The 54,735-nt window shown below is 37.4% G+C and carries 42 protein-coding genes (1 of these 42 cut by a window edge); 29 read left to right on the top strand and 13 right to left on the bottom strand.

Translation table 11 applies throughout. From position 1 onward, the window contains the following. The first annotated feature begins 264 nt into the window (after positions 1-264). The 5 genes from BGC7_RS03080 to BGC7_RS03060 all read left to right on the top strand — a co-directional run bounded on the left by BGC7_RS03080 (position 265) and on the right by BGC7_RS03060 (position 3,912). Positions 265-546 carry a DUF2089 family protein gene (locus tag BGC7_RS03080; RefSeq protein WP_050700104.1) on the top strand — a complete coding sequence of 94 codons (282 nt, stop codon included), beginning with the start codon at positions 265-267 and terminating at the stop codon, positions 544-546. Beyond that, positions 518-1,117: a hypothetical protein gene (locus BGC7_RS03075; RefSeq protein WP_050700103.1), complete on the top strand. Its 600-nt coding sequence runs from the start codon at positions 518-520 to the stop codon at positions 1,115-1,117. The genes BGC7_RS03080 and BGC7_RS03075 overlap by 29 nt, the downstream gene beginning before the upstream one ends. After that, the gene (locus BGC7_RS03070) at positions 1,114-2,490 is read left to right on the top strand and encodes an alpha/beta hydrolase family protein (protein WP_050700102.1); all 1,377 of its coding nucleotides are present in this window, start codon (positions 1,114-1,116) and stop codon (positions 2,488-2,490) included. The genes BGC7_RS03075 and BGC7_RS03070 overlap by 4 nt, the downstream gene beginning before the upstream one ends. A gap of 88 nt (positions 2,491-2,578) precedes the next feature. Beyond that, positions 2,579-3,106, top strand: coding sequence for a hypothetical protein (locus tag BGC7_RS03065; RefSeq protein ID WP_050700101.1), 528 nt, complete (start codon positions 2,579-2,581; stop codon positions 3,104-3,106). Positions 3,107-3,153: 47 nt separating this feature from the next. Continuing rightward, a complete protein-coding gene (locus tag BGC7_RS03060; RefSeq protein ID WP_050700100.1) occupies positions 3,154-3,912 on the top strand; it encodes a glycosyltransferase family 2 protein in 759 nt (252 codons plus the stop codon). Positions 3,913-3,984: 72 nt separating this feature from the next. Here the strand turns inward: BGC7_RS03060 and BGC7_RS03055 are convergent, their stop codons facing one another. After that, complete coding sequence (locus BGC7_RS03055) at positions 3,985-5,499, bottom strand: CotH kinase family protein (RefSeq protein WP_050700107.1); 1,515 nt, start codon at positions 5,497-5,499, stop codon at positions 3,985-3,987. A gap of 247 nt (positions 5,500-5,746) precedes the next feature. Here BGC7_RS03055 and gyrB point away from each other — a divergent pair, with 247 nt between their 5' ends. The 4 genes from gyrB to BGC7_RS03030 all read left to right on the top strand — a co-directional run bounded on the left by gyrB (position 5,747) and on the right by BGC7_RS03030 (position 10,517). Next, positions 5,747-7,702 carry a DNA topoisomerase (ATP-hydrolyzing) subunit B gene (gyrB, locus tag BGC7_RS03050; protein WP_050700099.1) on the top strand — a complete coding sequence of 652 codons (1,956 nt, stop codon included), beginning with the start codon at positions 5,747-5,749 and terminating at the stop codon, positions 7,700-7,702. 654 nt (positions 7,703-8,356) lie between these two features. Next, complete coding sequence (locus tag BGC7_RS03040; protein ID WP_050700097.1) at positions 8,357-8,920, top strand: terminase small subunit-like protein; 564 nt, start codon at positions 8,357-8,359, stop codon at positions 8,918-8,920. A 161-nt stretch (positions 8,921-9,081) separates the two neighbouring features. After that, positions 9,082-10,077 carry a M28 family peptidase gene (locus tag BGC7_RS03035; RefSeq protein WP_050700096.1) on the top strand — a complete coding sequence of 332 codons (996 nt, stop codon included), beginning with the start codon at positions 9,082-9,084 and terminating at the stop codon, positions 10,075-10,077. Between the two features lie 8 nt (positions 10,078-10,085). Continuing rightward, the gene (locus tag BGC7_RS03030) at positions 10,086-10,517 is read left to right on the top strand and encodes a SufE family protein (RefSeq protein WP_050700095.1); all 432 of its coding nucleotides are present in this window, start codon (positions 10,086-10,088) and stop codon (positions 10,515-10,517) included. A gap of 6 nt (positions 10,518-10,523) precedes the next feature. On the opposite strand, the gene BGC7_RS03025 is transcribed toward BGC7_RS03030, so the two are convergent. Both BGC7_RS03025 and BGC7_RS03020 read right to left on the bottom strand, forming a co-directional pair. Then, entirely contained in the window at positions 10,524-11,165 is a 642-nt protein-coding gene (locus BGC7_RS03025) for a thiamine diphosphokinase (RefSeq protein WP_050700094.1), read from the bottom strand. Positions 11,166-11,213: 48 nt separating this feature from the next. After that, positions 11,214-11,885, bottom strand: a complete 672-nt coding sequence (locus tag BGC7_RS03020; RefSeq protein ID WP_157258648.1) for a hypothetical protein — start codon at positions 11,883-11,885, stop codon at positions 11,214-11,216. Positions 11,886-12,058: 173 nt separating this feature from the next. Between BGC7_RS03020 and nspC the strand changes: the two genes are divergently transcribed. The 10 genes from nspC (at position 12,059) to BGC7_RS02975 (ending at position 21,548) form a co-directional block, all read left to right on the top strand. Continuing rightward, positions 12,059-13,201 carry a carboxynorspermidine decarboxylase gene (gene nspC, locus BGC7_RS03015; RefSeq protein WP_050700092.1) on the top strand — a complete coding sequence of 381 codons (1,143 nt, stop codon included), beginning with the start codon at positions 12,059-12,061 and terminating at the stop codon, positions 13,199-13,201. Between the two features lie 85 nt (positions 13,202-13,286). Next, positions 13,287-13,442, top strand: coding sequence for a hypothetical protein (locus BGC7_RS18015; RefSeq protein WP_185112939.1), 156 nt, complete (start codon positions 13,287-13,289; stop codon positions 13,440-13,442). Positions 13,443-13,573: 131 nt separating this feature from the next. Then, on the top strand, positions 13,574-14,107 hold the full coding sequence (locus BGC7_RS03010; RefSeq protein ID WP_050700091.1) for a DUF2867 domain-containing protein: 534 nt from the start codon (positions 13,574-13,576) through the stop codon (positions 14,105-14,107). Further along, positions 14,104-14,757 carry a ribulose-phosphate 3-epimerase gene (gene rpe / locus BGC7_RS03005; RefSeq protein WP_050700090.1) on the top strand — a complete coding sequence of 218 codons (654 nt, stop codon included), beginning with the start codon at positions 14,104-14,106 and terminating at the stop codon, positions 14,755-14,757. The genes BGC7_RS03010 and rpe overlap by 4 nt, the downstream gene beginning before the upstream one ends. A gap of 17 nt (positions 14,758-14,774) precedes the next feature. Further along, positions 14,775-16,745, top strand: coding sequence for a ComEC/Rec2 family competence protein (locus BGC7_RS03000; protein WP_050700089.1), 1,971 nt, complete (start codon positions 14,775-14,777; stop codon positions 16,743-16,745). 49 nt (positions 16,746-16,794) lie between these two features. After that, positions 16,795-17,826, top strand: a complete 1,032-nt coding sequence (locus BGC7_RS02995) for a DHH family phosphoesterase (RefSeq protein WP_050700088.1) — start codon at positions 16,795-16,797, stop codon at positions 17,824-17,826. Between the two features lie 22 nt (positions 17,827-17,848). Continuing rightward, entirely contained in the window at positions 17,849-18,439 is a 591-nt protein-coding gene (locus BGC7_RS02990) for a DUF4827 family protein (RefSeq protein ID WP_050700087.1), read from the top strand. A gap of 12 nt (positions 18,440-18,451) precedes the next feature. Then, on the top strand, positions 18,452-19,837 hold the full coding sequence (glmM, locus tag BGC7_RS02985; RefSeq protein WP_050700086.1) for a phosphoglucosamine mutase: 1,386 nt from the start codon (positions 18,452-18,454) through the stop codon (positions 19,835-19,837). An 82-nt stretch (positions 19,838-19,919) separates the two neighbouring features. Next, on the top strand, positions 19,920-20,612 hold the full coding sequence (locus BGC7_RS02980) for a DUF2461 domain-containing protein (protein WP_050700085.1): 693 nt from the start codon (positions 19,920-19,922) through the stop codon (positions 20,610-20,612). A 39-nt stretch (positions 20,613-20,651) separates the two neighbouring features. Continuing rightward, entirely contained in the window at positions 20,652-21,548 is an 897-nt protein-coding gene (locus tag BGC7_RS02975) for a diaminopimelate dehydrogenase (protein WP_050700084.1), read from the top strand. 62 nt (positions 21,549-21,610) lie between these two features. On the opposite strand, the gene BGC7_RS02970 is transcribed toward BGC7_RS02975, so the two are convergent. Continuing rightward, on the bottom strand, positions 21,611-22,897 hold the full coding sequence (locus BGC7_RS02970; protein WP_050700083.1) for an O-acetylhomoserine aminocarboxypropyltransferase/cysteine synthase family protein: 1,287 nt from the start codon (positions 22,895-22,897) through the stop codon (positions 21,611-21,613). 116 nt (positions 22,898-23,013) lie between these two features. Here BGC7_RS02970 and ispE point away from each other — a divergent pair, with 116 nt between their 5' ends. The 3 genes from ispE (at position 23,014) to uvrA (ending at position 27,890) form a co-directional block, all read left to right on the top strand. Then, entirely contained in the window at positions 23,014-23,835 is an 822-nt protein-coding gene (gene ispE, locus BGC7_RS02965) for a 4-(cytidine 5'-diphospho)-2-C-methyl-D-erythritol kinase (RefSeq protein ID WP_050700082.1), read from the top strand. Positions 23,836-24,051: 216 nt separating this feature from the next. Then, the gene (locus BGC7_RS02960; RefSeq protein WP_050700081.1) at positions 24,052-25,032 is read left to right on the top strand and encodes a lytic transglycosylase domain-containing protein; all 981 of its coding nucleotides are present in this window, start codon (positions 24,052-24,054) and stop codon (positions 25,030-25,032) included. A gap of 26 nt (positions 25,033-25,058) precedes the next feature. Continuing rightward, positions 25,059-27,890 (top strand): excinuclease ABC subunit UvrA, encoded by a 2,832-nt coding sequence (gene uvrA, locus BGC7_RS02955; protein ID WP_050700080.1) that lies wholly within the window; start codon positions 25,059-25,061, stop codon positions 27,888-27,890. Positions 27,891-28,216: 326 nt separating this feature from the next. Here uvrA and BGC7_RS02950 read toward each other — a convergent pair whose 3' ends face one another. From BGC7_RS02950 to BGC7_RS02915, 8 genes are all read right to left on the bottom strand, one after another. Beyond that, on the bottom strand, positions 28,217-29,410 hold the full coding sequence (locus tag BGC7_RS02950) for an alginate lyase family protein (protein WP_082206444.1): 1,194 nt from the start codon (positions 29,408-29,410) through the stop codon (positions 28,217-28,219). Between the two features lie 57 nt (positions 29,411-29,467). Further along, positions 29,468-30,919: an IPT/TIG domain-containing protein gene (locus BGC7_RS02945; RefSeq protein ID WP_082206443.1), complete on the bottom strand. Its 1,452-nt coding sequence runs from the start codon at positions 30,917-30,919 to the stop codon at positions 29,468-29,470. Between the two features lie 261 nt (positions 30,920-31,180). Continuing rightward, a complete protein-coding gene (locus tag BGC7_RS02940) occupies positions 31,181-32,656 on the bottom strand; it encodes a RagB/SusD family nutrient uptake outer membrane protein (protein WP_050700077.1) in 1,476 nt (491 codons plus the stop codon). Between the two features lie 17 nt (positions 32,657-32,673). Then, complete coding sequence (locus BGC7_RS02935) at positions 32,674-35,955, bottom strand: SusC/RagA family TonB-linked outer membrane protein (protein ID WP_050700076.1); 3,282 nt, start codon at positions 35,953-35,955, stop codon at positions 32,674-32,676. A gap of 106 nt (positions 35,956-36,061) precedes the next feature. After that, the gene (locus BGC7_RS02930; protein WP_050700075.1) at positions 36,062-37,231 is read right to left on the bottom strand and encodes an alginate lyase family protein; all 1,170 of its coding nucleotides are present in this window, start codon (positions 37,229-37,231) and stop codon (positions 36,062-36,064) included. 6 nt (positions 37,232-37,237) lie between these two features. Then, positions 37,238-39,706: a glycoside hydrolase family 2 protein gene (locus BGC7_RS02925; RefSeq protein ID WP_050700074.1), complete on the bottom strand. Its 2,469-nt coding sequence runs from the start codon at positions 39,704-39,706 to the stop codon at positions 37,238-37,240. 18 nt (positions 39,707-39,724) lie between these two features. Beyond that, positions 39,725-40,975, bottom strand: coding sequence for a glycoside hydrolase family protein (locus tag BGC7_RS02920; protein WP_082206438.1), 1,251 nt, complete (start codon positions 40,973-40,975; stop codon positions 39,725-39,727). 123 nt (positions 40,976-41,098) lie between these two features. Then, on the bottom strand, positions 41,099-45,199 hold the full coding sequence (locus tag BGC7_RS02915; RefSeq protein ID WP_050700073.1) for a hybrid sensor histidine kinase/response regulator transcription factor: 4,101 nt from the start codon (positions 45,197-45,199) through the stop codon (positions 41,099-41,101). Positions 45,200-45,464: 265 nt separating this feature from the next. Between BGC7_RS02915 and BGC7_RS02910 the strand changes: the two genes are divergently transcribed. From BGC7_RS02910 to BGC7_RS02880, 7 genes are all read left to right on the top strand, one after another. Then, positions 45,465-48,185 carry a DNA gyrase/topoisomerase IV subunit A gene (locus BGC7_RS02910; RefSeq protein ID WP_050700072.1) on the top strand — a complete coding sequence of 907 codons (2,721 nt, stop codon included), beginning with the start codon at positions 45,465-45,467 and terminating at the stop codon, positions 48,183-48,185. Continuing rightward, the gene (locus tag BGC7_RS02905) at positions 48,160-49,080 is read left to right on the top strand and encodes a DUF3316 domain-containing protein (protein ID WP_050700071.1); all 921 of its coding nucleotides are present in this window, start codon (positions 48,160-48,162) and stop codon (positions 49,078-49,080) included. The genes BGC7_RS02910 and BGC7_RS02905 overlap by 26 nt, the downstream gene beginning before the upstream one ends. A 12-nt stretch (positions 49,081-49,092) precedes the next feature. After that, entirely contained in the window at positions 49,093-49,575 is a 483-nt protein-coding gene (locus tag BGC7_RS02900) for a pyridoxamine 5'-phosphate oxidase family protein (RefSeq protein ID WP_050700070.1), read from the top strand. A 193-nt stretch (positions 49,576-49,768) separates the two neighbouring features. Next, positions 49,769-51,151 (top strand): GDSL-type esterase/lipase family protein, encoded by a 1,383-nt coding sequence (locus BGC7_RS02895; RefSeq protein WP_255351447.1) that lies wholly within the window; start codon positions 49,769-49,771, stop codon positions 51,149-51,151. 67 nt (positions 51,152-51,218) lie between these two features. Beyond that, positions 51,219-52,595 carry a LysM peptidoglycan-binding domain-containing protein gene (locus tag BGC7_RS02890; RefSeq protein ID WP_242034386.1) on the top strand — a complete coding sequence of 459 codons (1,377 nt, stop codon included), beginning with the start codon at positions 51,219-51,221 and terminating at the stop codon, positions 52,593-52,595. A 44-nt stretch (positions 52,596-52,639) separates the two neighbouring features. After that, a complete protein-coding gene (locus BGC7_RS02885) occupies positions 52,640-54,151 on the top strand; it encodes an MBOAT family O-acyltransferase (RefSeq protein WP_255351448.1) in 1,512 nt (503 codons plus the stop codon). A 31-nt stretch (positions 54,152-54,182) separates the two neighbouring features. Beyond that, positions 54,183-54,539 (top strand): VOC family protein, encoded by a 357-nt coding sequence (locus BGC7_RS02880; RefSeq protein ID WP_050700067.1) that lies wholly within the window; start codon positions 54,183-54,185, stop codon positions 54,537-54,539. Positions 54,540-54,620: 81 nt separating this feature from the next. On the opposite strand, the gene BGC7_RS02875 is transcribed toward BGC7_RS02880, so the two are convergent. Next, a protein-coding gene (locus BGC7_RS02875) for a MerR family transcriptional regulator (protein WP_050700066.1) crosses the window boundary here: on the bottom strand, positions 54,621-54,735 show its 3' end. Its footprint extends 230 nt past the window's final position; only the last 115 of its 345 coding nucleotides appear in the window; its start codon lies beyond the right edge, outside the window — the gene reads right to left on this strand; it ends in the stop codon at positions 54,621-54,623.

Below are 54,735 nucleotides of genomic sequence, written 5' to 3'. Positions count from 1 at the left end.
GACATAGACACATCCCTCACATGCTCAAATGTGAACTGTTTTATGAGATATAAAGAGACTTCCTCCTTCTACAGCCTCTTGATAATAGCATATGAAAATGAATATATAATAAGCAATCAAAAACTAGTTGCTTATTGTTATTTAAAATCAAGTTTTTTTATTCAAATATATTTATATTGTTTATTTATGTGTAAATAATATTTAGTATTTAATTAATTATATTGAATATTTGATTATATTTGTTCTAGATATTAAGAATATAATATGTTACCTACCTATTGTCCGAGTTGTAGAGTGCAACTGAAAGTGAAGAGTTTGAAGTGTGATAACTGTACCACTGAAGTTATTGGTGATTATGAATTGCCAATTCTAGCCTTATTGTCATTCGAAGAACAGCTTTTTGTTCTCAAGTTTATAAAATATAGTGGAAGTCTTAAAGAGATGGCTAAAGATCTTAATCTGAGTTATCCTACAGTAAGAAATTTATTAAATGATATTATAGAAAAAGTAAAGAACTATGAGAAACAAACTAAGAGTGATTTATAATCCGTTTGTGTGGATTGCCGGATGGAAAGCTTTTATTATTGGAGCTATTGTGGTCTCTTTGAGTGTTGTTATAGCCTGTTATGGTAATCAATATTATCAAGGTACGATGAATGTCAGATTAGTATCAAAAGCTAATTTAGGTTATGCTTTTCTATCTCAGTTTGTCAGTTTGTTTTATACGATTTTTCTATTCTTTATAGCCGGAAAGGTTTATTCTAAAGGAGTTCGTTTTCAGGACGTGCTTGGAACAGTTACTTTAGCAAGGTATCCTTATATAATTCCTGCTTTCTTTGGCTATTTCATGGATTTCGATAAAATGAATGATATTACAATGGATATATTGTCTGGAAAATTAGATGGGATTATGTCCGGTTTGGTTTTTCTTACTGCAATAGGAATTGTAATGCTTATTGTTGTGGTTTGGTATATTGCTCTACTGTGGAATGCTTTTCGAGTATCGACTGATATAAAGGGAGGAAAGGGGATTGCTGTATTTATAATAGTTCTTATTCTTAGTGATTTGCTATATTATGGTTCTATGTTTTTGATTAGTAAATTTATCCTGTCATGAAAATAAAGAAAATAACCTTAATAATCATTGCTTTTTTTATGTCTGTAACAATGTTTTCTCAGAATGTTGTCGGCGACTGGAGTGGTACTTCCGAAATTATGGGTATGAAACTTAAATTAGTATTTCATATCGAAGAAGATGGTACTTACTTAAAAAGTACAATGGATAGTCCCGATCAGGGGGCGAAGGGAATACCTGTAACTAAAATAAGTTTCGAAAGTCCTACTCTCATGTTAGAAATTGCCAATATTGGATTCAAATATACGGGTGTGCTGAAAGGTGATACTCTTATTGAAGGGGCTTTTACCCAGATGGGGAAATCTTTTCCGTTGAATCTGAAGAATAGTACAGTTGAAACGAAACGACCTCAGGAGCCTAAAAAGCCTTATCCATACATAGAAGAAGATGTGAAATTTATAAATGAAGAAGCGGGGATAGCTTTGGCGGGTACATTTACTTACCCTGACAATAAACAAAAATATCCTGCAGTGATTTTAATAACAGGTAGCGGGGCTCAGAATAGAGATGAAGAATTGCTAGGGCATAAACCTTTTCTTGTTTTATCGGACTATCTGACCAGAAGGGGGATTGCTGTACTGCGGTTCGATGACAGAGGTACAGCCCAGTCGGAAGGGGATTTCTGGAAAGCCACATCTGTGGATTTTGCTTCTGATGTATTGGCAGGTTTGTCTTATTTGAAAAATCGGAAAGAAGTTAACCCCGAAAAAATTGGCCTTGTCGGACACAGCGAAGGCGGAATGATTGCTTTTATGCTGGCTGCAAAACATAAAGATGTAGCTTTTCTGGTATCTATGGCTGGTCCAGGGGTAAAAGGAGATAGTATTCTTGCTTTACAGAGGCGATCATTGATTGTTGATAAAGAAAAAGCTTATGATAACGATTTATTAGCAAAGAAAATGATGACTTTAGTAAAAGAATACTCAACAGATTTTCTAAAAGCTAATATAGATTCTCTTATAAATGATATACTTCCTCAAAAACAGGGTTGGGCAGATTCGGATGATATGAAAAGAAATGCAGCGAACTCTTTTGCGCGCATGTCTTCACCGTGGTTTCGTTTCTTTATCGAATATGATCCTATGGATGATTTACGAAAAGTTAAATGTCCTGTTTTGGCAATAAATGGAGGGGAGGACTTACAGGTGGATGCAAATATAAATATATCATCTATCGAAAAAGGACTGTCTAATGCAGGTAATAAGAATTATTTGACTAAAGTATACTCTAATCTGAATCATTTGTTTCAGAATTGTAATACGGGGCATATTTCAGAGTATGCAACCATAGAGGAAACAATATCTCCTGAAGTATTGTCCGATATTGCCGATTGGATTTCTACAGTTGCGAAATAAAGTTGAAGAGAAAGTAGTTCCGATATTTTTCCAATAATTGTATCTAATATCTTATCTTTGAGAGTCGTTTTTTTAAATTATCAATAATATGAGGATAATAATATTACTTACTCTTTTTACTTTTTCGTTTCTGATCGTTTCAGCCCAATCTATAGAGGATAGCGGAGTAGATCCATTTACGGGAAAAACTATAGTACATACATCGTGGACAGGATTGGGGGTGAAGAACATTTTACCAACAAAAGATACTCCTAATCTCGATTTTAAGTTGACTTATGAAGATGATAAAGAGTTTCTCTGCCTGAGATGGAATAATGGCATAAATAGTGTTGCTAAAGGCTCTCTGTTGCAATTAATGATGGATGATGACTCTGTGATCACTTTGAGTGCAGTTGCTGATTTTGTAAGCCAATCGACGGTTAGTACAATTGTAGACAATACTTCAAGTAGTCGTTATATATACATTGTTTATACAGGTGATCTATCTGCCTTGAAAAATAAATCAGTCACTAAAATGCGTATCAGTACAGTTTTTGGCGCCAGAGTGGTAGAATTGAATGAGAAGAATTCCAGCAAAATAACTAAGGCTTACAATTTAATAATGAATGAACTGTAAAACTTTTGAGAGCTTTCCTCTAAGCTAATTATATCGATAGAAATTTTATGCCAAAAATATCAATAATAACACCAACTTATAACTCAGGAAATACAATTCATGGTACTATCGAAGCTTTACTGGGACAAACGTTTTCAGACTTCGAGTATATTGTAATAGACGGAGTATCGAAAGACAATACTTTAGATAAAATAAAGAGTTACATTCCCCGATTCGAAGCCAAGGGCGTTGTGGTTCGTATTATTAGCGAATCCGATAAAGGCGTTTACGATGCCATGAATAAAGGTATTGCTCTCGCTGAAGGAGAACTGGTTGGAATAACTAACTCCGACGATTGGTACGAGAATAATGCCTTAGAGGTGATGTGGAATAAATTTACTGACGGAAAAGTAAATAAGTCAAACTCCATGATCTACGGTATAGAACGAGTGTGGAAAGACGATCGTATTTTCAATGTTCAGAGAAGAGGGGCATCCTTTCTTTCTGAAAGCGTATTGCCGCATTCTACCTTTTTTGTGTCGAAAGCAGTGTATGACCGTTTTGACGCTTTTGATTTGTCTATTAGAGTATTGGCGGATTATGACTTTATTTGCCGTTGTGCTAGTCAAGGAGTTGACCTGGAAGAAATAGATGTCGTTATTTCCAATTTCCGTTTGGGTGGAATATCATCTTCTTATTTCGATTTTTATTCAGATTTCTACAAAATAAAATATAAATACGGTTTTATCAGTGATAAGAAATATAAGGAATTGAAATATGTGTTGAAATTCAAAAAGCTAATTAATAAGGTTCTGAAAAAATGGTGATATATACACGATTATAAGAAAGAAGATACTGTAAATAAACAGTATCTTCTTTCTGTATAGGTAGAGCCTTATTTATTTCAATTGCTGATCCATCCAGCTTATTCTTTGATTGAGCCAATTTTTGAGATAGTCTATTTCTCCCTGATAAGAGCCTGTGATAACAGGATTTGGCCATACTGCTTTTCCCAGTATATTCCATTTTGAGAAATTAGCTTTTTGTGAATTTTCCATTTCTTCGGCTAATAGGTCGATAAAAGAATCTAAATCGTATAGTTCTTTATTTCTTAGTTCTTTCCAGCGATCTGTTACCATTTTAGAAAATTCCGGATGAGAGAAGAATGGTTGATACCATTTCGAGTTGCGTGAATGCCAGCCATTAGGATTTTCACAACCGTCGTAATTTACATTACCAAATGCTATGTCGTAGTCCCATACAGGGCCAAAATACAGCTTGTCGTTGTCTTTTTCTTTGTACACAAATGTGCTTAATCGGAGATTACCATCTACATTTTTCGATAGTTCATTTAGTAGAAAATAATCGATAAAGGATTTTAAATCGATATAGTTTGGCAGCTCTTTTACTACATCTACCCCGTTTTTGTCATACAAAATATCTTCTGTTTTCTGGATGTGATTGCTTATGTACTCTTTCTGGGTATTGGGGATGTCTTCAGGGCGATTGACGCAAAATATTATTTTGGCTTGTTTGGTCTCAAACCATACAGGCTCCCCTTTACGTTCATCTATTTCGAGTAAATATCCCCCGCTTAGGTTTGTGTTAGATGCTTTCATCTCTGCAATATTCACTCTGTCTTTGTCTATTCGTATATGTTCGCACAGCATATAATTGCCAATGTATGTTCCGTTAAGGTTCACATCCACGTATTTCATGCGCGGCGTATATGCAAATTTCATTCTGCGACTAATTTCGAAAGCAAGTTCATTGCGCATCAATGTTTTGTCGGAATAGTTAGCTAATAATACCCAGTGTTTGTTTTTGGGCATTCCTAGTATTTCGCTCGATTTATCAAGTTTTAGTCTATAAGGCTTCTTTTCCATATCCCATGTGCTGTTTCCTCTTCCTCTTATTTCGGTTTTTCCCTCGTGTAGCTTTTCTGCAATTATCCCTTTCTCGTCTCGCGATTCGATAGAGATATCTGCATTCACGTAATTTTCTTTGGATGTAATGGGGGCGTTGTTCTCCGTTTTGATAGTGAGCAGAGGAAAGTAAGCCACTATAGCCGCTTCCTGAGTAATATCTACGGATTCTATTTGGTTCGAAGTGGTGCATGTTAGTTTTAATGTGCGTGCGACATCTTTTGTGTTTTTTGTAACTTCGACTGTGATTTTGGCAGTCCCACTGCCTGTTTTGTTACTTATACTGCACCATGTATTGTTCTCTGCGGTTATTTGCCATTGTGTATTAGAGGTTATAATGAAGGTTTGTTTTCCTGCCGAAGCATCAAAAGATAGTGCATTCTTAGAAATAGAGAATAATTCTTCAATCGGATTTTCTTTGCTGTCGGAGCAGCTGATAGCAGACAATATTGAGAAAGTAAAGGCAAGCAAATTAATATATCTTTTCATGGGCATTTAATTAAAGGGCTAACAGAATGGTGCAAAGTAATAAAAGAAAACAGAATAATCAAATATTTAGGGTTTGATTAGGTATTCGGTTTAATTTATAACGAATATTTCTTTACTCTCAAACTGTTTTTAGATCAAATCCATTCTCCTTATTTCTTGTTTATATTGATAAAAATTCGTATATTTGTTAGATTTTTAAACGCAAAACAATAGGTGGCTATTCGCCTTAATAACAGCAAAATATAAAATGACTGAGAAACAAAAAATTGCGAGCGAGTCTTATTCGGCCCAGAATATTCAGGTGCTTGAAGGTTTGGAGGCAGTAAGAAAAAGACCTGCGATGTACATCGGTGATATCAGTGAAAAAGGATTACATCATCTTGTATATGAAGTTGTAGATAACTCGATAGATGAAGCGCTGGCCGGATACTGTAACGACATTAAAGTAACTATACATAAGGATAACTCTATTAGTGTACAAGATAACGGACGTGGTATTCCTGTCGACATTATGCCTAAGGAAAACAAGTCTGCATTAGAAGTTGTGTTGACTGTATTGCATGCCGGAGGTAAATTCGATAAAGGTACATATAAGGTTTCGGGAGGTCTTCACGGAGTAGGGGTGTCTTGTGTGAATGCTCTTTCTACTTATTTGCGTGCAGAGATTCACCGTCAGGGAAATATCTATGTGCAAGAATATTCATGTGGTAAGCCTCAGGGTGGTGTAGAGACTGTAGGTGAATCTACAAGCAATGGTACAACAATTACTTTTAAGCCTGATGACTCTATATTTGTTGTTACGGAATATAAATATGATACATTGGCTTCTCGTTTGCGCGAATTGGCATTCCTTAATGCAGGTGTGCGTTTGTCGCTTACCGACGAAAGGCAAATGAAAGAAGACGGATCGTATAAGTCTGATACTTTTTTCTCAGAAAAGGGACTTGAGGAGTTTGTTCGTTATATAGATGCTTCTAAAGAAGCTTTGATTGAAGATGTTATACATATTGTTACCGAAAAGCAAGGAACTCCTGTCGAAGTAGCAATGACATATAATACTTCATACAATGAAAATGTATACTCTTATGTGAATAATATACACACAATAGAAGGTGGTACTCACCTTACTGGCTTTAGGCGAGCATTGTCCCGTACTTTGAAAAAGTACGCTGAAGATATGAAAATGCTTGAAAAAGTAAAAGTGGAAATTAGCGGTGATGACTTTAGAGAAGGTCTGACAGCCGTAGTTTCTATTAAAGTAGCTGAACCTCAATTTGAAGGACAGACCAAAACAAAGCTGGGTAACAACGAAGTTATTGGTGCTGTAGATCAGGCAGTAGGTGAAGCTTTGGGGCATTATCTAGAGGAACATCCAAAGGAAGCCCGTACTATCGTGGAAAAGGTTATACTTGCGGCTACAGCTCGTGCAGCAGCCCGTAAAGCCCGCGAAATGGTACAGCGCAAATCTCCTCTGACAGGAGGTGGTCTTCCCGGAAAACTAGCAGACTGCTCTAGTAAAAATGCTGAAATATGTGAGATATTCCTTGTTGAAGGAGACTCGGCGGGTGGTACAGCCAAGCAAGGCCGCGACCGTGGATTTCAGGCTATCCTTCCTCTTAGAGGTAAGATACTGAATGTGGAAAAAGCAATGCCTCACAAAGTGCTTGAGAGCGATGAAATAAAAAATATATATACGGCTTTGGGGGTAACTATCGGTACAGACGAAGATTCTAAAGAATTGAATCTTGACAAACTGCGTTATCATAAAGTAGTTATCATGACCGATGCCGATGTGGATGGAAGCCACATTGCGACACTTATACTGACATTCTTCTTCCGTCATATGAAAGCTTTACTGGAGAGAGGTTATATATATATAGCTACTCCTCCGTTGTATCTTTGTCGTAAAGGTAAGGTTGAAGAATATTGCTGGGATGACAGACAACGCCGTGCATTTATCGACAAATACGGAGATGGAGACGAAAATGCAATCCATACACAACGATATAAAGGTCTAGGAGAAATGAACGCTGAGCAGCTTTGGGATACAACAATGAATCCTGAGCACCGTACTTTGCGTCAGGTGACAATAGAGAGTGCAGCGGAAGCAGATCACGTTTTCTCGATGCTTATGGGAGAAGATGTAGCTCCTCGCCGCGAATTTATTGAAGAAAATGCTACTTATGCAAAAATCGATGCTTAAGAAGTAATAGATAAGAAATTATTATAAGAAAAGGTTATGACAATCAGAGTCATAACCTTTTTTTGTTAATTAGTAGTGTTGTTTTTTTATTAACTTAATTCTTTTATTATGGAAAGAGTATTATTAAATGCTTTGCTTATAGGTATTGCCTTACTTTTTTTGTCGTGTAATAATGGATATCCGGGAGAAATTGAGTAATCGAAAATCAATATGTTGATATATATAAATATGTAATGATTTTTTGCTGAAACATAGTAAATGTTATTTTAATGAAATTAGAAGGTAAAGAGTTGTATCTGTATATTGTCTTAAATATAATAATGCTGATAGTATCAATAACTAGCTTTGTTGATATTACTTACCTCAATTACGGAAGAAATTATTTGTTATATGCTCTTCTTGTTTTGGTTGCGGCTGTTATGATTATAGAGAATGTAATGAGAATAAAGGCCAAGAAGCGAGTTCTTCTAAGTATTCTATTTCTTATTATAGAATTGGTGTACATCACTATATTGACAAAGTTCTGTTTGTTTTAAGTATAGATAAAGAAAGGGTTATGGCAATTAGTCATAACCTTTTTTGATTTATCAGGTTAAGAATAAATTATCTATAAAGAAAGTCTTACTTATCTATTAATCTAAATTCTTAATCATTATGGCAAAATACACAGAAAGACTGGCAAACCGCATAGTATCACTTATCGAGGCTGATTATTATTCTATTACCGAAATCTGCAATTCGTTGAAGATAAATACAAAAACATTTTATGAATGGAAAAAGACAAAACCGGAGTTTCGTGAAGCGGTAAAAGATGCCGAAGAGCGTCGCGATGATGCTTTAGCTGTTCTAGCTCGTCGTTCGTTACGAGAAGAGCTGGAAGGATATGTAGAGGTGACCGAGAAATATGTATATGAAGATGACGGATACGGAAGCGAAAAAATAAAATCTAGGATTGTTACCAAGAAGAAGCGTGCACCAAAAGCGCATGTGTTGAAGATGGTTTTGGAACGTCAAGAGAAAAGGAAAAATGAAACTAATCAAGAGGTTGTAAAACATACAGATAAGCCTATCGTAATGAAAATACCCAAAGATGTGAATCCTGTAAATGCAGTAAAATCAATCATTGACTTCAAACACAAAATGCGCAGTATAGGATTGTCCGAAGAACAGGTAAAGAGTGTGCAAGAGGATGAAAACTATATGTCGGTAGTCGTGTGATTGCATGCTAAATTAAAATAAAAAAAATAGGCAGATATTCATTACATTCGTTACTTTTTAGTTAAAATCGAAATGTGTAATATCCTAAAAAACTCATATCTTATATCTTAATACTTATAACTAATCCTTATCTTTGTGCCTTGTAACTTAATCTTTAGAAGATGACAATAAAAAATATAGCAATTGTAGTTTGCGCCTTTTCTTTTATAGCATGTTCGTGTGGCAAGACAACTCAAAATACACAATCGGTGGTTGCATACGAAAAAATATCTCCCGATTTTAGCGGAGATAGTGCATATGCGTTTGTAGATAAACAAGTTGCTTTTGGTCCGAGAGTGCCTAATACAGCACAACATATAGCTTGTGGCGACTATCTGGTAGCTGAGCTTAAACGCTTTGGCGCAGAGGTAACTGAGCAGAAAATGGTAGTTACTGCATATAACGGCACTAAGCTGAATGCACGCAATATAATAGGGTCATATGGGATGGATAAAAAGAACAGGGTGCTGTTATTTGCCCATTGGGATACCCGCCCTTACTCAGATCATGATGCAGATCCAGCCAATCATAAAAAGCCTTTGCTGGGGGCTAATGATGGGGGAAGCGGAGTCGGCGTCCTCTTGGAAGTCGCGCGAGTTTTGCAAACCAAGTCTCCCGAAATAGGTGTGGATATAATTTTCTTCGATGCCGAAGACTATGGTGTTCCTGTATTTTCTGAAATGTATGGAGGATCAACAGATCATACATGGTGTTTAGGTTCACGATATTGGGCTGAAAATCCTCATATACCCGGCTATAAAGCTAAGTTCGGTATTCTTCTGGATATGGTCGGAGCCGATGGTGCAAAATTTTATAAAGAATATTACTCGAAGCGATATGCTTCTAATATAGTGGAGAAAGTTTGGAGTACAGCTGGCCAATTAGATCATGGTGCTTACTTTATCGGAGAAGATGGCGGAGGTGTGACTGACGATCATGTTCCTGTAAACGAAGTACTTCGTATACCTAGTATTGATATTATAGATTATAATCCGAAAACCGATTCGGGATTCTTCCATGCGTGGCATACTCAGAAAGATGATATGAGTAATATTAGTAAAGAAACTTTAATAGCTGTTGGACAAACAGTGTTAGAAGTAATATATAAGGAAAAATAAAGAGAGAAATGGCAACAATAAATGAAGTGCAAGACGAAATAGTAGAAGAGTTTTCCATGTTCGACGATTGGATGGATCGTTATGCCTTACTTATCGAATTGGGAAATTCTTTGGAAAAGCTGGATGAGAAATCTAAAGTTGAGAGCAACCTTATTGTAGGTTGTCAGAGCCGGGTTTGGCTACAGGCAGACTATGTGGACGGTAGGGTTGTATTCAAAGCAGAGAGCGATGCAGTAATAGTGAAAGGTATAATAGCATTGTTGATAAAAGTATTGTCGAACCGTACGCCTGACGAAATAATAAATACAGATCTTTACTTTATCGAGAAAATAGGATTGAAGGAAAACCTGTCGCCAACACGTTCCAATGGATTGGTGTCGATGATAAAACAAATACGATTCTATGCAATGGCATATAGGGCAAAGGAGCTTGCTGAATAATATTGGCTAAAAAGCCCTGTATACAATCAGTCTGCCGTTTGTTCTTATTGCAAATTCATTGCTCATAGATTCGTTAAGAGTGGCTTGCCACCAATTGGTGAAAATACGATCTTTGATAGGATAAAGTAAATTATGTGAGGTCACAATACAAGGGTCTACACAGAATAGAGAGACTTGCTGTGCTGGCACACTCTCGAACATAGAATTGCTATCTATAGCATTGAAAACGCCGAAGTCTGTTATCATTTGCACATCACAGCCTTTCATATATTCGCACAGAAGGCTAATGTTGGCAATCGTATGATCTTCTCGTTTGCCTGTAGCACCAAGTATGGTGATCTCTCTTCTTCCTTGTTGGATACAAAAAGTTACGGCTTTGGTAAGGTCATTTGTTTCCTGTTCGGGAATGCTATGAATGATGTCGGCAAATAGTTCTCTGTTCTCTGCCGAAAGAGAATCGCAATCTCCCACAATGGCATCTGGCTGTTTGTCTGTTCCGGTAAGACTGTTTATAGCTCCATCGCAACATACAAGAAATTTACAGTTTTCAAGTATGGACAGCGCTATAGGGTGGGAGGGAAACTCTCCATTTGCCAATACTACAGTATCGGAAGCTTTGCTTATATCGGGTAAACTATATTTCTTCATTTTGCTGTTTGAAAAATAAAACAACAAAATTAACGAATAGTTTTCTTTTTATTCTTCCTCTTGTTCAAAAGTTCCAACTATGGGTACGGCTGATGCTTTCGAGGTAAGGTCATATTCTCGAACTTCATCCCGACCTTTGCTGTCGAATTCGAACATCTTGTATTGATTGCCGTCTTTGTTTATACGCACACCCCATGTATAGCTTTCGGGGGTATACCAGAAAGAGCATTCATATGCATTTCCATCGGTGTTACCATACATTTTTTCCAGCTCCAGATATTCGAGTATATCGTTGTAGCCATAAGTATTGCGTCCTTCCTCATGGTCTGTTATTGTGCAACTTCCCGACTGGCTGCATTCTATCCATTTACCGACCTTGAATTGTAATGGAAGAAAGACACCTTTTTGCTTTAAGTCTCCATTTGCATAAAACTCTTTGTAGATGATATGAATAGCGGGCAATGGAGGCTTCTCGAATACTTCTATAGTCGAAGTCTTTCCGTATGATTTGATCTGTAGGAGGGTACCATCAGGCATAGTTTCGCTATAGTCGAGTATAGAACCTTTGTACTTGTATCTATATCGGGAGACGTCGAGTTTCTCTTTGTCTATAGATATTCTTATTCCCGGATAGATTTCCGTATATGGAATTTGTGCACTGGCTCCTTGTATCAATAGGAGAGCAAGTAGTAGGGTAAAGATATGTTTCGAGAGTTGCATAAGTCTTAAAGTTTAGTGTTATTTGTTTAATATTACTTTATCTATATTGTGTAATCGGAAAACGAAAGTCCTTGTGAAGTATCGGATAGACTTTTTACTTTTGCTAAGATAAATATTATAGAGTAAAAATTAATATCTTTGATCCTCAAATATAAAAAATATATTCAACTAAAATGATAGAAATAAATAAAGTACCATCCCCCTGTTTTGTAATGGAGGAAGAACTACTAAGAAAAAACCTTTCACTTATCAAATCTGTAAAAGAAAGAGCCGGAGTAAACATAATACTTGCGTTTAAGGCTTTTGCTATGTGGAAATCTTTTCCTATCATACGGGAGTATGTGCCTTATTCGACAGCTAGTTCAGTGTATGAAGCTCAACTGGCGTATGAGGAAATGGGTAGTTTGGCGCATACTTTCAGTCCTGCTTATACGGAAGATAATTTTTCTCTGTTTATGAGATATAGCAGCCATATTACTTTTAACTCACTTTCTCAGTTCGAACGTTTCTATCCTGAAACATTGAAGCATAGAAAAAAAGTTTCATGTGGTTTGCGTATCAATCCGGAATATTCTCTTGTAGAAACAGATTTGTATAATCCGGCGACTCCCGGTTCCCGTTTGGGAGTATCTGTTGATCAGTTAGGAGAGAAACTGCCCGAAGGTATTGAGGGCTTGCATTTTCATACATTATGTGAGTCGTCTTCATACGATCTGGAAAAGACATTGGAGGTAATAGAAGAAAAATTCGGTCATCTACTTTCTCAGGTAAAATGGTTCAATATGGGTGGTGGGCATTTAATGACTCGTAAAGATTATGATGTAGAGCATTTGATCAAGCTTTTACTGGCATTTAAAGCTAAATATCCAAACCTTGAAATAACAATGGAGCCCGGAAGTGCATTTGCATGGGAAACGGGAGTGCTGATTTCTACAGTAGTGGATATTGTGGAGAATAGAGGAATAAAGACTGCGATACTAGATGTATCGTTCGCCTGCCATATGCCTGACTGCCTCGAGATGCCTTACAAACCTCGTATCAGAGGGGCTTATCATGAGCCTGTTAACGGTCTGCCTACTTATCGTATGGGAGGCAGTAGTTGCCTTAGTGGTGATTTTATTGGCGAATGGTCTTTCGATGAGCCTCTATTAGTTGGTGATAAAATTATATTTGAAGATATGATACATTATACTATTGTTAAAACTACGATGTTCAATGGTATATCCCATCCGGCAATAGCATTGTGGAATAGATATAACCAGCTCGAAATATATAGGGAGTTTAGCTATGATGATTATAAGAATCGTATGAGCTGATCCCGAAAATGTTAAAAAAGAGGGTGTAAGCAATAAGGTGTCTATGTAAGCGTTTCATATTTGGTAACTATTAAGGAGATCGCCTATGAAAAAAATTATTACACCTAAAGATGTGAGTAAAAAGCATGCGGAGGTTGTCGCACCATCCGAAAAAACATTAGATTTCTTAAAACAGTTTGCCCACACGTATTATGTAGATAAGTCTTTGCCTAAAGATATTAATTACTTGTGTGTAAACTGATTTTTGAAATATGAAACAAAAAAGGTGTGAAATTAGGGTTTTATGCCTTTTTTGTTTTTTGAATGATACCTTTATTTTGTATTGAATCTTCTTTTTGTTACTTTTATATTTGTATTTAGCTTGTATATTTTATGGCAAGAATGAAAGATACAATTCCTAGCGATCTCTTAATATCTGCATATCAGCCTGTAGATTATTATGATATTACAAAATGTGAGTCAGATGACCTGAAGGGTATCACAACAGAAGATATTCAGATTGCTCTTTGGTCTTCGAAGCCAGCATGGGTGGACAGGCTCTTTAAACTGAGGAATATTTTGGTTAAACCTTTTGGCCTGAAAACAGGAGAAGATAGCAGTCTCGATCAATTGACAGATTGTATAAGAAATGGCAAAGCTTATGGATTGATGTCTTTGCAAGCTAAATCTGAAAAAGAGACAGTGATTTGTCTTACCGATAAACATCTGTCGGCTTATGTTTCTATATTTTTGGAGAGTGAAGAAAAGAAGGCACAATGTGTTTTTGCTTACACATTAGTAAAGTTTCATTCGACTCTAGGATATGTTTATTTTTACTCGATCCTCCCTTTCCATAAAATTGTGGTAAAGAAAATGTTGAAGTATAGTTTGAATCTATTAATACAGAAAAATAATATAAATATATGAGTCATAAAATAGCACCTTCTCTTCTTTCTGCCGATTTTCTTAATCTTCAGGCAGATGTGGAAATGATTAATAATAGTGAGGCCGATTGGTTTCATTGCGATGTGATGGATGGTTCGTTCGTACCAAATATTTCATTTGGCTTTCCTATCATTAAGCAAATCAGTAAGATTGCTAAAAAGCCATTAGATGTACATCTGATGATTGTGAACCCTGATAAGTACATTTCGCAAGTAAAAGATGCAGGTGCATATATGATGAATGTACATTATGAGGCTTGCACTCATCTTCATAGGGTTGTAGGAGCTATTCATGATGCAGGAATGAAAGCGGGTGTGACTCTCAATCCACACACTCCTGTATCTTTGCTCGAAGATATTTTGCAGGATATAGATATGGTACTGCTTATGTCTGTCAATCCCGGTTTTGGAGGACAAAAGTTTATAGAACATTCTGTGCCTAAAGTCGCAAAATTGAAAGAAATGATTCTTCGTAGGAATTTGGATACGCTGATAGAAGTGGACGGAGGTGTAAACTTGCATACAGCCAAATTGTTGATCGATGCGGGAGCCGATGTGTTGGTGGCTGGAAATGCAGTTTTTGCCGATAGTAATCCTACTGAAATGATTCATAAACTGAAAAGTATTGTTTAGCTGGATAGTGCCGATTGATGAATAATCCTTTGTCAAAGACACCTTTTCTCTTTCTTCTGATTCCTCTGTTGTTGGGAATCTTGTTACAATACTATTTCGATGTAGAATATCTGAGTATAGTCATTTCTTCTTTTGGTATTTTGACTATGCTACTTTCTTATTTTCTACCACAACACCTTCATTTCAAGCTAAGATGGTTATTTGGTGCAGGAGTGTTCTTTTTCATTGTAGGTGTGGGCATAGTGTCTACGGTTTTGTGTCAGCAGAAATCGGAATTCTCTTATTCAGATGACAATAAGATTTATAAAGGAGTTATAGCCGATACTCCGCAAGAGAAACCCCGAACGATTGCCTGTAAGGTTTATTTGGCTGACTATGATAAATATATAGTTTGCTACTTTGGTCAAGACTCTCTTAAACCTGTGTTGTCTCCCGGACAAGAACTAATCTTTGAGGGTAGGGTACAGCCTTTTCGAAATATGGGAAATCCTGACGATTTTGATTATGTTCGATATATGTATGATCAAGGGTTTTCGGGTTCGGCATATATTACGTCTGACAAGTGGGTGGCAACAGGACAACATTCAACTTCTTTGAAGTTCTCAGCATTGCGTATCCGAGAATACATAATGGATTTTTACAAATCACTTGGCTTTTCCCATACCGAATATTCTATTTTGTCGGCACTAACACTAGGTTATCAGAACGATCTTACAGATGATATTAAACAGGGATTCCGCACAACGGGGACTGTGCATGTATTGTCAGTCAGTGGATTGCATGTTGCCATAATATATATGATAATATCATCATTCCTCCTCTTCATCAGAAAAGGGACAAAATGGTATTGGTTAAAGCCTCTTATCATTATCATATTGTTGTGGTTTTATGCTTTCATTACAGGTTTACCCCCATCGGTAGTACGAGCGAGCGTTATGCTTACAATTTTTTGTATGTCGGAAATGCTGGGTCGGAAAAATTCATCTATACACGCACTGTATATAGCTGCATTTTTCATTCTGCTCGTCAATCCGCTTTCTTTTTTCGATATCGGTTTTCAGCTGAGTTTTATGTCTGTATTATCTATCTTATATCTGCATCCTAGAGCGTCGAAACTTGTAAAAACGGACAATAAGTATGTGACAAAAATATGGCAGATGTTTACGTTGTCGTTAGTAGCTCAGTTAGCTACATTTCCTATCTGTTTATATTACTTTGGCACATTCCCTACATATTTTTTCCTTGCAAATATGATTATTGTGCCTTTAGTTTCTGTTATAATGTATGCCGTTGCAGGAATAGTTGTTGCCGGAACAATAGGGTTTTTGTTACCGGATTCGGCATCTTTTATCTATTATGTGCCAGTGAAGGTGTTGCAAATTCTAGTACAACTGATGATTTCTATTATCAGTTTTTTCGAGAGTTTACCGTTTGCTTTATTTGAAGATGAAAAGATTACGTTTTTGAGTTTGCTGTTAATTTCTACTATAATATTGTTTGTATTGCTGTTTTTCTATCAGAAAAAGGTGCGATTTTTTATTGTTGGTTTATCTGCTGTTCTTGTATTAATACTCACAGGTATATACGCTAACATAAAAGATCAGCCAAATGAAATGATCGTATATAATCGTCCTCAAAAAACTGAGATTACTTTAGTCTCAGGTGCTTTTGTGCAAAATATTACAAATGAAAATATAAAAGACGGCTATAAGTATTTATATGCTGGAAATTTGAGTACATTAATTTTGTCGGAGGATATTTATAAAGAAAAGTATTCGTCAGAAAGGTTCGAACTTGACAATTTAGTGCTAACTAATAACGAATCTTATTCATTATATACAATAAGTAGTCTTTTTACTATTGAAAATGTAATACTAGATGCTTCATTATCAGTATCTACTCGTCGGCGATTAACTAAAGAATGTAAAAATCTTGGTATTACTTGTCACGATGTCGTTGAAAATGGTGCTTTTAGTATGTTTTTTTAGTATTTTTGCGTCTGCATAAATTTTGATTTTAAGAAGGAAGTATAAATAAATGATATCGAAGATAATAGCAAGTTCTAAAATTTCGGAAGTAGAAGAGTTACTGGATAAATATGAAAAGATAGTGATCGTTACCCATGTGTCGCCTGATGGAGATGCTATAGGTTCTTCTTTAGGGTTATATCATTATCTGAATGATTTGGGTAATAATGTAAATATAATAGTTCCTAATTCGTTTCCCGACTTTTTGAAATGGATTCCCGGAGCAAAAGATATTATCGACTATGAAAAGTATACTGAATTTGCACAAAAATTAATAGCCGAAGCAGAGCTTATCTTCTGTCTCGACTTTAATGTACCTAAACGTTCTCATCATCTTGCACCTTTTATTGAAGCTGCTAATGCAAAGAAAGTACTGATCGATCATCATCCCGAACCTACTAATTTTTGTGATGTGATGATCTCACATCCTGAAATATCATCTACAAGTGAGCTGATTTTTCGTTTGATCTGCCGTATGGGTGATTTTGAAGCAATGAGTAATGAGAGTGCTACAGCCATATATACAGGCATGATGACAGATACAGGTGCTTTTACCTATAATTCAAATAATGCCGAAATATACTATATAATTGGCGAGCTTTTGAAAAAGGGTATCAATAAAGATCAGATATATTCGAATGTTTATCATAATTATTCGGAAGACAGGTATCGCATGCTCGGATATACATTGTGTGAGAAAATGAAAATATATCCTGAATATAATGCTGCTCTTATTTGGCTGACAAATGAAGAGCAAAATAAATATAATGTAAAAAAGGGTGATACAGAGGGGTTTGCTAATTTACCCTTGAATATTAAAGGAATTATTTTCTCAGTTTTTATTCGAGAGGACAATGATTTTATAAAAATCTCGTTTCGATCTCAGGGGACTTTCCCAAGCAATAAATTTGCGGCTGAATGTTACAATGGTGGAGGACACCTTAATGCTGCCGGAGGAGAGTTTAAAGGAACAATGAAAGAAGCGATTGCAATATTTGAAAATGCGTTGCCGGAGTATGGAAACTTATTAAAAAAGAAATAAAATATACTAAACGATAATATAGATGAAGAAGATTATTTATGTAATATTTGCTCTTGTCGGTCTTTTTGTGGTGTTTTCATCGTGTAAAGGAGATTCTTATGCCAAAAAGCTGGAACAAGAAAAGAAAGCGATTGATAACTTTATAAGTGATAATAATATCGATGTAATAACACAGTATCCTGCTGATCATAAATTTGCAGATAATCAATATTTCAAATCCAGTACAGGGGCATATTATCGTGTAATTGATCCGGGAAATGACGAACGTCCTATTTCCGGTAAGACTGATGTTTATGTTCGATATGATAGTGTTTATAATATGCTGACCAACAGTATATATGCAGAGACTAATTCGGAAGGTAATACTGCTATGCTTTTTACTTTTGGTAGAGAAGAGACATATTATAGTGTAAATCAATATGCACAAGAGTATTATCTATTATCGAATGGTACTGTTGAGCCGTTTCTGAAAGGTCTGGGTAATGATGCGGAGGTTAGTATTATTGTTCCGTTCTTGTCTGGCTTAGGATCCACCTATCAGGGACAGGCATATGTACCTTTTTTCTATAAAAGATTAAGATACCATTTTCTGTTAGACCAAACACATGAATAAATAATATAAATTATGACCTTAATTAAATCTATTTCAGGGATTAGAGGTACTATCGGAGGAAAAGTCGGTGATGGACTTAATCCGCTAGATACAGTTAAATTTGTATCAGCTTATGCCTCATTTATACGTAATAATAGAAAAACAGACTCAAATACTATCGTAGTAGGACGTGATGCTCGTATATCAGGTAAAATGATGGAGCAGGTTGTTACAGGCACTCTTATGGGGATGGGCTTTGATGTTGTAAATATCGGATTGGCTACTACTCCTACAACAGAATTAGCTGTTACTATGGAACATGCTGCCGGAGGAATTATTCTTACAGCCAGCCATAATCCAAAACAGTGGAATGCTCTAAAATTATTGAATGAAAGAGGAGAGTTCCTTAATGCTGCAGAAGGTGAAGAAGTATTAAGTATTGCCGAATCGGAAGATTTCATTTTCGCTCATGTAGATCATATTGGCAAACTTTCGGAGAAAGATTATACAGATAAGCATATACAAGCAGTATTAGATCTTACTTTGGTAGATGTAGAGGCTATAAAGGCTGCCGATTTTGAAGTGGCTATTGATTGTGTAAACTCTGTTGGAGGAATTGTTATCCCCAAGCTGTTGAAAGCATTAGGAGTTAATAAAATAAATGAGCTCTATTGTACTCCAAATGGAGAATTTCCACACAATCCAGAGCCTCTTCCCGAGCATTTGCAAGACATATCAGTGATGATGAAAACCACTTCTTCGGATGTTGGCTTTGTAGTAGATCCGGATGTTGACCGTTTAGCTATAATTTGTGAAAACGGAGAAATGTTTGGAGAAGAATATACTCTTGTTGCAGTTGCTGATTATGTATTGAAGCATACGCCGGGAAATACAGTGTCTAATTTAAGCTCTAGCCGGGCATTACGCGATATAACCAGAAAGTACGGATGTGAATATAATGCCGCTGCTGTAGGAGAAGTAAATGTGACAACGCAGATGAAAGCAACTAATGCTGTTATCGGTGGTGAAGGTAATGGCGGAGTTATTTATCCAGCCAGCCATTACGGACGCGATGCATTGGTGGGTATAGCACTGTTCCTTTCTCATTTGGCTTTCGAGAAGAAGAAAGTGAGTGAAATCAGAGCATCATATCCTCAATATTTTATTGCTAAGCAGAAAGTAGAGCTTACACCTAGTATCAATGTCGATGCTATATTGAGTACGATAAAGGAAAAATTCAGCCAGTACGATGTTACTGATATTGATGGGGTGAAGATTGATTTCCCTGACAAATGGGTACACTTACGTAAGTCGAATACAGAGCCTATTATCAGAGTCTATTCAGAAGCACACACGATGAAGGAAGCCGAAGAAATAGGAGCTGAGATAATGGATGTAGTAAAGCAATTAGCGAAGTGAAATTATTATAAAAGAAAATAGCAGTTTTGTAAGAAACTGCTATTTTTTTATCTTTATACTTCAATTTAACAATTACAGTATAATGGCGCAGAAAGATATTCCCTTCAAAGGTTTCACTCTTCAAACATTTCGTTTCTTTAAAGATCTGAAAGAAAATAACTATAAAGAATGGTTCGATGCTAATAAGCATATTTATGAAAAGGAGCTATTGAATCCTCTGAAATCTTTTTTTATGAGCTTGTCGCCTGCTATGTACAATATTGATTCGGGCTTCGAAATGCGTCCACATAGAGCTATGTCGCGTATCTATCGTGATACGCGTTTTTCTAAAAATAAAGATCCCTATAAGGATTTCATGTGGCTGGTATTTCAACTGCCTGTCACCCGTGAAGAGTGGAAAGATTATCCGGGCTATTTTATGGAACTTAAAGAAGATTCGTATACATTGGGATTAGGGCTTTTTCAGCCAAAGAAGAAAGTTATGGATGCTTTCAGAGATGAAGTATCATACAATGCTGAGGAGTTCCAAAAAATAACGCAGAAAACTGTTATCGATAGAGGTTATGTTATAAACGGAGAGGAATACAAGCGTCCTATAGCTAATGATCTACCTGAATATTTTCAACCGTGGATTCAACGTAAAGGATTATGGGTAGAGAAGATAAGACCAATTGGAGATGAATTGTTCTCTTCGGATTTTACCGATATGGTAAAAGAAGATTTTATGGCTCTCGAATGGTTATATAACTTTATGAAAGAAGCTACAGAACTATAAATAACTTATATATAAATCATAAATAATATTTTAATATCAATGAAAAAAATAAGAGCAGCTATCGTTGGATATGGTAATATCGGGCACTATGTTTTAGATGCGATTTTGTCATCTCCCGATTTTGAAGTCGCAGGTATTGTTCGTCGCGATCCGGCAAATGTACCCGAAGAGTTGAAAACATATAAGGTAGTAAAGTCTGTGACAGAACTGTCGGGTGTGGATGTTGCCGTTTTATGTACACCTACCCGTAGTGTCGAAAGCTTTGCCAAAGAGTGTCTTGTTGCCGGTATAAACACGGTAGATAGCTATGATATACATGGAGGTATTGTAAATCTGAGAAAAGAGTTGGATGTTGTAGCAAAAGCCAACAATACAGTTTCTATTATTTCAGCAGGCTGGGATCCCGGTACAGACTCTATGGTGCGTTCTATGCTTGAGTTTATGGCGCCTAAAGGCGTAACATATACAAACTTTGGTCCGGGTATGAGTATGGGACATACTGTTGCCGTGAAAGCAATAAAAGGAGTAAGAGCTGCTTTGTCGATGACTATCCCTTTAGGTACAAGTATTCATCGTCGTATGGTTTATATAGAAGTAGAAGATGGATATAAGTTTGAAGAAGTAGCTAAAGCTATAAAAACAGATGATTACTTTGCTCATGATGAAACTCATGTTATGCAAGTCGATTGTGTCGACAATCTGAAGGATATGGGACATGGAGTGAATATGGTTCGCAAGGGCGTTTCTGGCTCTACACAAAATCAACTGTTCGACTTCAATATGAAAATTAACAATCCTGCACTTACAGCTCAGGTACTTGTAGCTTCTGCTCGTGCTTCGATGAAACAAAGGCCGGGTGCATATACAATGATAGAAGTACCTATTATAGATTATATATATGGAGATAGAGACGCATTGATAAAGAAATTAGTATAATTTAATTCTATGTAAAAAGAAAAACGGGTAGAATTTGCTTTTGATTCCACCCGTTTCTTATTTTATAAGATTTGTTTCAGAGCTTGCTCTATATCTTCTATTATGTCATTTGCATTTTCTATTCCTACCGACAACCGAATCAGATCGGCAGGTACGCCTGCAGCTTTTAACTGATCGTCACTCAACTGACGATGAGTGTGGCTTGCCGGATGCAGCACACAGGTACGAGCATCTGCCACGTGGGTAACTATGGCTATAAATTGCAGACTATCCATAAATTTGACCGAAACATCACGGCCTCCTTTTAGCCCGAATGTCATAACACCACAAGTACCATTCGGCATATATTTCTTTGCTCGGTCATAGTATTTGTTACTTTTTAGTCCCGGATAATTGACCCATGCTATTTCCGGTCTGCTTTCCAGATATTCGGCTACCTTCTGAGCATTTTCACAATGGCGTTGCATACGCAGGTGTAATGTCTCTAGGCCAACATTCAGAAGGAAAGCATTTTGCGGCGACTGAGCAGAACCCAGATCTCTCATTAGCTGCACAACAGCTTTGGTGAGGTAAGCTGTTTTCCCGAAAGACTCTGTATATGTCAGTCCGTGATAAGATTCGTCGGGTTGGGTTAGTCCTGGATACTTATCGGAGTGTGCATTCCAGTCGAATTTGCCACCGTCTACAATTGCTCCACCGAGGCTTATTGCATGTCCGTCCATGTACTTAGTTGTAGAATGTATGATTATATCTGCGCCCCAATCAAACGGTCGGCAATTTATTGGTGTGGGAAAAGTGTTGTCTACAATCAATGGTACGCCTTCGCTATGAGCTATGTTTGCGAACTTCTCTATGTCGAGCACGTTCATGCCGGGATTCGAGATGCTTTCTGCGAACAGGGCTTTTGTATTAGGTCTGAAAACTTTTCGTATATCTTCGGCAGGTGCTTCCTGATCTACGAAAGTGAATTCTATGCCTAGCTTTTTCATTGTTACGGCAAATAAGTTGAATGTACCTCCATATATGGTTGAGGCACTCACTACATGATCTCCGGCATTGCAGATGTTGAATATAGCATAAAATGTTGCTGCCTGTCCCGAAGAGGTAAGCATGGCTCCTGCTCCGCCTTCGAGAGCGGCTATCTTGGCAGCCACAAAATCGTTTGTCGGATTTTGCAGTCGTGTATAGAAATAACCTTCGGCTTCGAGATCAAACAATTGAGCCATTTGCTCGCTTGTCTCATACTTGAATGTTGTACTTTGGTAAATAGGCAGTACACGAGGCTCTCCTTTCTTAGGTTGCCATCCGGCTTGTACGCAAATAGTTTCAGGGTTTTGTTTCTTATTCATAGTGTTAAAAAAAAATCAAAGTTATAAAGATAGCAATATATTGATGGTATTTTATAAAGGTTGGGGTTCTTTTCACTGGAATAAAAAAGTTATATTTGCGACACTAATTTTTCATTATGATTTGTTTTCCGAATGCCAAAATAAATTTAGGACTGAATGTTGTTTCTCGCAGGGGTGATGGGTATCATAATCTGGAAACTATATTTTATCCTATAAATATTGAAGATGCGCTCGAAATTATTGTTCGAGAGGGACAGGAGAGTGATACATTTACGGAGGCGGGAATAGTGATAGACGCCAAGCCGGAAAAGAATCTGGTGATGAGAGCATTGAAGCTGATGCGTTCAAGATATAAATTTCCTACGGTAGAAGTACATCTGTTGAAAAAGATTCCTTTTGGAGCAGGACTGGGAGGAGGATCGGCCGATGCCTCTTTCATGCTGAAACTATTGAATGATACTTTCTCTCTTGGAGTTTCCGAAGAAGAACTGGTTTCACTCGCAGTTCAGTTGGGAGCCGATTGTTCATTTTTTATACATAACCGACCTGTTTTTGCATCGGGTATAGGAGAAATATTTGAAGATATTGATCTGTCACTGAAAGATTATCATTTTGTGCTGATAAAGCCGGATATTCAAATCCCGACTAAAGATGCTTTCGCCTCAGTTGTTCCATGTGCCCCTGCTATATCTCTAAAAAAGATAATATCGCGCCCTGTAGAAGAATGGAGAGATTTGATGATAAATGACTTTGAGAAAAGTGTATTTCCTAAATATCCGATAATAAGAGAAATAAAGCATGATCTTTATGATAGGGGTGCTTTGTATGCTTCCATGTCGGGGTCGGGATCTTCTGTTTTTGGAATTTTTAAGAATGCAATAGAAAACCTCGAAAGTGTTTATTCAGACTACTTTGTATGGCATGGGAAAGGTTTGTAAGAACTCCTTCTGTTTTTTATAACTGAGAATATTATTGTATCTTTGATAGTCTGTATCTATAGATCGCTTCTCTGAAAGTTTATCTGTAGAATGGTGGATAATTTGACGTCGTAGAATAAAAAAGGTAACAAAAGAAAAAACAAGTGAAATCTGTTACTTTCGTTACTTTTTAGTTAAAATTATCCGTAAAATATTAGTTTACATGATATTATTTGAATGACTAAAAACTCAATATTCTTTATTCTTGTTATTGTTGCTGTGTGTGTTGCTGCAATGCTCTTTTTATCCAATCAAAGCAAAGATGTGATAGAGTCTAAAACTCCGCATGTATTGTCGATGACGAAATCTATAGAGGTGCCTCACAAAGTAGAATTTGCCGGAGAGGAGCTGGTTTTGGACAGGTATGACTTGCACGAACGTTACGACAGAGAAATTAATGGATTCACATATCTGCATTCAACAACTCTGCTACTTATAAAAAAGGCAAACCGTTACTTTCCTGTAATAGAACCAATCTTGAAAGAGAATGGTATTCCCGAAGATTTTAAATATCTGGCAGTAATTGAAAGTAGTCTCAATCATAGAGCTACTTCACCCGCAGGTGCAGTTGGACTGTGGCAATTTATGCCGAAGACAGCACCTTCTTACGGGCTTGAAGTTTCTTCCGAGGTAGACGAGCGTTATTCGATAGAGAAGTCTACTCTAGCGGCATGTAAATACCTGAAGCAGGCTTACAATAAATATGGAAGTTGGTCGAGTGTGGCTTTGTCATACAATGCCGGACAAGGAAGAATAAGCGGCGAATTGGATAAACAACAGGCAGAAGATGGTCTGGATCTGTGGTTGGTAGATGAAACTACCCGTTATTATTTCCGTATGCTGGCTATAAAACAAATATTTGAGTCTCCCGCCAAATATGGTTTTGTACTTACCGAAAAAGACCTGTATAAGCCTATTGATTTTAAGAGAGTGGAAGTAAATCAGTCCATTTCCGATCTGGCTACGTTTGCAAAAGATAATGGAATCACTTATGCTCAGTTGAAAGACTTCAATACTTGGTTGCGAGACCGAAAACTGACTATATCGCCAAAGAGTCAGAATTCATATACTATTCTTATTCCTACAGAAGAGTCTCTTTTTTACAAAAAAGGAGATAGAATAAGAGTTCATAATAAAATCTGGATTTCTCAAGAATAAAAGGACTAGAAGAACAATACGAATTGATGAAAACAAACGTTCCGGAAACAAAAGAAATGATAAGTGTGTACGGTGCCCGTGTACACAACCTGAAAAATATAGATGTAGAAATTCCCCGCGATTCGCTTGTTGTAATAACAGGTCTGAGTGGTAGTGGAAAATCTTCTTTGGCTTTCGATACAATATTTGCCGAAGGGCAGCGCCGATATATTGAGACTTTTTCAGCATATGCACGCAACTTTCTTGGAGGAATGGAGCGTCCCGATGTGGATAAGATCACCGGACTAAGCCCGGTGATTTCTATAGAGCAAAAAACTACTAATCGGAATCCTCGATCGACTGTAGGTACTACAACCGAGATTTACGATTTCCTTCGCTTACTATATGCCAGGGCAGGTGAGGCATACTCTTACCTTACGGGAGAGAAAATGGTTAAATATACAGAAGAACAGATTCTGGAACTTATTCTCGAACGTTATATCGGGAAGAAGATATATTTGCTGGCTCCGGTTGTCCGCAATCGTAAAGGTCATTATAAAGAGTTATTCGAACAAATTAGTAAGAAAGGCTATCTTACAGTACGTGTAGACGGTGCTATACGGGAAATTATTCCCGGAATGCGACTCGATAGATACAAAATGCACAGTGTTGAGGTACTTATTGATAAACTTGCGGTTTCTAATAAGTTTGCAGACAATCTTAAAACCAGTCTCCGTACAGCAATGAAACAAGGTGACGGGTTGATCATGATACAGGATGTGGATTCGGGAGAAGTCCGTCACTTTAGTCGCCAGTTGATGTGTCCTTCTACAGGTTTGTCTTATAGCGAACCTGCGCCTCATACCTTTTCGTTCAATTCTCCGCACGGTGCATGTCCGAAATGTAAAGGGCTGGGGCTTGTGAACCAAATAGATATAGATAAGATTGTACCTAAGCCTCAACTTAGCATCTACGCAGGAGGTATAGCGCCATTGGGTAAATATAAGAACTCATTGTTTTTTTGGCAGATAGAAGCTATTTGCGAGAAGCACGGTGTGACGGTGAAAACCCCGATAAAGGATATTCCACAGGAAGCTCTCGATGAAATTATGTTTGGTACTGACGAACGATTGCAGATCAAAAATGAATCCTTGGGTAGTTCAAACTATGTGGTAGCATTCGAAGGTGTAGCCAAATATATAGAAATGCAGCAGGATAGTGATTCTTCTGCTTCTGCTCAGAAATGGGCCGAACAGTTTATAAAAACAGATGTTTGCCCCGACTGTAACGGACAGCGTCTGAATAAAGAGGCTTTGCACTATAAAGTAAATGGTAAGAATATAGCAGAACTTGCCGAAATGGATATACAACATCTCTACGACTGGATACAGGATATGGATGTGCATATTTCGGATAGGCAAAAGCTTATTGCTTCGGAGATAAAGAAAGAGATAGTTTCCCGTTTGTCTTTCTTGTTGGATGTAGGACTTAGTTACCTATCATTGAATAGAGCTTCGGTAACACTTTCGGGAGGCGAAAGCCAGCGTATACGTTTGGCAACACAAATAGGCTCTCAACTGGTAAATGTACTTTATATTCTCGATGAACCGAGTATAGGATTGCATCAGAGAGACAATACACGCTTGATAGACTCATTAAAAAAATTACGTGATAGCGGTAACTCGGTAATTGTAGTTGAGCATGATAAGGATATTATGCTCGATGCCGATTATGTAGTTGATCTTGGCCCTTATGCCGGTCGTCGGGGTGGTAAAGTCGTATTTGCAGGTACACCTCAGGAGATGCTGAAAGCCAGTACAATGACTGCCGACTATCTGAATGGTAAACTGAAAATAGAAGTGCCCTCGAAAAGAAGAAAGGGTAATGGAAAGAAAATTACTATAAAAGGAGCAACCGGGCATAATCTGAAAGATGTATCGGTTACTTTCCCTCTCAATACATTTATATGTGTGACAGGAGTGTCGGGTAGTGGAAAGTCGAGCCTTATTAATGGTACTTTGCAACCGATTCTGAGCCAGCATTTATACAGGTCGTTAGCCGATCCTCTTCCCTATAAGTCTTTGGATGGAATAGACAATGTGGATAAGGTAATAACTGTAGACCAGTCTCCTATAGGGCGTACTCCACGTTCCAATCCGGCTACATATACAGGTGTATTCTCTGATATAAGAAATCTTTTCGTCAATCTGCCCGAATCTAAAATAAGGGGGTATAAAGCCGGACGTTTTTCTTTTAATGTAAAGGGTGGGCGTTGTGAAGTCTGCGGGGGTAATGGTTATAAGACTATTGCAATGAATTTTCTTCCCGATGTGTATGTGCAATGCGAAGAATGTCATGGCAAGAGGTATAACAGAGAAACGCTCGAAGTACGTTTCAAAGGCAAGTCGATAGCAGATGTATTGGATATGACAATAAATATGGCTGTTGAATTCTTTGAGAATGTACCGACTATATTGCATAAGATAAAAGTGTTGCAGGAAGTTGGTCTGGGGTATCTCAAATTGGGGCAACCATCTACAACATTGTCGGGTGGAGAATCTCAACGGATAAAGCTGGCGGCCGAACTGGCAAGGATAGATACAGGCAATACAATTTATATTCTTGATGAGCCCACAACAGGATTACATTTCGAAGATATACGTGTTTTACTAGGTGTTTTAAATAAGCTGGTAGACCGAGGAAATACTATTATTGTCATAGAGCATAATCAAGATATAATAAAGAGTGCCGACTACATAATTGATATGGGGCCCGATGGTGGTATAGGTGGAGGTACTGTTGTTGCAGTAGGTAAGCCGGAAAGTGTTGTGAAAGTGGATGGTAGCTTTACTGCCGAATATTTGAAAAAAGAGCTGTAATGTTGGATAAACCTAGAAAAGCATTTTTTTTCTAAAAATAGATAGAATCTATTGTGTTTACGATAGAATATATTATCTTTGTTGTGTAATAAAGACAATAACTAAGATAGGAATTCAACTTTTATAGACTAAAATTCGATTCTTTCTTATAAAATATATAACGAACACAGAGTTGGTTCCTGAGATTATGAATGAACCAAGTGTCAGGCTGCAATCAACTCTATTGTGTAGTTTTGTAAAGTTTGTGTTAAGGTTGGGAAGTCTGCGAAGGTGATTTCGCGGACTTTCTATTTTTTATGATAAATAAGATGATCCCTTTACCTCATTCATTTCGCATATAATAGCCATTTAATATCGGAAGGCTTTGTATTTATATATTGATCGAATAATTTATCATATGCTTTGTCTTTCTTGAACATGCTTGCCCTGCGTATAAGCCAGCATAGTTTTTGTTGATTAAGATCCCATTCCTTTATTTGCTGATATGGAAAATCTTTCTGAGACTTACCTAAATATGGAACTATAAATTCTATGGCTTTACTTATTGAACGGTTATCGGTAGAAGTAGAGTTATATATGTTTACTCCTACTGACTTTCCTAGATTACACATATCCATCATATGCTCTATATTGAATATAGAGTAATGTAAAGCTATTGTTCGTTCCAATTCTAGAGGTTGCTTGCCATCAGACTCTATTTGTTGAAAAATGCGATTCTCTGCAAATGTGCTAATATACTCCTTTGCAATATCGGTCTTTCCTGTGAATAGTGCATACGCAGCAACTTGTATGTCATATGCTGTTCCATGATTGTTTTTTGCTTTTCGTTCATTTTGACCAAGATCGCTGGTTATAAGCCATTCGGTAAAATCAGAAAACCATTTTTTGATGCCATCCAGATCTTTCTTCTTCATTGCGCTTGATTTAGCAAGGAACTCTATACAATCTATCATTTCGACGAAAGAATAAGTATCTATAATTCCCGCACCACGACCCTTATTATTGTTATGCCCTAAAATCATTTGGGCATAGTTGAGATTGGGATTCATCTTTGTTTCATCATTTAAGAACCATATCCGAAGCATATCCACTGCTTTATATGCGTATTTGTCCTCTCCGCTAAAATAGTATGCGTAAGATAGAATATTTACACCTTTTGTAAGCTTATCTATCTTATATCTGTCTAGTTTTAGTATTTCCGGGTTGCGTTGACCATCTTTTCTTATATATGGAAGTCCGTCTGCTCTAGTAGAATCCGGCCACCAGTAGGGGCCCATGCTCACATAGTCGTGTTTGTCTCCACTTCCGGCTACGATTGTTTTCTCTGTTATAGGTACTATAACTGTAGCTAACTCTTTGTCGGCATTGCGCAACAATGCCTTATAGGCACTGTTACCGTTAGCTATGTTATCTATATTCCTTTTAGCGTATGCTAATTGCTCTGCCTGTATAACCCTTTGAGAATATGAACTCAAAGAAAAGGTGAAACTAAGAATAATTAAGAATAATCGGTACTTCATATAATTTTTTATTTAAGAGAGTCGCAATCTATATTCTGATTGCAACTCTCTTTTTATTTATTTTTGAAAGAAACAGTTGAATGTAATTGTTGATTCGCCCAAGCTGGCACTATTCAGATCTATACCTGTAATTTCTATAAAACCAACTTTGACAATAGTAGTTCCATTAAATTTCTGGAATAATAAGACATCTCCCACATTGAAGTCTGTTCCGGCTCTCGGAGTACTGGTTCCGGCGGTTATGCTAATCAAAGATGGGTTTATCTCTTCTAATGTTCTGTTAATCACTTTGTCATAGAAAACTTTTTCAGAGCTTGATCCTATATTAAGCTTCTTGAACTTTACGATTGTAGGAAGTTTTTCCCCGGTAAGAGATGTTCCATCACATGCGAATCGGGAAGTCTGAGTAGCTGTATTATTCGGATTGTTCAGCTGGATAGTGGATCCGGTAGAATAGCTGGTTATGAAGAAGTATATATTTGCTTTTATCGCTTCATACTGACATGCTGAATACATAGATCCACTTTCGGGATTAAAGAAATGCTGCGCAGGGGATGCTGATGTCTTTTCTGCCCCAAGCGTTAGTCCATAATAGAAATTGATTGTATTTGCTATAACAGGGACTGTTACTTCAAAATCTTTCTTGGCTACCATTTGTTCTGTGGCATTGTATACAAGGATCAAATCTCCGGTTGTATTTACTCCGAAATTTCTAGGGATAGTAAGTTGGATTTCACTTTCTGACTGAGATGTAAAGTTTATCACATTCCCTGCAAAGATAGCATGATTTACTACATCCATATTTGTTCCTTCCAGTGTTGTCGAAGTGCCGAATAGGGCATTGGCTGGACAAGACGTTACTGTAGGACTGGTAAGAGGACGTAAAATTGTAAAATTTTCGTTACTTTCTATATTCTCTGTATTCTCTCCGTTCAGGTATTGGAGTTTTACTGTTGTAGAAATACCCGGAGTGAGTTGAGGGACAGTAAACTTTATCTCAGTATCAGAAGTAAATATTTTCTTTGCAGCTATATCGCCAACGAGTATGTTAGTAACCGATTTTAGATTTTCTCCTTCTAATTTTATGATTTCACCAATAGTGAATTTCCCTGCTTCTGCTGATGTAAAGCTTCCGATGACAGGAACATTTACTTTTATAGTGAAGTTGCTGTTACTTTCAGATTCCCCTTTAGTATTTTTTACCTTTATTTTTCCATTTACTGCGTTGGAGGTTATTTCTATTAATATTTGAGTATTTGATATTCTGTTTTTTATTTTTACCTGCTGATTGCCCACATATACTGATTCTACCGATGAGAAATTTTCTCCGGTAATCATAACCTCTGTCCCTGCTACTCCCGACGATGGATAAAATGAGGTCACAGCAGGTTCCACAACGCTTCCTTTAATATCGTTTGTATCCATCTGGCTACTTTCATCGCAACCGTAAGATAAAGTTATCAATAATAGTGATGAGACAATATATAAATAATTGATGTATTTTTTCATATTTCTTTCTTTTTAAGGTCACAGACCTATTTATTATTTTCGTATTCTCTATAAAAGCCAGCTATTATAATTGAATAATATTGCGTTATCTGAATCAATGGTTGATTTTGTCTGAAATGCTATTTTAACTAAAAGCTGACAAACTAGTACATTCTTCATCCGTTTTTCAATTCTAATTATTCAAAGCTCTTGACCTAGCCTGAGTCTTCCTTTCGGGGAGGTTGGGCTTTATATAGATAAAGTTTCAGCTATTGATTAGTATTAATAACCATAATTTTGAGTTATCACTACTTTGTTATTAGTGTCTATTTCCCGTTGAGGAATAGGTAATAATAGTTGCCACTCTTTTACTACCTCTCCCGGCTTAGGAGCTGTTTCTTTATATCTGGTATAGAATGCTTTGTCTGTAGTGTAAAACTGATTGTTGAGTACATCTACAGCTCTTTTGGTACGTACAAGATCAAAGAAACGCTGATTTTCGAAAGCAAACTCTACGCGTCTTTCCTTTTCTATTGCCAGACGGCAATCGTCCTGATTGTTTATCATAGAAAGAGCTGGCAGGTTACCATGAACACTGCGTACTTCGTTGACAAGAGGCAGAGCAGCAGCATGTCCTTCTTTTTCATTAAGAATTTCCGCAAGCATTAATAGTACATCCGAGTAACGAAGTATAGGCCAGTCGTTTTCGGCATCGAATGTTATAGATACCGGAGATATATATTTCTTCACATAGTTTTTTACCCATGTACCTGTACCGAAAGTGCTAACGGTAACTTCTCGTCTAGCGTCATTTGGCTCGTAAGCATAGCTCATAAAATCGTATGAAGGGAAGTTCCATCCACTGCCATCTCCATTTATTATTGTACTTCCGCTCGATGTTGGAGCAAAACGATTGGCAAAAGGTGAACCTAAGCCATATCCTCCCGATTTGTACCTGATGGCAAAGATGATTTCATCATTCATTTCGTTCTTGATAGAAAATACTTCAGCGTATGGTAATAAGCGATGTTTTGTGCTTAATTTTATTTCAGTGAGCAGGGGTAGGGCGTTATGCGGTTGTCCGATAGTAAGATATACTTTTGCCAGCATAGTTTTTGCTGCCAAACGGCTTGCACGTCCCAGATTTGTGTCATCCCATTTTTCTGGTAAAGCTGTAGAATTAGCAGAGTTGAGATCGGATATTATAAGGCTATATACATCTTCGACAGGTGAGCGGTCTTTCAATTTTGCTTGGTCGGGAGATATATTTTCTGTCGTAATAAACAGAGGGCCAAATAGTCTTACCAGATTGAAGTAATGATATGCTCTGATGAAACGGCATTGGGCTTCGATTGATTTTCTTTCATTCTCATCTTTTATTACAGATATACAAGCTAACACAGTGTTTGTGCGACCTATATTACTGTAAGAATCTATCCAGTAATCGTAAACTCTTGGGTGAGTAGGCAGTAGGGTAAACATGTCCAGTTCGTTAAACTCCAGGTTTACAGAATTAGTACTGGTTGGTACACCTTGTACTGCATTGTCACTTCTTAGTTCGGTCAGCATCCATTCTGTTTCCATCGGTTTTTGCATGCCATTGTAGCATCCTACAAGTGCGGCACGAACCTGTGCCTCGGTAGTCAGCTCTTTGTCAGGAGATGTTATTTCCGATTCGGATCGTATATCTAAAGTTTCGTCACATGAAAAGAACGAAGCTGATAGTATGATGCAAAGACTATATATTATATTTTTCATAATCGAGTGTTTTTTTGTTAGAAAGTTAAATCGAGACCTATAGTGAATGTCCGTTGCAAAGGGTATCCTCCACGTTGATAACCATCTACCAGAGGAGAATCATAAGGGCTTGCGCTATTATAACGCGACTCGGGATTGATTCCTTTATAGCCACTTGCCATAATATAGAGTAGATTTTGAATACCTGAGTATACACGCACACTTTGTAATTTTAATGACTTCTTTACAAAGTTGGCTGGCAATCTGTACCCTAGTTGAATATCGCGAAAAGAGATGTATGATCCGTCTTCTACAACATAGTCGGTCAGTATTCTTTGCATTCCATTTGTGTAATATGGTGTTTTTCCATCTCCAGGAAACATTGGAGACACCCACCTGTTGGTCAGGAACTTCTTGTTCATTTTCAGAAAATCGTTGTAATACTGATCGCCATTGATGATGTCAAGGCCTTGTACTCCTTGTATCAATACGGAAAAATCGAATCCTTTATATGAAACTGTATTTGTTATGCCCCATGTGAAATCAGGAAAAGGTGAGCCTATAACTACACGGTCGTTGGCATCTACTATTCCATCATTGTTTGTATCTACTATCTTGAGTCCACCGGCTGCAGTTGTAACTTTATAGTCTGTATTTTTCTTTGCTTCGGCTATTTGATCGTCCGAAAGCCATACTCCGTCTGTTTTGTATCCATAATATTGTATAGCCTGCTGTCCTACTATTGCAGCATACACTTCATTTCGCTCGCCATAGTTGTATTGATGAGCTGGGCCTCCTAGAGATAGAAGCTTATTCCTATTCGATGAAAAGTTGATGGATGTCTTCCATTCCAGATCTTTATTAACAATATTTACTGTCGTAAGCTCTATTTCCAATCCTCGGTTTCTTACTTTTCCGGCATTGTTCCAAAATTCATTATATCCGGTGAAAGACATTGCCCCTTGTTTGAGTAGCAAGCGATCTGTTATTGAGTAATAATACTCTAATCCTAGTAATATCCTGTTTTTGAATATACCGAAATCTAATCCTGCATTGTACTCATTTGTCCGCTCCCAAGTAAGGTCTTTGTTTCCTAAGGTGTAACTACTTACAGCTAATCCGGGAGTTATAGTTCCTGCATTGCCAAAAGAATATGAAGCAGGGAAGAATGTATTGGAATAGGCATAACTGGAAACTCTGTTCGATCCGTTAGTATTTGTAGGCAGATTGTTATTTCCGGTAAGTCCGTAAGATGCTTTCAACTTGAGTGTACTTAGCCAGTTAATCGGTTTCATAAACGCCTCTTCTTCTGCACGCCAGCCAACGGAAATGGAAGGAAACCAGCTCCATCTATTGCCGGGAGCAAATCGGGAACTTCCATCGGTACGTAGACTTGCCGATACAAGGTATTTATCTTTATATGCGTAATTTATTCTTCCCAGATAAGAAACCAAAGCCTCAGCTACTTTATATGTATATGTATTTTGTGCATCTATAATTGAAGCGTAATTAAGAGTTTCTATATCATCGGTCGGATAATTGGAACCTAATATTTGAGAGAACTCTTTATTGGTTCTTTGGTACGTGAATCCTATCAGTGTCGATATAGAATGATCTTTATTGATAGTTGTATTATAATTAAGAGTATTTTCGGACAGTATATCTGTTGTGAATGATGATTTGAATGTACCCTGACTAGGTTCTCCATCCTTTTTTGCTCCGGCAGATAGATATGCGTTATCTTTTGTATAATTAATGTAAACCCCGTCTGATGTTTTAAATTCCAGACCTTTCATTATCTGATATGTTAGGTATGCATTTGTCATCACACGGTATTGATGAGTTTTGCGTGTATCTCCTTCCATAATAGATTTAGGATTGTTATTTTGTGAAGACCAAGGGTCTAAGCTTCCACTGGATTCCCAATACGAACCGTCAGGCATCGTTCCCTCATACGCTAGACCGCTGAAGTGGCGGGAATGTGCCCATGATCCTACAGGCTGGCCGGTAAGTAAGGCTGTTCCCTCATTATGTTTGGCCGGAAGCCACGAACGAAAGCGATAAAAGTCTGTATAGTTGTTAGAAGGTCTTTCCCGTTTGCTGTATGTAGGACTAATATTTACTCCTACTTTCACTTTTTTGTTTAGCTGTGCATCTATTTTGGCACGAACACTGAGCTTGTCGTATTTGTTGTGATACATCATTCCTTCGTCAGTATTGTAATTGCCCGAAAGGTAGTATCTTACTTCTTTTGTTCCGCCCGATACACTTAGCTGATAATTGCTCATGTAGGCATTATCCCGTATTGCCTCTTTTTGCCAATCTGTATTTTCTTCCTGATTGAGCCAGATAATCTTATTTGGATCGTTAGGATCTCTTGTATAAGCATTTCTTTGTGTATTGATAATATATTCGGCACGTTCCTGATCTGTAATTTTGTTCCAACCTGATTCGGATACACTCGGGTCTTGTTGACGTAGAGCAGCTTCTTCGAAAAGTAAGCCGATATAGTCTGAATAATTTATGTTAGGATGTAACTTATAAGCGTTCTTGAATCCATGATACATATTGAATGTATATTTGGGTTTTGCAATATTTCCTGTTTTTGTAGTTATCATTATCACACCATTAGCTCCTCTGGAACCATAAATGGCAGAAGATGCAGCATCTTTGAGTACCTCGATAGATTCTATATCGGCTGCTTCCACAAACGACAATCCATCAGCTACCGGATATCCGTCTACTACAACCAGAGGTTCTCCACCGACACTCAACGAACCCATACCACGTACGCGTATTTGCGGAGCAACCCCCGTTTCCGATGTCGTATTCTGAATATTTACTCCCGCTATTTTTCCTTGTAGAGCTTGATCGACACGAGTAACAGGCATATTTGCCAGACCTTCTCCGTTTAATTTCGAGATAGAACCTGTAAGATGAGATTTCTTTTGTACTCCATACCCTACAACTACAACTTCATCAAGATTTTGTATGTCTTCTACCAGTTTGACATCAATCTTTGAGTTTGTTCCAACTTCTACCGACTGAGGTATAAATCCGAGAAAAGAAAATTGTAAGATTGTTTTGGTATTCGGTACAGAGATTGTATAGTTTCCATCCAAATCGGTCATAGTTCCTTTTGTAGTTCCTTTTATTACAACAGAGACTCCGGGTAGAGGTTCTCCTTTGTCGTCGGTGACGGTTCCCATTATATTTTTTTCCTGCTGCGTGCCATTTGGAGCCGCTAACAAACAGGATAAATTAAATATTACTAATCCGAGAAGAAGTAATATTCGTGTTTTTAAATTAGAATTGTTCATAGTATAAAATTATTTTTCATGGTTTCTTATAATAGGCTCAAATGTATGATTCTATAGCTCTTTGCATTTTCTAAATTGAATCATTTATTTTAGATTTTAATTCAAATCACATCCAAATGAGAGGATTTCGGATAGGTAGGTTCCTCTCCACTTCCTGAATGTCGGTACTATGTGGTAAGTTTTTCCACAAATCGAAATAATTCTTATTGTTGTAGGCGCATGCTGCAAATATAAGTGATGGTTGAGCTACAGGCCAGTCGCTCCAATACATCACATCTTGCGGATATATCCATGCCGACTTATCTTTTATATATGGGTACATAAAGTCTACTGCCTTCCGGATGTTTAGATTACTTTCTGTTGTATAGCTCCATAGATTGTTTTCTTTGTCGGACAATATTTGACAAATAGTAGCCATGGCATCGGTGTTGAACAGTGCATATCCGTAAGGTTTGGTTCTGGATAGTTCTTTTGGAAAACTGCCGTCGTCAGCCATTTGCTCTTGCAATAATACATTCTTGTATCGTAGACGGCAGAAGTCGAGTACATCATCATTTCCTGTTAGTTTGGCAAATGCTGCCACTTGCATAACCCAACATGTACCATGATTGTTTTTTGCATTCATTTCCTCTATTCCATTGGTGCTGGAGGTAAGCCACTGTATATAGTCTGCAAACCATTTTTTTATGTTAGCAAGATTTTCTTTGTCCACATTGGAGGCATTTTGCATACATGCAATGCCCTGCGCAACTTCCATCAGGTGTATTGTATCTATTATACCGATGCCTCTGCCTTTGGTAATCCCTTTGATTGCCTGTGCGTACATGAGGTTGGGGTTCATCATAGAGGTGGAGTCTATAAACCATGCACTAACGTGGCGAAATGCATGATCCACATATTTTTCATCTTTTGTTGTAATGTATGCCGAAGCTAATGAGCCTATCACTTTGCTGAATCGTATCATAGCTAGCCGATGCTCTACAAAATTATCAGGGTTTGTTTCTCCGTCTTTCCTTATATATGCTCCGTCCGGATTGAGAGGATCAGGCCACCAGTAATCTCCTTCCGAGTAAAAATCGTGTATGCCTCCGCTACTACGTTCGCAAACAAAATCGGTAATTGTCAGGGGTTCTTGTTGCATAGCCCATTCTGCATTTTCTTGAATTACGCTATGCAATACTTTTTCTGCTTCTGTTTTAAGGTTAGCCTGTGTATTGCACGAATACAATACACAAAGCATACTTAAAACCATATAATAACCAAAAAATCGAGTCATTGTATTTTATTTTACTGTGATAAATGAAGTTTTGAGTCCCGGTGATTTTACAGCAATCACTGTTTCTCCATTGTTCTTCAGTAACTTTATTCTTGCTTTTCCGTTATAAGCTTGTACTTTACTCGATCCCGTGGAAGTACCTCTGTTTTTAATAAGTTTTCCATCACCTGAAGATTCGAAGTATATATAGTCTTTTGCATCGAGACTGGTAATATTGTTCACGTCTTTTAATTCGGCTTCGATCCATACCGATTCTTCGTTTTCCTCAATTATACCGACATGTATAGAGGTGGGTTTGCCGAAGGTACGGGTTTCATAATAGAAACTGATTTCGTCTTCTGTCTTTACTTTTCCTTTTTGCCCTATTGCTCTGATAGTGTTTTCACCATCCACGAAACTTGTTTCCCAACGCAGTCCGGCAGCAGGAAAGTCCTGTGAGTTTCGTTTTTTTATACCCAGACTTTTTCCATTAAGAAGAAGCTCTACCTGATCACAGTTAGAATACACTTTAAGCATTTTTGTTTCGTTAGTTTTACCCCAACGTATAGGCCATGTATGGCCATATATATGGATCATCGGCTTTTCTGTCCAGTAAGACTGAAAAATATAATAAGACTCTTTTGGTGTAAGGTCGCGCTCTACTACACCTTTTTGGTTGACGTATGGTACAGGGTTTTCGGGACGAACAGGCGTTGAAAAATCTTTGAAAGGCCAGTATGCTGCACCTGTGAGCCAAGACATTGTTTCTTGCTCTTTCAGATGCCAGTCTATAAGGTCACATATATATGACTCACTCCAATCTCCATCTTTTGAGGCTCTTGCTGTGCCTCCATACAAGGAAGCGTCACCGGCTCTCTCATCGGCATCTTTTCCTGTTTCTATTTTATCGAGTCCGATGTATGGATCTTCGGCATAGCGTCGGGCGTGATTGTCTCCGCCCCATTCCACATGTAAGAAGTGATTTGTCTTTTGCATTTCGCTGTATGATACCCGCTTGTAATCTGTGTACATGCCTCTGTACCACCCTGCCCATATAGACGGAGAATATACATCTACTATATCTTTACAAAAATCGCAACGGCGAATTGCTGTTTTCCGACTGTCGTCTAAGCGGTGCGACATATTGTGTAGTTCACTCATAAATTCCCTTATTTTATCTTTGTCAAATTCAGGGAAGTCGTTTGGCCAGTCATTTTCATTTCCTAGCCCCCAAAGAATCACAGATGGGTGATTGCGATGTTGTGTTATCATATTTGTAAGCATTCGGCGAGCTTGCTCTTTATAGCTGTCTCCACCGAGACCTCCTCGACACCAAGGGATTTCTTCCCATACCAATATACCTAATCTGTCGCACTGTTCGAGTACGATACGTGATTGTTGATAGTGTCCTAAGCGTATGAAGTTGACACCCATAGCTTTCATCATCTGCATCTCTTTCACTATCTGATCTTCGGTCATTGCAGCTGCTACCCCTGCGTGATCTTCGTGACGGTGCGTGCCTCTGAGCAACAGGCGTTCACCATTGAGGAAGAAAGGACCTTTCTCCTTAAATTCGAAATGGCGAAACCCGAATAATTCTTTTATTGTTGTTTGTCCCGAATGAGAAGTCAATATCAGTTCGCAAGAGTAGAGGTTCGGTTGCTTAGGCGACCATAACTGTGGTTTAGGTATATTTAAAGTTAATATATCTTGATTCTCTAAATTGTTTAGGCTGATGTTTTCATCCTTTATAGTTTTGCCCTGGCTATCGTATATTTTAATATCTAGGCTTGCAGAAGAAGTATTAGTATAGTTTGTAAACCCGGTGTTTATAATAAGTTTACCTTCCTTCCCTTTTTCGTCTACCGAAGTATTTGTCTGAATGTGGCTGAAAGACAGTGCAGGTGTATACACTAGATTGAGGTATCTGTAAAGACCTCCGTAGACATTGAAATCTGACAAGTCGGAAGGGATCATTTCTGCATCTCTACTATTGTCGCATCGGACACTTAACGGAATTTTTCCTCCGAAACGTTTTGCCTCATCTGAATGTAAAAACCTGTTTACTGCATCGGTTATATCTACCGACCACTCGTCATATCCTCCTATATGACTACCAACTTTCTCCGTATAAATATACACCTCTGTTTTTTGCCCTGCTCCTTCGAAATGAAGTATTGTACGTCCATCGGTATAAGGGTTGTTTACAGAAAGCATTTTTTTGTACCAGCCCGGGCCTTGGTAATAATTAACATCAGGATCGACAGCGTCTTCTGCATTGAAGCAATGCGGCAGAGTGACTTTTGTCCAGATGGGAACTTCTTCCGATGACCCTTTTGCTGCCGGACGAACGGCCTCCCATATGTTGCCGATATCTTCACGTAGAAATAACCAATCGTCGTTGAGCCTTTCTGTATTCTGGTAATTTATCTGAGCATAACCCGAGATGGTAATGCATAAGAAGGAAAAAATAGATAAAAATATTCTTTGTATCATGTCTTATTGTATTGTCGCTTAAAATAAAGGTTTTGATTGTTCCAGCTTTTGCTTTCTAAGCAAAGCTTCTAAAAAATAATAGTCTGCATAAGAAAGAGGTTTATCTACTTCAAACTTGCCGGGTTTAGAGCCGGTGCTATGTAATAACAGAAAGCCTCTGTCGTTGCCTTCCTTTGCCAGATAGTTATTTGAAAGATTGTCTATAATTGTGTTTGCCCAATTCAGATACTTGCCGGAGTTTTCTTTGTCGTACAGGCTCAATTCGTATAATGCCGATGCCGTAACAGTCGCAGCGGATACATCTCTCGGCTCGTTTGGTATTTCAGGAGCATCGTAGTCCCAATACGGAATGAGGTCTTGTGGCAGATTCGGATGTGTAAAGATATAGTTAGCTACATGTTTTGCCTGCTCCAAAAACTCAGATTTGCCTGTTTCTCTGTAACACATTGTATAGCCATATACAGCCCATGCCTGCCCACGTGCCCATGCCGATTGGTGAGAATAACCCTGATGCGTATGTTTGGCTAGTACATTGCCTGTTATAGTGTCATAATCTACAACATGATAAGAGCTGTAATCATCACGAAAATGATTTTTCATAGTTGTGGTTGCATGATTCACAGCTATATTGTAGAACAACGAATCTTTACTTTCTTTGAAAGCCCAGAATAATAGTTCGAGATTCATCATATTGTCTATAATCACAGGGCTTTGCCATTTGTCTTTATTATGATCCCACGAGCGTATAATTTTAGCATTGGGTTTGTATCGTGTAATAAGTGTGTATGCAGATTGGAGCAAAACGTCTTTGTATTGTTCGTCTTTGGTGAGCCGGTAGCCGTTGCCAAAGCTGCAATATACTTTAAAGCCCATATCGTGGGTTATGCCGTTTGTCTTTTCTTGTTCGATAGGTACTGTGAATTCTTGTGCTAGAGTTTTCCATTTCTCATCTTGAGTATATTCGTACATATACCAAAGTTCTCCCGGAAAGAATCCACTCGTCCAGTCTCGAGAAGTAACCATTATGAGGTTGCCGTTTTCGTCTATGGAGCGTGGCGAAACTAGCGGCCCTTGTTTACGCTTTTCTCTCCTTTCTTTTTCATTTACGGGTTCATTTGCAATAGCCTTTTCTATTTCCGATATGGCATAGGTAAGCTGTTTGTCGGCAAAAGCAAAGTCCGAATTGATAATATTGTCATTTTGAGCTTGACTTTTGCAAGAAAAAATTAAAGGGAAAATGAACAGGTAAAGGAATAAGTGTTTTCTCATAGCTATTAAATTATTTGATATTCTACTAGCTACAAAAATGAAGATTATTACTTAATTCGGGTTTTAAAATTGAATCAAATCTTTCTAAAATTGAATCTTTTGTCTGATTGTATATTCTGGTGATTACTGTTTATGTGATTGATAATCACTTGGAGTAACTCCAAAATGGTTTTTGAAACATGTAGAGAAATAAGCAATACTGTTGAAACCTACCGATACATATACTTCCGATACGGGAAGCTTAGCTTCACGTAATAATTTAGCTCCCATTTCAAGTCTGAAATTCCGCAGGAGTTCGTTAGGCGACAGGTCGGTTATAGCTTTAATTTTGCGGTAAAGACTGGCTCGGCTCATACTTGCTTCTTTGCTGAAGTTGTCGAGGTTAAATTCGGGGTTGGATATATTTTCTTCGAGTACTTTATAGAGTTTCTGAATAAATAGTTCATCAACAGAGTTCACTTTAACGCCTAGTGTTTCAGGGGTAAATTTCTTTCCATAAACCTCTTTTAAGTTTTCTCTTGTTTTGATGAGATTTTCTACTCTGGCCAACAATAGAGAAGTATTAAAAGGCTTGGTTATATAATCATCGGCTCCGTATTCGTAGCCTTCCTGTATGTCGGAGGACATAGCACGAGCAGTGAGCATTATGATAGGTATATGACTGGTATGTATATCTCTTTTGATGATAGAACACATTTCCATTCCATCCATTTTGGGCATCATAAGATCTGTGATGATGAGATCGGGTAAAATACTTTGCGCTTGTTCTATGCCTTCTTCTCCATTTGCGGCTGTAATAATATTATATGAATAAGACAGATGTTCTGTAATGTAATTTTTTACTTCTTCATTGTCTTCTACTATTAGTAGAGTATGTTTTTTTACAGAAAGGCTATCACTTGCACTTTGTTTACGGGGTGTATCTACTTTGTGTAATTGAGGTGTTTGAACGAGATTGTTAGATTCTAAATCTATACTTTCAATATTTTCTTTTTCATTGATTGGTATAATACATCTGAAAATAGCGCCTCCTGTTTCGGGCATCTCTGCCCATACTGTACCGTTGTGCATTTCTATTATCGACTTGCTGAGGCTTAACCCCAGACCTGTGCCCGAGCTAGAGTGTTTGTTCTGTGCTACTTGATGGAATGGAGTAAATATATCCTCTAATTGGTCTTTTGGAATGCCAACTCCCGAATCTCTGATCTCTAATATTAAATATGAAATGCTGTTATCGTTGAATAATATTCTAGGAGAAAAATCTTTCTTAAGGTCTGATAGCGAAAGCCTGTTTATACTTACCTCGATAGCACCTCTATCGGGAACGTTTTTGAAAGCATTAGATAGAAAATTAAAATACACTTTTTCCATCAGGTTTTTATCAAAAGCCAGTTCTAGATTTTTAGGTGCATGCGTAAATGATAAAGCAATGTTTCTGGATTCAGCCAATTCTCGGAACAGTGATAGCATTTCTTCCGAAAATTGTATAAAATCTTCTACCTTAGTATTTAGCTTCATTGTGCCGCTCTCTTTTTTCTGAAAGTCCATCAGATTGTTTACAAGTCTGAGCATACGCAATGTGTTACTGTACATCATCCGATGTTTTTCCTGTATTCTTTCTGGTAAATCTGCACCTTTCTCTATCATGTCTCCTAATGGGCTCATAATAAGAGTTAAGGGTGTTCTTAATTCGTGCGAGAAGTTTGTAAATAGCTTGTTGCGTGCCTGATGAAATTCTTCTTGAGCATCGGCTTTAGCCTGTTTTAATTTGATGTCGTTTTCCAACCTCTTGCGTTCGTTGTAATATCTGAAAATAAGTGCGGATACGGCCACAATAAGTAAAGCATAGATAGTGTATGCCCACCATGTTTTCCAGAAAGGAGGCAGAATTGTGATTTTTATAGAAACAGGATCGTTGTTCCATACACCATCGTTATTCGATCCTTTGACCAAAAAACGATACTCGCCCGGCGGGATATTCGTATAGTATGCTATTCGGCGTATGCCTACATAGTTCCATTCTTTGTCGAAGCCTTCGAGTATGTAGGCATATTGATTCCTGTTTGCAAAAATATAGTTGAGAGCACTATATTCTATTGCGATGTTAGATTCATCGTATCTGAGTTCGATTTGATCTTGGGTGTTTAGTTGCTTTGACAATATTTTTGTGTTATCGCCGGGGTTGATCTTATTATTATTTATATATAAATTTTCTAAAACAAGAGGTGGTATATATGGGTTTACATACATCTTACGAGGATTGAAAGAGACGAATCCGTTGTTTCCGCTAAATACTATTCTGTTGTCAGCTAAGCGACTACCTGCATGCGGGGTGAACTCATTAATATTGATCCCGCTAGAGTGAGTATAATTTGTGATTTCTTGATTTTGTATATTGAAGTCTGATATTCCGGATATGGTACTTATCCACAAATGTCTGTTGTTGTCTTCTACTATGGCGCATACATTATTATCTAATAGCCCATTCTTTTTATTAAATATTCTGAATGTGCCCGTTGATGGGTCGAAGAGACAGAATCCTCCTCCGAATGTACCTATCCATATCTGTCCCATACTATCTTTGAATATAGAACTAATGTAGTTTTCCGGTAAGCTTTTCCCACGGGTATCCGATAAGTTACTTTTGTATCTGGTCAGCTCTTTCTTGTTCATGTCGTAGTAGAACAGACCATCGTTACGGGTTCCCAGCAAGAATACGTTCTTTTCTATTTCGAGCACACATCTAACATTGTAGAACGAAAAATTAGGATTTTCATTTGTCGGAAACTTATTTCTTATATTCCCATTTTGAGATATTAAAGTTAAGCCTATCTGATTAACACCAGCAACAAATAGATCGCCACTCATTGCTCTACCTATCTGGTATATACTATTACCTGTCTTAAAGTCGTGAATGAGACTGAATTTATGAGTCTTCAGATCGAAACTATAGATAGTGCCAAGGTTTGTTCCACAAAGTATCCTGTTTTCATCCCGATAAAGGCATTTGACAATATTGCGTACATATACACTTTCTCTGTCGTCGAATAGTTTGTATTGCTTAAAAGTTCCACTTTGTTTCTCCATTTCAAGCAATCCTCCTCCCTCCGAAGCAATGAAAAGACTATTTTCTGTTTCTATAATCGGACCAATAATCCCGAGAACAGTCCTTAATTCGGTCATAGGATCGTGAAATCTGAATTTCTGACCATAAGGGCTGGAGTAGTTAACACCTCCGGCATACGTTCCTATCCAAAGGGTGTGTGCTTTGTCGAAGTATATACTATATATCGAATAATGGCTTAGGTTACCTTTTTGTATATCATAGGTTTTATACTGTTCTATCTTGCCGGATTTAGGATCTATTATGTTTAGCCCATTGAATGTTCCGATCAAAATATTACCTTCGGGCGATTGATTTATACAGCGTATGAAGTCGTTTGTCAGTTCATTTTTCTGATTGTAATGTAAGAATTGAGTTGCTCCTTTTTTTAATAAATTTATACCATTATGGTGAGTTCCTATCCAGAGACTCTCATCATTGTCTATAAAGACACTTCTTATATCGTTACTCGTGATGCTTAGAGGGTTTCCATCCTGATTCTTATAAGTCGTGTATTTCTTTGTATCACTATTGAATAAAATAAGACCTTCTGTTACAGTTCCCAAATATAAAGTTTCATCTTTTCCTACGATGGTGTTAATCGGATTATTGTTGAGTAGCTGATCTATATTGTAGTTGGTGAACGAGTCTTTTTCCCGATCGTATAGGTTTAATCCGTTGCTTGTTCCTACCCACAATCTGTTTTTTGTATCGCAATAAATAGAAACAATCATATTGCCTGATATAGTATTCGAATTTTGAGGATTGTGTAAGTACCGGGTAAAAGTGTTCTTTGCTGTATTCAGTTTATTCAGTCCATTGTTTGTTCCTACCCAAAGATTGCCCTCCGCATCTTCTGTTATACAAAAAACATGATTGTTGCTTATGCTTGTATTATTCTCAGGATTGTTTGTATATACTTCAAAATTGTACCCGTCATATCTGTTGAGTCCATTTCGGGTACCAAACCACATGAATCCTTTCTTGTCCTGATATATAGATGTGACAGTGATTTGTGATAATCCATCTTCGAGCGAAAGCTTGGAAAAATAATAACGATCCTGAGAATAAGTCAGAATTTGAACTGAAAGGAGAAAAATAATAATTATATAGCGTTTCATGGTCTAGCTCATCGTATTTATCAAGATTGAAGGTTTCTCAGATTTCGGTTGTTTTCGTGCCTTTTTTTAGTAAAGTAAACTGTATAGTGATGATAAAATACTCACTATCTCATTGTCTTATATTCTGTTCTGACGATAATCTGTAATTGCTGTAATAGAGCGTAAATATAGTAATTTTACGTTTCGTTTCCATTTTGAATTACCATCAAAAAAAATTATCTTTGAACGAGTTTAGAAAATAGCTATTTAAAATCAAAGATTACACATGCTCCCTGAAGATATTGTAGAAGAACCGGAAGACTTAGAGAATGATGAAACAACACAAGATGAAGAGTTGAGTAATACCGATTCTCATTCTGATTATAAAGTACCTGTGAAAGATACGGCAGACAATTATCAACATTTGTCAGGTATGTTTCAGAACTGGTTTCTCGATTATGCCTCCTATGTGATACTCGAACGTGCTGTACCTCATATTACTGATGGATTGAAGCCTGTTCAGCGTCGTATTATGCACTCTATGAAACGCATGGACGATGGACGTTACAATAAGGTTGCCAATATTATCGGGCATACTATGCAGTTCCACCCTCATGGTGATGCTTCTATTGGTGATGCCTTGGTGCAGTTAGGACAAAAAGATTTACTTGTCGACTGTCAGGGCAACTGGGGAAATGTGTTTACAGGAGACGGAGCTGCTGCTCCCCGTTATATAGAAGCTCGTTTGTCGAAGTTTGCCTTAGAGGTGTTGTTCAATCCCAAGACTACCGAATGGAAACCATCGTATGACGGACGTAATAAAGAGCCTATAACTCTGCCTGTAAAATTTCCGCTATTGCTTGCACAAGGAGCGGAAGGTATTGCAGTAGGATTGTCTTCCAAGATTTTGCCTCACAACTTTAATGAATTATGCGAGGCTTCTGTTGCTCATCTGCAAGGAGACGACTTTACTCTTTACCCCGATTTTCAGACAGGTGGTTATATCGATGTAAGTAAATATAATGATGGTGAGCGTGGCGGTTCGGTAAAAGTAAGGGCTAAAATATCGAAACTAGATAATAAAACTCTTGTAATAAGTGATATACCATACGGACGTACCTCGTCCTCTGTCGTTGAATCTATACTAAAGGCTAACGATAAAGGGAAAATAAAGATACGTAAGGTAGATGATATCACAGCACAGAATGTAGAGATACATGTGCATTTGGCTGCCGGTGTATCATCAGATAAAACGATAGATGCACTATACGCCTTTACGGATTGCGAGATAAGTATTTCTCCAAATTGCTGCGTAATAGAAGATAATAAACCGTATTTTCTCAATGCAAGCCGTATTTTGCGAGATACTACTGACAATACTCTGCGTTTGCTTCAGCTCGAGCTGGAAATACAAAAGAAAGAAATAGAAGAAAGTCTTCATTTCTCTTCTCTCGAAAAGATATTCATAGAAGAGCGCATATACAAAGACAAAGAGTTTGAAAATGCGGCAGATATGGATGCGGCAGTTGCGCATATTGATAAGCGATTATCTAAGTTTGCAAAGATATTTATACGTGAAGTTACCCGTGAAGATATTCTCAAGCTGATGGAAATCAAAATGGGGCGTATCCTCAAATTTAATTCCGATAAGGCGGATGAACTTATTGCCCGTTACAAAGAGGAAATAGAGGAGATAAAGCATAACATAGAAAATATTGTAGATTATACAATCTCCTGGTATGTGATGCTGAAAGAGAAATATGGTAAGAATTATCCCCGCAAAACAGAAATACGGAGCTTTGATACTATCGAAGCCACAAAGGTTGTTGAGGCTAACGAAAAACTATATATTAACCGCGAAGAAGGTTTTATCGGTACAGCGTTGAAAAAAGACGAGTTTGTAAGCAACTGTTCCGATATAGACGATGTTATTATTTTCTACAAAGACGGTAAATATAAGATCGTAAAAGTGAGCGACAAGATGTTTGTCGGTAAGAATGTTTTATATCTGAACGTTTTTCGCAGAAACGATAAACGAACCATTTACAATGTTGTATATCGTCATGGTAAAAATGGACCGGACTATATTAAACGCTTTGCTGTAACGGGCATTACCCGCGATAAGGAATATGACGTAACTCAAGGCAAGGACGGTTCGAGGATAGTATATTTCAGTGCCAATCCGAATGGTGAAGCCGAAACAATACGTGTGATATTGAAACCAAAACCCCGCCAGAAGATACTTGTTTTTGAAAAAGATTTCAGTGAAATCGCTATCAAGGGACGTCAGTCGATGGGAAATATTCTGACCAAAGCTGAGGTACACAAAGTCTCATTGAAACAAAAAGGAGGTTCTACCCTTGGAGGCCGAAAAGTTTGGTTCGATCAGGATGTGCTTCGTCTCAACTATGATGGCAGAGGTACTTTTTTAGGCGAATTTCAGAGTGAAGATCAGATATTGGTAGTACATGAAAACGGTGAATTTTACACTTCTTCGTTCGAGGTTACCAACCACTACGAAGCGGGTATTATCCGTATAGAAAAGTTTGATCCACACAAGAACTGGACAGCTATACTATTTGATGCAGACCAACAATTTGTATATATAAAGCGTTTTGCGTTTGAGGCATCGGCTAAGAAACAGAATTTCTTGGGTGATAACTCTGATTCGAAATTGAAAATACTTACAGACACATTCTATCCTCGCATACAGGTAACATTTGGAGGAAGAGACAGCTATCGTGAAGCACTGGATATAGATGCTGACGAATTTATAGCAGTGAAAAGCTTCAAGGCAAAAGGCAAACGTATATCTACATTCGAAATAGGTGAAATTACCGAACTGGAGCCACTCCGTTTTCCGGAACCGGAGGAAGAAAAGAAATTTGAGGTGCAGATAGATGACGATGACGATGATGTCGATAATCGTCCAATATCTGATATTATAGATGAAATAACGGGACAACAATCATTGTTTAAGGATGGAGATAAAGAGGATACTGAATAAAATTCTGTTTCTAATAACAGTATCTATATCATTTCCTGTTTTTTCACAGGAGATGCCTTCTTCTGTGAGAATTGATTCTGTAATAGAGAAAAGTGAAATATTATATCCCAAGTCGGAATTTTGTGTTGTCGATTTGCCGACATGGATACCTCTTACTACCAACAATACCATAACAGCCTTTTTGGGGTCTGCAAATATGTACGATACATACTTGTCGCCACTCGAATATAAAGGAACGTCCGTTCGTCTGATGTACGAACAAATGCGCCGTACCACATGGTTCGACTATAAATTTTATAAGCAACAAGTATTCGAACTCGACTTGGCTAAAGGAGACAATCCTGCAAAGAATGTATCGGAATATTGGTTGTTGGCCAGCTATAGGATTGGAGGACATTATCGATTCTATAATACAGATGCTTTTCGTTTGGGTGTAGGTGGATTCTGGGATATAAACGGAGGAGTTCTTTATAACGAGCGAAATGGTAATAACCCCGCTACAGCAAGGGCTTACACTAATCTTAATCTTTCGGTTACTGCATCTTATAAGTTGAAATGGTTTGCTGTTCGCTGGCAGATAGATACACCTTTTATGGGTATGCTGTTTTCTCCACGTTTCGGACAATCTTATTATGAAATATCGTTGGGTAATTCTGTCGATGTTGTCAATTTTGCTTCTTTACACAATCAGCGTGCTTTGCGTAACTATATTACAGTAGATATACCTATACATAAATATACGATCAGAGTCGGTTATCTGGGTTCGTGGTATCAGACAAAGGTACACGATATTCAGACACACCATTACACTAACGGATTTGTCATAGGATTTCCTATCGAAGGGGTGAAAGTGCCAAAGGTAAAAGCTCGTAACGATTATTGGAACGGATATTAAAAAACGAATACTATGTTTAGAGAAGTAAGAAGGCAAAATAGGATACTCGAAGATGAGAATCGTATACAGGAATTATTAAAGACCTCAGAATTTGGTTTTCTTAGTCTTGGTATGTCCGATAATGGTTATGCATATGGTCTTCCTATCAGCTATGCATACGATTCCGATTCTCAGAATCTTTACTTTCACTGTGCTCCTGAAGGAGAGAAGCTGGATGTGATGAAGAACAATGATAAGGTTTCATTTTGTGTAGTAGGAGTAACCAAACCGATCGCAGATCAGTTTACCACATTGTACGAAAGTGTTATAGCATTCGGGCGCGTAGATCTCAACTTATCCGATGACGAAAAGCGTAAGGCTCTCCGCTTGTTAGTCAAAAAATATTCGCAGGGATATGAAGATATTGGTGAAAAATATATGGCTAAATCTTGGAATAGAACATCTGTTTTTTGTATTGGTATAGACCATATTACAGCAAAAGCAAAATATCAATAAAATATCCTCTACACAATAAATATTTTGGATAAAAGTAACTAGCTTTGCAAACTTTAAGGTCACAGGCCTATTTGTCGATGTTTTTCGGACAGAATGATATACATTCTGATGCTGAATAATGTATCGGTAAATAGTACAGAACCCTAATAGGGAACGTTTTACAAATAGTTAAACATTAGATAAATTGTTGGTCGTGAACACATCTAGCAACTCCTATTTTGGGAAAATAATACTTTTTCTCATATTGGCCATTGCCACCTTTCTTTTATTTAAGAATATATTACCACCCCGCCTTTTCCCTGAGAAAGTCACGGTTACTAATAATATTGTAATGGATAGTCTGGCCATTGCCGCACAGAGCGATACTACAGCGATGGTTGTTGAAGCACAGAATACGGATAGTATACAAGGAGAAGCGGGACAAATGGAGGAGGTAGATGCAAATTTTGATCCGGCTCTGAAGAGTGATGGTTATCAAAACCTAAAACGATTTTATGCAAAGCTTCACAATTTGGAACAAACTCAATCAGGAACAGTGAGAGTCGCTTATTTTGGCGATTCGATGAATGATGGAGATTATATTGTTCAGGATGTTCGTAGCGAATTTCAATCCGATTATGGTGGCGAAGGAGTTGGTTTTGTAGCTGTGTCATCTCTGTCTGCTGGGGCCCGCGGATCTATTTCCCATCAATTCTCGAAAAACTGGTATTCTCAGTCATTCCTAAAAGTGAAAAAGCCTAGCCGCCCATTTGGTATAGATGGACAGGTGTTTTTTGCCAAAGATCCTTCTCAAACATATTGGGTGAGATATAAGGCTCAGTCACAGTTGCATTCCACTGCATTGAACAATCCTACATTATTCTATGGTAGTTCCCGAAACGAAAAAGGTTATGTAACCATAAAAGCAGATAAAGATTCTGTTCACAGTAAGCCTTTAGAACCCAACAAACTATTAAATACATTAAAACTGACTCCACATAATGCTAAATCGCTACAAGTCGATTTTCATAGAGCAGATTCTATACCTATCTATGGACTTAATTTCGATGATGGTAGAGGTGTCCACGTAGATAATTTTTCTACCCGGGGAAATTCAGGGCTTCCTCTTTCTATCTTAAGTCCGGCGTTGATGAATGCTTTTGATAATGTATTGAATTATGATTTGGTTGTGCTTCACTATGGTGCTAATGTTCTTGGATATGGTTCTCTTAACTACAACTGGTATGAGAAAAATATGACTACTGTTGTCAACAACCTTCGTCAGTGTTTTCCTAATGCCGATATATTGATAATTTCTACTGCCGATAAAGCATCTAAAATAGAAGGAGTGATGCAGACCGACCCTGCTGTTACCCCATTAGCTAAAGCCCAGCGAAATTATGCCAGAAAAACATCTTCAGGTTATATTAACTTATATGACCTTATGGGAGGTAATGGATCTATGGTGAAATGGGTGGACAATCATCTAGCAGGTAAGGATTATACTCACTTTAATGGAGCTGGCTCTAAGAAGATAGCTAAGCTCATATATGGTGAAATAGATAACGGGTATAAGAAATATAAAACTAACCGATAAAATAGAGGAGTGAATATAAATGATGATTTTGAAAAATACAATAATTTGTAGTTTGCTATTTCTTTTTATGTCAGTCGGATATGTCTATGGTAAAGAAATAAAAGAGAAAGCAGATGGCAATAAAGATATTTTTTCTAATCAGGCATTATTAAATCCACTTTTCCAAAAATTACAAAATCTAGAGAAAAACCATAAAGGTAAAATCAATATAGTGCATATCGGAGACTCACATATTCAGGCCGATTTTTTTACAGATGCTATTCGTGTGGCTCTACAAGGAAAATTCGGAAACGGGGGTGTCGGTTTTACTTTTCCCTATAGTCTGGTTAAGACAAATGGGCCCCGTTATGTGAAATATGTAAGTAATGCACCTTGGCAAAGCCTTTTGAATGTTTTTCCGGTAGCAGATGTAGGTGTAGGGCTTAGTGGTATAGCTTTATACACTTCTGATGAAGATTTTGTATTACAGTTGTCTACAATAGAAGGCTGCGATTTTAATAAAATAAAAATCATTTATCCGACTAAAGAGCCTCAATATATAATTTCAACAACAGCAGAGCCTTTGGTTGCAGCAGCAACAGTAAGTGGCGGTATTGCCACAGGATATAAATATCATAAAGTGAAAAGTGGAGAAAGCCTCTCTGTAATTGGGCGTAAGTATGGAGTTACAGTTACTCAGTTAAAGAAGACAAATGGTTTGAAATCGAATATGATACGTCCGGCTCAGCGTCTTAAAATACCCGTAAAGGGTGGGGGGGTACAACCTAAGAAAACAGAAAAAACAAACATCCAAAAGGATAGTTTAAATTACGTTGATTTGGTATCGAAGCCTTATTATTCGTCATATACAAGCGATACTGCTATGAGTAGAATTACTATACTACCTGCTCAGAAGCAGGCTATGTATAACCTTAATGGTTTCGTTCTCGAAAATGACAAACCTGGAATTATATATCATTCCATTGGCGTGAATGGCGCTAAGTTGACCGATTATAGTAAATATCCCTTGTTCTTTCAGCAGTTACCTATATTGCAACCCGATCTTATCATTCTATCCTTCGGTACAAATGAATCTTTTGGGAAGATATCGGATACAGACTATATATATCAATTGAGAGAGCTTGTGAACAAAATAAAGCAGTTAAATCCTAATGCCATAGTGTTGGTTATGACTCCGCCGCCATCTATGTTTCGTCGTCGTCGCACAAATACTTATGTGTCAGACTATAGCGTTGCTCTGATGGGTTTGGCCAATCTGCCTGTGTGGGATTTGTATACCCGTATGGGGGGTGCTTCGGGTATAGGGCCTAAAGGAGAATATTCGCGTATGATTGCACGTGATAAGGTGCACTATACGGCCGGAGGATATGTAGCTCAGGGGCAATTGTTCGCATCCGATTTTATCGACGCATATAATAACTTTAAGAAATTTAAAATAAATTGAAAACATTGATTGATGAAATCAGCAATTTTTATTTGCCTGATTATATAGATAAAGTAATAAACGAGACATCTTCTTTGTTTATTTTTAACCCTGAACATCGTTTGCTGTTTAATAGTGCATTTTTTCTGGGCTTTTTCTTAATTTTCTATACTGTCTATGTCTTAAGTCGCAATCATGATCATTTCAGGAAAGTTTATCTTATTGCTTTCTCCTTATATTTTTATTATCTAGCAGGAGGAGATACAATGGATATCAATTTATTTGGTTTTCATTTTACTCTCAACTATTTCATATTACTGGTAGTCTGTGCTGTCGTCACACACTTGCTGGCCGTAAGATTATACAAGTCAGAAAAACAATCTGTCCGCAAACTTTACCTTACATTTATTATTGTGGGAAACTTGCTGATGCTGGCATACTTTAAGTACACCAATTTCTTTATTCAGAATCTGAATGCTTTATTCAATGGTGATTTTGCATTACACAATATAATTCTACCTATTGGTATATCTTTTTTCGTCTTTGAAGCTATAAGCTATGGAGTAGACCTCTATCGTAAACAGATGAAGCCTGCCGATTCGCTTCTCGATTTCTGTTTCTATATTACATTCTTCCCTAAGCTTGTTGCAGGGCCTATCATCAGAGCGAAAGACTTTTTACCTCAGATGAAAAATAAACTTCATCTGACGAAAGAAGAAGCAGGTATGGCTCTTTTTCTTATCCTTATAGGATTGATAAAGAAAGCCGTTATATCGGACTATATATCTACCAATTTTGTAGATAGGGTATTTGATGCACCAATGAGCTATACCGCATTTGAGAATTTGATGGCTGTGTATGGATATACCTTACAGATATACTGTGATTTTTCAGGTTATTCTGATATTGCTATAGGCTTATCTCTTCTTATGGGATTTACTATCCCTCCAAACTTCCTTACTCCGTATAAATCGCAGTCGATAACAGAATTTTGGCGCCGCTGGCATATCTCTTTATCCTCGTGGCTGCGGGATTACCTATATATTTCGCTAGGTGGCAACCGAAAGGGTAAGGTAAGAACTTATGTCAACCTATTCCTTACAATGCTTATTGGAGGGCTTTGGCATGGAGCATCATGGAAATTTGTTATGTGGGGTGGTTTACATGGAGCAGTATTGGCTGTAGAAAGATTCTTTAAGCAATATATTAAAGTACCAGATAATCGTTTTACTCGTATTATCTGTATTCTGCTTACTTTCCACTTTGTTGCATTTTGTTGGATATTCTTCAGAGCGAACACTTTCGAGCAGGCAGGAGAAGTGATTGCCAATATTGGTAATCTTACTTTTGCCCCGGACGAGTGGTTGACTATACTTGAGGGCTATAAGAATGTATTCATCCTGATAGTAATAGGATATGTAATGCATTTCTTACCCGAAAACTTTGTGAATAAGATTAAATCAGGATTTAATAGCACGCCATTGTTTATAAAGGCGTTATTGGCAGGTCTTGTGTTTTGGCTGATATTTGCAACTGCATCTAGTGGCCCTCAGCCATTTATATATTTTCAGTTCTAATTTTTATTAATACATCTCAAAATAAAGAATAATGAAAATTAAAAACATTGATAATTTTTTCTTACCATCACAGGATATGCAAAAAAGTAAAGACTTTTATGCTGAAGTGTTAGGGTTATCTCTAAAGTTTGACTTTTCTGCTAAAGGTATGGTTGCATATAACATAGGAGACGAAGAGCCTGCTATTATACTAAAAGATGTTACACATTTTCCGGATATGAAGCCTACGATATGGTTTGAAGTAGAAAATGTGAAAAATATATATGAAGAGTTAATGGATAAAGGTGTCGTATTTTTGTCTGAACCATTTAAGATAAAAACAGGATGGGCAGTTGAATTAACAGATCCTTCAGGAAATCGTTTAGGCTTAACAGACTATCAACAATAATTTCAAAGTTAGATTCTGTTTAAAAATACAAAGCCCGAAGAATATCAATATTCTTCGGGCTTTGTATTTTTAATTGTGGATTTACTCTGTATCGAACTCTCGTTCCATATCCTCCAATTCTTTTTTTATCTTTTCCAGTTTCTCTATAACTTGTACTTTACGAAGAGTCTCATCTTTTTTATGACTCAATGTCTGT

Origin of the sequence: Dysgonomonas sp. BGC7, from assembly GCF_001261735.1 — a bacterium.
Lineage (GTDB): Bacteria > Bacteroidota > Bacteroidia > Bacteroidales > Dysgonomonadaceae > Dysgonomonas.
This window is presented reverse-complemented; position numbering and strand designations above follow the sequence as displayed.

Excerpts from the sequence above, each read along its gene's own strand:
- BGC7_RS02970 (WP_050700083.1), bottom strand. The coding sequence starts at position 22,897 with ATGAATAAGAAACAAAACCCTGAAACTATTTGCGTACAAGCCGGATGG.
- BGC7_RS03065 (WP_050700101.1), top strand. The coding sequence starts at position 2,579 with ATGAGGATAATAATATTACTTACTCTTTTTACTTTTTCGTTTCTGATC.
- BGC7_RS02960 (WP_050700081.1), top strand. The coding sequence starts at position 24,052 with ATGACTAAAAACTCAATATTCTTTATTCTTGTTATTGTTGCTGTGTGT.
- BGC7_RS03030 (WP_050700095.1), top strand. The coding sequence starts at position 10,086 with ATGGCAACAATAAATGAAGTGCAAGACGAAATAGTAGAAGAGTTTTCC.
- BGC7_RS02905 (WP_050700071.1), top strand. The coding sequence starts at position 48,160 with ATGGAGATAAAGAGGATACTGAATAAAATTCTGTTTCTAATAACAGTA.
- nspC (WP_050700092.1), top strand. The coding sequence starts at position 12,059 with ATGATAGAAATAAATAAAGTACCATCCCCCTGTTTTGTAATGGAGGAA.
- BGC7_RS03010 (WP_050700091.1), top strand. The coding sequence starts at position 13,574 with ATGGCAAGAATGAAAGATACAATTCCTAGCGATCTCTTAATATCTGCA.
- BGC7_RS02950 (WP_082206444.1), bottom strand. The coding sequence starts at position 29,410 with ATGAAGTACCGATTATTCTTAATTATTCTTAGTTTCACCTTTTCTTTG.
- BGC7_RS03075 (WP_050700103.1), top strand. The coding sequence starts at position 518 with ATGAGAAACAAACTAAGAGTGATTTATAATCCGTTTGTGTGGATTGCC.
- BGC7_RS02915 (WP_050700073.1), bottom strand. The coding sequence starts at position 45,199 with ATGAAACGCTATATAATTATTATTTTTCTCCTTTCAGTTCAAATTCTG.
- BGC7_RS02925 (WP_050700074.1), bottom strand. The coding sequence starts at position 39,706 with ATGATACAAAGAATATTTTTATCTATTTTTTCCTTCTTATGCATTACC.
- BGC7_RS02945 (WP_082206443.1), bottom strand. The coding sequence starts at position 30,919 with ATGAAAAAATACATCAATTATTTATATATTGTCTCATCACTATTATTG.
- BGC7_RS02920 (WP_082206438.1), bottom strand. The coding sequence starts at position 40,975 with ATGAGAAAACACTTATTCCTTTACCTGTTCATTTTCCCTTTAATTTTT.
- uvrA (WP_050700080.1), top strand. The coding sequence starts at position 25,059 with ATGAAAACAAACGTTCCGGAAACAAAAGAAATGATAAGTGTGTACGGT.
- BGC7_RS03020 (WP_157258648.1), bottom strand. The coding sequence starts at position 11,885 with ATGCAACTCTCGAAACATATCTTTACCCTACTACTTGCTCTCCTATTG.
- BGC7_RS03080 (WP_050700104.1), top strand. The coding sequence starts at position 265 with ATGTTACCTACCTATTGTCCGAGTTGTAGAGTGCAACTGAAAGTGAAG.
- glmM (WP_050700086.1), top strand. The coding sequence starts at position 18,452 with ATGACCTTAATTAAATCTATTTCAGGGATTAGAGGTACTATCGGAGGA.
- BGC7_RS03055 (WP_050700107.1), bottom strand. The coding sequence starts at position 5,499 with ATGAAAAGATATATTAATTTGCTTGCCTTTACTTTCTCAATATTGTCT.
- BGC7_RS02900 (WP_050700070.1), top strand. The coding sequence starts at position 49,093 with ATGTTTAGAGAAGTAAGAAGGCAAAATAGGATACTCGAAGATGAGAAT.
- BGC7_RS02995 (WP_050700088.1), top strand. The coding sequence starts at position 16,795 with ATGATATCGAAGATAATAGCAAGTTCTAAAATTTCGGAAGTAGAAGAG.
- BGC7_RS02940 (WP_050700077.1), bottom strand. The coding sequence starts at position 32,656 with ATGAAAAATATAATATATAGTCTTTGCATCATACTATCAGCTTCGTTC.
- rpe (WP_050700090.1), top strand. The coding sequence starts at position 14,104 with ATGAGTCATAAAATAGCACCTTCTCTTCTTTCTGCCGATTTTCTTAAT.
- BGC7_RS18015 (WP_185112939.1), top strand. The coding sequence starts at position 13,287 with ATGAAAAAAATTATTACACCTAAAGATGTGAGTAAAAAGCATGCGGAG.
- BGC7_RS03000 (WP_050700089.1), top strand. The coding sequence starts at position 14,775 with ATGAATAATCCTTTGTCAAAGACACCTTTTCTCTTTCTTCTGATTCCT.
- BGC7_RS02975 (WP_050700084.1), top strand. The coding sequence starts at position 20,652 with ATGAAAAAAATAAGAGCAGCTATCGTTGGATATGGTAATATCGGGCAC.
- BGC7_RS03040 (WP_050700097.1), top strand. The coding sequence starts at position 8,357 with ATGGCAAAATACACAGAAAGACTGGCAAACCGCATAGTATCACTTATC.
- BGC7_RS02880 (WP_050700067.1), top strand. The coding sequence starts at position 54,183 with ATGAAAATTAAAAACATTGATAATTTTTTCTTACCATCACAGGATATG.
- gyrB (WP_050700099.1), top strand. The coding sequence starts at position 5,747 with ATGACTGAGAAACAAAAAATTGCGAGCGAGTCTTATTCGGCCCAGAAT.
- ispE (WP_050700082.1), top strand. The coding sequence starts at position 23,014 with ATGATTTGTTTTCCGAATGCCAAAATAAATTTAGGACTGAATGTTGTT.
- BGC7_RS03070 (WP_050700102.1), top strand. The coding sequence starts at position 1,114 with ATGAAAATAAAGAAAATAACCTTAATAATCATTGCTTTTTTTATGTCT.
- BGC7_RS02890 (WP_242034386.1), top strand. The coding sequence starts at position 51,219 with ATGTCAGTCGGATATGTCTATGGTAAAGAAATAAAAGAGAAAGCAGAT.
- BGC7_RS02935 (WP_050700076.1), bottom strand. The coding sequence starts at position 35,955 with ATGAACAATTCTAATTTAAAAACACGAATATTACTTCTTCTCGGATTA.
- BGC7_RS03025 (WP_050700094.1), bottom strand. The coding sequence starts at position 11,165 with ATGAAGAAATATAGTTTACCCGATATAAGCAAAGCTTCCGATACTGTA.
- BGC7_RS02980 (WP_050700085.1), top strand. The coding sequence starts at position 19,920 with ATGGCGCAGAAAGATATTCCCTTCAAAGGTTTCACTCTTCAAACATTT.
- BGC7_RS03035 (WP_050700096.1), top strand. The coding sequence starts at position 9,082 with ATGACAATAAAAAATATAGCAATTGTAGTTTGCGCCTTTTCTTTTATA.
- BGC7_RS02930 (WP_050700075.1), bottom strand. The coding sequence starts at position 37,231 with ATGACTCGATTTTTTGGTTATTATATGGTTTTAAGTATGCTTTGTGTA.
- BGC7_RS02910 (WP_050700072.1), top strand. The coding sequence starts at position 45,465 with ATGCTCCCTGAAGATATTGTAGAAGAACCGGAAGACTTAGAGAATGAT.
- BGC7_RS03060 (WP_050700100.1), top strand. The coding sequence starts at position 3,154 with ATGCCAAAAATATCAATAATAACACCAACTTATAACTCAGGAAATACA.
- BGC7_RS02990 (WP_050700087.1), top strand. The coding sequence starts at position 17,849 with ATGAAGAAGATTATTTATGTAATATTTGCTCTTGTCGGTCTTTTTGTG.